Source organism: Psychrobacillus sp. FSL H8-0484 (assembly GCF_038005325.1).
Taxonomy (GTDB): Bacteria; Bacillota; Bacilli; order Bacillales_A; family Planococcaceae; genus Psychrobacillus.
This window is the reverse complement of record NZ_JBBOSZ010000001.1, coordinates 3,211,764-3,269,008: the sequence shown is the minus strand read 5'-3', so window position 1 is coordinate 3,269,008 and position 57,245 is coordinate 3,211,764. Positions and strand designations below refer to the sequence as shown.

Here is a 57,245-nt window from a genome sequence, read left to right as displayed (position 1 = left end):
ATTGAAATTGACTCTTGACTCGTCCTCTTTTTTTGCATTTTGTCGTGTTCAAATGGGTGGATGTTGCATTCACTTAGTGTTATATCTAGTATATCTATTTTTTTGAATTTATTTTTCTGTTATATTTTAAGAGTGAGCAGGGAAATGATTTCGAGTGTCGAAATAAATGATAGAGTGATATGGAAAGAGAGGAATTTATTAATGCCAAAGAGGAAATTAGAAGCGACAGATTTATTTAAACTACATTCTATTACAAACCCGGTAATTGCACCAAACGGGAAAGAAGCTGTGTTTATTCGTACCGAAATGAATGAGAAGGATAATAAATACTATGCGTATTTACATCATGTAAATTTAGAAACTGAATTAGTGACACAATGGACTTATAGTAAAGATCGCATATCTTCTCCACAATGGTCCGCAGACGGGAAACACGTTGCATTTTTGTCGAATCGTGATGAGGAAAATCAAATCTATGTTCTCCCTACTAGTGGCGGAGAAGCTAAAAAACTGACGAATGTGGAAAAAGGTATTACTAGTTTTATTTGGTCACCATGTGGCAAAAAAGTTTGGTTCGATGCTTCATTAAAAGAAGGGAAAAGTTGGACGGATAAAGTGGAAAAAGACGAAAAGAAATTACCAGAAGCGTATGTAGTTGAGAAGATGAAATACCATGCTGATGGTGCTGGTCTACTACCAAAAGATACATACAAACAAATTGGATGGATTGATATTTCCTCGGAAGAGATCACACAATTTACAAAAGGAAATTTCCATCATAGTTTGCAAGCGATTTCTCATGATGGGGAGAAACTTGTCATTGGTGTTAATCGTGATGAAAATCAAGATTTTTCATTCCACCAACCAATGATATTAGTAGATGTGGAAACAAAAAAAGAAAAAGTTATTATCGATGAAGATGGTTATTTTGGTGGAGCGACATTTTCAAAGGATGATCAATATATAGCATTTGGTGGAATGCCTCGAACCTTCCAAAATGCAACGCATGCAGAAGTATATGTATATGAGGTGAGTACTGGATTTACTCAAGTGTTAACAGAAGGGATTGATGCACCAGTTGGAGATTACTCTGGTGGAGATGTTCAGCAAGGGGCAAGTGCGCCTGATGTGGTATGGACAAAGGGCAATCATTTGTATTTCCAATTATCTTCGATGGGCGATGTTCGACTATATTTTGCATCGTTAGAAGGAGAATTGTTCCCGGCAACACCAGATAATGAGCATGTGTACGGATACGACATCGATGAGTCTGGAACATTCGCTCTTGCGACAATAAGTAATGCAATATTTCCCGGGGAATTATTTAAGCTAAATTTGGCGACTGGTGAAAGAATTGCACTAACACATTTTAATGATGTGTTATTAGAAGAAGTAGAACTTGTCGAACCAACTGCGATTGTATATAAAGGTGCGGAAGACTGGGACGTTCACGGTTGGCTAATGAAGCCAGCTGGGTTTGAAGAAGGTAAGAAGTACCCGTTAATTGTGGAGGTTCATGGTGGACCACATACAATGTACGCAAATACCTTTTTCCACGAGTTGCAGTTATTAGCGGCAAAAGGATACGGCGTATTATATGTAAATCCACGTGGAAGTCATTCGTATAGTCAACAATTTGTCGATGCGGTACGTGGGGATTACGGTGGAGGAGACTATGAAGATATTATGGCAGGTCTCGATTATGCGTTGGCAGAAAACGAGTGGATTGATCAAGATCGTCTTGGAGTTACGGGAGGAAGCTACGGTGGATTTATGACGAACTGGATTGTCGGTCATACCAATCGTTTTAAAGCAGCAGTAACACAGCGTTCTATTTCTAACTGGATTAGTTTTTACGGTGTTTCTGACATTGGGTATTACTTCACACCTTGGCAAATTGGAGCGGATATGACGGATATTAATAAGTTGTGGGATGCATCCCCATTAAAATATGCTTCTAATGTGGAAACACCATTGCTAATTCTGCATAGTGAAAATGACTACCGTTGTCCAATTGAACAAGGGCAACAGTTGTACATTACGCTAAAAGCAATGGGAAAAGAAACAAGCTTTGTCCGATTCCCGCAATCTGATCATAATTTGTCTAGAGTGGGATTACCAAATTTACGTCAAACACGATTAGAACAAATCACTGGATGGTTTGAGAAATATATTTAAAAAAATGGAAAAGCCCTTCATTTCGCGAGTGAAATGAAGAGCTTTTTTGTTGAATCGGATAATAAATAGTAATAATCGGATAATTTCTTCAAACAATCGATTAATTACTCGAGAAAATCGGATAATTACCTCTGACAATCGATCAATCACTCCGAGTAATTGCGCAATTTTTGTCGATATTTATCTTTTATGATATCCCTTTTTATAGTATACAAATACTAAACCAATAATCCATATTGGGCCAACGATTAACGCGATTCGTGTATCAGGGAAGTACGCCATGAGCCCTAAAACTAATACTAAAAAGGCAAGTGCTATATACGATCCAAATGGATAGAATATTGCTTTATATGATAACCTTGAAATTTCTCCTTTGGACAGAGTTTTACGGAATTTTAATTGGGATAATAAAATAATTCCCCACGTCCAAACTGCACCAAATGTAGAAATACTCGTTACCCATATAAATACTTTTTCGGGAACTAGATAATTTAATACGACGCCTACTAATAATAAAAATGCGGAGAAGACGATGGCTTTAGAAGGCACGCCTGTTCCACTTATTTTTTTAAAGGAAGCTGGGGCTTGCTTTTGTTCTGCTAAATTAAATAACATACGCCCAGTGCTAAAAATTCCACTATTACAACTAGATAGTGCTGCAGTCAATACAACGAAATTAATAATGCCAGCAGCTGGCCCAATCCCAATTTTCTCAAACATTAAGACGAAGGGGCTTCCGTCATTACCGACTTCGTTCCATGGATAGATAGACATGATGACAAATAAAGCGCCAACATAAAAAAGTAAAATGCGCCAAAAAACAGTATCAATTGCTCGAGGAATAACCGTTTTTGGATTTTTTGCTTCCCCTGCAGTTACCCCAATCATTTCTACACCTAAATAAGCAAACATGACCATTTGCAAAGACATGAAAATTCCTGTAATCCCATTTGGTGCAAAACCACCATTTGACCAGAGATTGCTTATACCGACAGCTATTCCTCCATTACCTATTCCAAAAAGAATGACACCAAGTCCCACGAAAATCATTGCCAAGATTGCGACAATTTTAATGAGAGCGAACCAAAACTCAAATTCACCATATGCTTTCACAGCGATTAAGTTTACTAATGTCATCACAACAAGTGCTGCTAATGCCCATATCCAAGGAGGTGTATCTGGATACCACATTTGCATGTAAACGCCTACTGCTGTAATTTCTGCCATACAAGTAACAACCCATAAAAACCAATAATTCCATCCAGTTATATAACCGGCAAGAGGTCCTAGGTAATCTTTTGCGTATCTACTAAATGAACCAGAGACAGGATTATGTACTGCCATTTCTCCAAGCGCACGCATAATAATAAAAATAGCTAAACCGCCAACTATGTATGAAATTAATATTGCAGGTCCTGCTAATTGGATGGCTGTTGCGGATCCTAAAAATAATCCAACTCCAATTGCTGCACCTAAAGACATTAAGGTGATATGCCGTTGTTCTAAACCACGTTGTAATTGCTGATTTCCACCCACTTGTGTAGCACTCCTTTTTCTAAAAATGTTTTTGTTGTATAACAACTTACCACACTATGATGTTTTTAGGAACGGTAAATAGAATCAATACTGTGATAAAATTATATTATGCAAGTAGGACGGGGGTCATGAAAATGGGACAAGTAACCATAAAACCGGTAATAGAAGAAGAATTAATCCGACTTTGGGAGTTAAGTGCAAAAGAAGAAGCACCTGAATGGAAAAAGTGGGATGCTCCATATTTCCCATATGAGCCAAAGACATTAGAGCAATTTTTAGAGAGAAAAGATCAATATATAAATCAAGAGGATCTCTGGGGCATCTTTGTCGAGGGAAAATTGGTTGGTTCTCTTTGCTACTACTGGGAACACGAGGAATCGCTCTGGCTAGAGATGGGGATTGTCATTTATGATCCAGCCTATTGGAGTGGTGGCATTGGAACGGAAGCAATTCGAATGTGGATTTCGCATTTATTCACTGAATTACCACTTGTACGTGTAGGTTACACCACTTGGTCCGGAAATGAACGAATGATCAAGGTTGGTGAAAAATTAGGGATGACGATGGAGGCAAGGCTCCGCAAATGTCGTTTCTACAATGGTGTTTACTACGATTCTATTCGTATGGGTTTATTAAGAGAAGAATGGGAAGAAAATATCGGAAGAACTCTTTAAGGATTGTGAAAACAGACTATAATCGGAATCCGCTAGATAAAGGTAAACATCCTGGATTATCTCTTTAGAAAAAGATAACGTATATTTCTTTATTGAAAATGACCTATCTCCAATTGTACAAGATATGGTGCTTTACTAGCAATGTTAAGTGGAGATTCGCAACTATTACTCACATACTCGTAACACAGGAAAGTGTACTCGCAACATTACCATTACTATATAGAAGCGTAAAAAAAAGTAGGGAGAATTAGATTCCTCCCTGCTTTTTCAACAGCCACCGAATAGCTTCCAATAGGTTTTCTGCAATATAATCAGGTTCGACGTTTTTCCAAGCATCTCGACATTGCTGTAAGGAACTTTTACCCCAACCAGTTAGCACTAATATTTTCATCGCTCCAACTGCATGAGCTGCCAGCATATCAGTCGATCCAACATCTCCAATTACCACACACTTTTTTAAATCTAAGTTATGAATACGAGCAGCCTCTAATAACATTCCAGGTCTAGGTTTATGACATCCACATACATCATTTTCACTATGTGGACAAATAAATGCATCATCAAATCCATAAGAACTAAACTCCTCTAAAAACTCCTGAATGGAAGCTTCTTTTCGGCTTATTCGATGTTGATTCGTGAATGCGAAGGTTTTAATTCCATGGTCCTGCAGTAATTGAAAGGCATCTTTACAAAAGTCATAAGGTTTGAAATCCTTTGGGTGAATAAAATGCCCAGTACCACCAATCGTACCATCTCGATCTATGAAAACTGCTTGAATGTCCTTAACATTTATCATTTTATCCATTGCTCCATAATGGTTACTTCTTTGTTCGTTGCATCCAGTTTTACATTTCGTCCAATTGGCATTGTCAACATTGGGTGCGTATGACAACAATCAAAGTCCGCAAGAATCGGAATAGATGTTTCGCCAATCGTTTCCACTAAAATATCAGACGGCTTTCTGCCAGTTCCTTGATCATCAAATAGTTCATGTTTTCCTAAGATAATACCAGACACACGATCGAATACACCATTTACTTTTAGTAGGTTAAAATTCTTTTCAACAACCGATGCTGTTTTCATCGTATCTTCTATAAAAAAAATGTCCCCATCCCGTATAGCAGGCATATACGGACTTCCCCAAAAACCATACATTGCATTTAGATTGCCACCAATTAATCTTCCTTGTGCAGAACCTTCATTTACACAGATCCAATCATTTAGTCTCTTTTGCTTATCCACTGTTTTGACTTCCCAATTGAGAGGCTCATCCGTCCAGTAAGGAGGTATGGGAACAGTAAGAGGGATCTGTTGTTCAATTATTAACATGTCACGGAAATAATCGTATGTAAAATGAAGAAACGGTTCAAATTCTCCAAAGGAAGGGACTAATGCCGGTCCATAAAACGTCGGTATTCCTGTTTGTGCATAAATTCCTAGCAATATCGCTGTAGCATCCGAATAGCCAATCATGATTTTTGGATCCTTCTTAAAAGCTTCATAATCAATATACGGCAGAAGTGCATTAGAATTAGTTCCCCCAATTGTAGATATAATGCAACGAATATCAGGATTTCTTATAAACTCGTTTAATTCGTTTGCGCGTTCCTGAATCGTTCCAGCACGATATAGGTCATGCTTGCCCGTTAGATTTCCTTCTACGATTTCAAAGCCTTTAGATTCTAAAAAGGACTTAGCCCTTTCGTATCGTTTCGGTGAAGAATAAGTAATAGGTGACGAAGGGGAATATATTCCGATTTTATCTCCTGGCTTTAAACGATTTAATAGTGTCATAATTAGTTCCTCCTGTAATTATTCTAATTTACTTATCTTTCATGGAGTCTCCTTTTCTTTTGGATAGACTGTACGATAAGGATATCATTTACAATTATATGGTATATAAGCTACTATTAAAATAGAATTTTCAGAAATCATGAGTTTGTATTTAATTAGTTGATTTCCGCTATAGGCGGACGCTTTCCGCGAGGTGAGCGATAAGCCATCACCACAGCTCACTCGTCGTTTGTGATGGCTTATCTGTCTTACTCATCCCGCTGGAGTCACCGCCAGCCGCTTCAATCAACAAAGTGATAAATGCTCGCATTTTAATGACAAAGTACTATCTATGAAATTAACTCAACAGAATAAAAATCACACAGCTAATGGGGGACAAAGGAAATGTTAGAGAAAGAACAAGCTGAATTCTTTAGTAAAGATGGATTTTTCATTAGTACCGATAAAAGTTTGTTGGATGTGGAAGTCATATATAAGTTTCTTAGTGAGGAATCTTATTGGCTTAAGGGTATTTCAAGGGAATTAGTTATAGCATCAATCGAAAATTCTATCCTTTGTTATGGTATTTTTGATGGAGATCCAACTAAAGGGCCAACGAAACAAATTGGTTTTGCACGTGTGGTATCTGACCTTGTTAGATACTCTTGGTTAGGTGATGTTTTTGTACTTTCAGATTACAGAGGACGTGGCCTTAGCAAATGGTTGATGGGTATTATAACTGAACATCCAAGATTGAAAGGAACAAATTTTCACCTAGGTACAAGAGATGCACATTCGCTATATGCACAATACGGGTTTAAGCCTCTAGAGCGAGTTGAAAACAGTATGGCTAGACCCCTAGATTGGGATGCAATAAATGCTGTATATAAGCTTGAAAATTAGTATACGTTTTTAATCGCCATCGCAGTTTCTTCTAGTATGGTTTTTGCAACTCCAGTTGCATCACCGACAAATGCATTAGTAATGACAGCGGGTGGATATAAGTTTTTTGACTTTTTGAAAGCCGGTATTCCATTACAGATTGTCATCCCTCTTTTCTTTCCAATATCATGAATCATAAAGAGTTTCTCCAAAATTGAGGAGAAACTCTTTTATTTATTTTCTGCCAAGAATCCTGGTGTCTTGCGTTTTTTTATTTGACAATTTTCCTCCATATGATATAACTATTAGTATTAAGCCTAAAGCAAAGTAATCAACTAGGAATAATATGTTTATAAAAGGGGTTAGATGATGGGTAGAGAATTTGTCGACATTTTTGATGAATGGGCACACACTTACGATGCATCTGTTTCTGGAAAAGATCCTGAGTATCGTGATGTATTTGACAGTTATGAAACAATTTTAAATGAAGTAGCAGAACGTGTTTCTGGTACCGTTATAGAATTTGGTACAGGTACTGGAAATTTAACAGCAAAGCTAATTGAATCAGGTTTTTCGGTTATCGGTATTGAACCAAATACGAAGATGCGTCAGCATACTTCAAACCGATTTCCTTCTATAAAAATAATAGATGGGGATTTACTCGAATATAGTGTAGTTAATGAAAATATAGATGCAATTGTTAGCTCATATGTTTTTCATCATCTAACGGATGAAGAAAAAGGAGAAGCGTTGAAGGCTTATGCAAAGCTGCTTCCGTCAAACGGAAAAGTTGTATTTGCGGATACTGCTTTTATTACAGAAGAAGCAAAGCAAGCACAAATTGAAAAAGAAAGAAATCGCGGTTTCCATAACGTGGCGGATGACTTAGAGCGAGAATATTATACGACAATCCCAATACTGACGAGGTTGTTTGATAATGCAGGATTTAAAGTAAAGTTTACAAAGATGAATGATTTTGTTTGGTTAATGGATGCGACAAAAAAATAAGGAGCGATACAAATGAAAAAAATGAATGTAGAAAGCTTTAACTTAGATCATACGAAAGTAGCAGCACCTTTTATTCGTTTAGCTGGAACAAAACAAGGCATTCGGGGTGATGAAATTTACAAATATGATATACGTTTTAAACAGCCGAACAAAGAACATATGGAAATGCCTGGACTGCATTCATTAGAGCATTTAATGGCAGAAAATATTCGCAATCATACAGAGCAAGTAGTAGATATTAGTCCAATGGGATGTCAAACTGGTTTCTATTTATCGGTTATCAATCATGAAAACTATGAAGAGATTTTAGAGATTGTTGAAAAGACATTACAAGATGTGTTAGAAGCAACAGAGGTTCCAGCATGTAATGAAGTGCAATGTGGATGGGCAGCAAGCCATAGCTTAGAAGGAGCAAAGGAGATTGCTGCTGAAATGCTTGCGAAAAAAGATGAATGGCGACAAATTTATAAAGAGGAATTGTAAATGAACATATTTAGTAATGTACAAGAATTAATAGGGAATACACCTGTTGTGGAAATTACTCATATAAAGGTTCCTAATGATTGCCGAATTTTTGCGAAGCTTGAGTATTTAAATCCAGGAGGTAGTGTGAAGGATCGTCTGGGCTTGTCATTAATCGAAGATGCTGAGAAGTCTGGAAAACTTGTACCTGGTGGAACCATTATTGAGCCAACTGCAGGGAATACAGGAATCGGGATCGCACTTGCTGCAATCGGACGAGGATATAAAGTGATTTTTGTCGTTCCTAAAAAGTTTAGTGAAGAGAAACAAACCTTGATGCGAGCTTTAGGAGCAGAAGTAGTGAATACACATACTGCACTTGGCATGCAAGGGGCCATTGAGAAAGCAAGGCAACTAGTTGTTGAAATTCCAAATGCTTTTTCACCATCTCAATTTTCAAATCCAGCAAATCCTGCTACGTATTCAAAAACACTTGGTCCAGAATTATGGCGTGATTTAGATGGACAAATTGATGTGTTTGTTGCTGGTGCTGGATCGGGTGGAACATTTATGGGGACAGCTTCATTCCTAAAAGAACAAAAAGAAGATATTAAAACCGTGATAGTAGAGCCAGTGGGATCCATTTTAAATGGAGGAGCTGCAGGTACACATGTGACGGAAGGGATTGGAATGGAATTCATACCAACCTTTATGGACCAATCGTATTTTGATACGATCCATACAATAAGTGATGAAGAGGCTTTTGCTCAATTACGTGCGTTAGCAAAAGAAGAAGGTTTGCTAGTAGGAAGCTCATCGGGTGCAGCTTTTTCCGCCGCACTAAAGGAAGCGAAAACTGCGAAAAAAGGAAGTCATATTGTTACGATTTTCCCTGATTCGAGCGAACGCTATTTAAGTCAGAATGTATACGAATTATTCAACTAAATTTAGTTAAAGCCTCTGGCGGATGTCACAGATTTTTTAGATGAAGTTATCGAGTAAGCTCGATAAAAATCTGGACGCAAATACGCCAAGGCGAATTTGAAAAGGAGGAGAATTAAAAAATGCGTGCAAAAACGAAGCTAATTCATGCGGGAATTGTTGGTGACGAAGCAACAGGTGCTGTGACGACACCCATTTACCAAGTGAGTACGTATAAACAAGAAGCAGTCGGTAAATTCAAAGGATATGAATATTCACGTACTGGAAATCCTACTCGTTATGCGTTAGAAGTATTGATTAGTGAATTAGAAGGTGGCGTAGCAGGATTTGCTTTTGCTTCCGGAATGGCAGCTACAAGCTCTATTATGATGCTTTTTAGTAAAGGCGATCACGTCATTTTAACGGATGATGTATACGGTGGTACATACCGTGTCATTACAAAAGTATTAAATCGTTTCGGCATTGAAGCAACATTTGTAGATACGAGCGATGTATCGAAAGTCGAAGCTGCTATTTTAGAAAATACGATAGCTATTTTTCTAGAAACACCGACGAATCCTTTATTAAAAATTACAGATATAGAAGCAATTGCGAAGCTTGCAAAAGAAAAAGGGTTACTCTCAATTGTAGATAATACATTTATGACACCTTATTTCCAACAGCCAATTGAACTTGGCGCTGATATTGTTGTGCATAGTGCGACAAAATATATTGGAGGACATAGTGATGTGGTAGCTGGGCTAGTTGTAGTGAACTCTGAGCAACTTGCAACTGATTTACATTTTGTGCAAAACTCAGTAGGAGCAGTGCTCGGACCTCAAGATTCTTGGTTATTAATGCGTGGAATAAAAACGCTTGGCCTTCGTATGGAAGAGCATCACTTAAATGCTAAACGGATTGCAGAGTTTTTAAATAATCATGCAGCAGTTGAAAAAGTATATTATCCAGGTTTAGTTGATCATCCAGGCCATGAACTGATGAAAAAACAAACGACTGGTTTTGGTGGGATGATTTCTTTTGATGTAGGCAGTGGGGAAAAAGCAGATGAACTTCTAGCAAAGCTTCGTTATTTTACTCTAGCAGAAAGTTTAGGAGCAGTGGAGAGCTTAATCTCGGTTCCAGCAAGGATGACACATGCATCCATTCCTCGAGAGCGGCGTTTGGAATTAGGCATTACAGATGGGCTTGTACGAATTTCAGTTGGTATTGAAGACGTGGAAGATTTATTAGAAGATTTAACGCAAGCATTAGCATAAATAATTTTGGCACATCACTTAAATTTAGTGGTGTGTGGATGGATGTAGACAGTCTAATTGTAGCAGCGAAAGAAGTGGAAAACTACCTTGGGCATGATAAAGGTAGCCATATGCTTCAGGGTGGGCCTTGTTCAGCCTGAAGTCCTAAGATAAAAGCTCAGGAAAAAGTGGAATTATAAAAAAGCCGAACTGGACTATTTTTCCGGTTCGGCTTCCCATTAGTGTGGCTCATATATATCCCAGGCAAGTTTTAATGATTCAACAATATGATCGGCTACTTCTTCGGGTGATTGATTGTTCACTGTTAATGTTGAATTGTTAAGTGAATATGCTCCTTGTCGCTCGAGAAATAGTTCTTCAATCTCATCAATATTCCGACTTTGCAAAATAGGACGGCTGTCAATCAAAATATCAAGCCGCTCCTTCCACTCTTCCCATGACACATCTAGGTAAAAGACGGTACAGTTTGTCAGACAAGCTTCACGTACTTCTGACTGCATATATGCGCCACCACCAATAGAAATGATTTTCAACTTCTGCTTGGTAAATGTTTGAATCATCTCTTTTTCATAATTACGGAATACTTCTTCACCATGTATCTTAAAAATATCAGTTGTAGACATCATAAATTCTTTTTCAATTTCTTTATCAATATCGATAAAGTCACGGTATAATTTTTGGGCAACAAGTTCACCAATTGTTGTTTTTCCAACGCCCATAAAACCGATTAACACAATACTTTGTTGTCTTACACGTACTTCTCCGTAACCCAAATTAAACACACTCTCTAATGGCTATAATAATCTAAATTATATTACAATGTCAGAATCTTGTAAACTATATTTATTTGTCTTAAAAAATCGATTTATTGACAAGACTAGTTGTTGTTAGGGAACTGTTAATGAAAAAATTCATATGTAAACTTACACCAAATTTTTTGAGACTGGATAATATTCCCACATAGCCATTAGTAACATACTTAATTGGCAAAACATTCACTATTGAGATGGAGAAATATAAGGCATGAAACAAAAGAAAAAGAGAGAGAAAGAAGGATTTCTCGCTGAGGTTCGTGATTCAATTATTGGAGAATTACTTTGGAACATGTTAATTTTTGTACCAAGAATGATAATTCGATTCTTAAAATATCTATTCTAAGTGAATTATATGAGCTATGAACCTTTTGCTAGGGGGAAAGATGTTATGGATTATGTCTATCATATGGTTCCAAATAAAATGATGAATGACAAGTTGATATCTTTAAATAGTTTGAAAGAGATGGATGAAGAACTTTATCAAGCGTATGCAAAGAAGTATCGAACACATCCTGATCGCGAGAAACTTCTGGAGCGCAGAATTCCCAAACTAGATTGCTTGTGGAATGACGTAATCTTTTTTTTGCCACTTCATCCTCATCATGTATATCGAGCACTAAAAACGGTTGGTGTAAATATTAAGACGAATATATTATTTTACAAAATACCAACTAAAAATCTAATGAATAATAAAAATGCAGTCTATTTATATCTAAAAGAAAATGACAAAGGTCCATCTGCAGAAATAGATAGTAACGATATTAAATTCATTGATATAGAAAGTTTCAATGAATTAACTCATATCCCGAATGATACCGTAACATATTTTGAAGAAGAACATAAAAATGGGAACAATTTTGGAATGTTTGTATATATACCTCATATTTTGAGTTTAGGAGAAGTCAGTATTTTGGACGCAAAAATCATCAATTGGAGCGAGGAAAGCGGTAATTCGTAATAATAAAAAGGGAACTGAGTATCTTTGATAACCCATTCCCTTTTCAATATATAAGTTAATGGGAAGTTCATCCTTATGGGTGGAAGATATTTGTTCTGACATTGTGAAATTAATTTGAATGGAATATTATTTGTTTTACCAAAAAAATGCTGAAGCCAGGGCGATTCCGGTAATGGCTCCAAGTGCTATGCCAAATCCAAATCCAAAACCTCCAAATCCGAAGAATCCTAAACCATAACCACCATGATTATCATCTGGTCTAATCCAAACCATATTTCTACTAATTCTAGTAATCTCCCCTACATGAACACTACCATCTCGACAAGTAATTCTCACTCTTTTCCCATGATATCTACAACATTGGTTATATAATGCCGCTTGATTCATTTTCATCCTCCTTTCAAGACTATTTACATACATGTATGTTCTATTAACATATGCGGTTGATAATATTGCATAATAGACAATTGTCTAGAGAATAAAAGAATGGTGATAATTTCAAGTTTCAACAAACAAAGAGGAATCCAAAACATATGATAGAAGAAAATAATGAAAAAGGATGAGAAATATGCCGGTAATTCAAACTCAGAATTGGCTTTATAAATTTGTTGAACTATGTGAGAAACAGTCGGGAAAAGGGGTATCACTCATACAACGTGAGATAATTAGTGATCCAATCATGAAATTATTTCCTAATATAAACTCTCAAGCATGTCAATATGAACTCCTAAGACACGGATTATTTGATCCAAATGAATGGTTGACCTTAAAAGATAAAGTAAAAGAAATGGAAACACAAAATGTTTGGCAAGTTGTGAAAGAAGAATATAAAATGCTCAGAAGATTATGGGATGGCCCAAAGGTTCCCATTTATATTTTTCCTATAAAAAAAGTAAGTTCCAAATTTGGAGAGCAAATACCTAATAAAAATGGGGTAGCTTATAGAAAGGCACTATTTTTATTTTTATCAACTGAACTAGCAAGAGAAGAAATAAAGGCTTTATTAGCACATGAATATAACCATGTTTGCAGACTAAGCTATTTGGATTTATCTCCTGAAAAAATCTCTCTGAAGGATTCACTAATTATTGAGGGTCTTGGGGAATATGCGGTCAAGGACTTATATGGTGAAAAATGGTTAGGTCCATGGTCAAATCTCTATTCATTGAGAGATGCTGTTGAATTATGGAAAGAACACTTTATCCCTTCGTTAGATGTAAAAGGTGTTAAAAATCATCATCATTTTTTATTCGGCAAAGACAGAAGTCCATTACCTAAATGGATTGGTTATTATATAGGTTATCAGATTGTTAATACCTTCCAGAAGAATCGAGGTCCTTTTCGTCTCAATGAGCTATATTCCAAATCATCTAAAGAAATAATAGCTGGGTCTGACTTTCCAATTAATAAATAAACGGTGCGAATTATTTTACATGGCATCTAAATGCACGAAATCCAATTACATGATGGTTATGAAGTATAAAACGATTATGTTCCTCCCATAAATCGAAGAGATTCCTATCAATTTTTTCTGATTGATTCATGTCATCTATTTCACTTTGAACAAGTTCAGATGGAGTATTTATTAAGTCAATCTGAGCGAATCCCGCCTGCTGTAACCGTTCTATCCACTCTTCTTCATTTAAAATTTCATGGATACCGTATAGGCTAGATATTTTTCCTTTTAAGTCTTCTGTCAAATGTTGTTCAGCGGTCATTTCGATCATAAACAATTTCCCGTCCCTTTTTAAAACTCTGGAAAGTTCATGTAACGTCTTTGAAATATCAGTAAAGACGATAACGGACTCGGCTATAATAAAATCGAAGGAATGATCTACAAAATGCAAACTTTGTACGTCTCCTTCGATCACTTTAACAGTGCTTTCATTGTTTTTAAATCTTTCCCTCGCTTTTTCTACCATTATTGGATGATTATCTATTGCAGTCACTAGACAATTAAATCTTTCAGCTAAGAATGCTGCTGTCTGTCCCGTTCCACAACCTATTTCTAGCACTGATTCAGTTGGGTGTATGTTTATATCTTTCCATATAGATTGGGTTAGATTGAATCCGCCAGGATGTGCACCTCCAATTCCAAAATTAGCTAATAAATCTAAATAAGCATTAGACATTGGATTTCCCTCCTATTTTTCATACTGCTATAGTATGCTTTCCATTCATAAAGTGGCTAGACAGGGCAGTAGACTTTGCGTACTTATTAGGAGAATCAAAGTTTAGAAGTATGTAAGGTTTGGAAAACATTTGAGTATACTTCCTTGTTGTAAGTCCAAAATATGTTTAGAACTTATTTCGACACAAGAGTGTAATTTATTTCTGAAACTTCATGCAATTTAAACTTTAAAATTCATGAAATTTCCTGTTGAATATTTATACGTATAGGCTTATATTAAATCAATGTTAATAAATTTTTCGTAGATAGTAGATGATTTATGCATTTACTAACTTCCTAAATAGTGTGTATCTGTAGTCATTGTAATAACTTGTAGAAAAGTGAGTGTGAACAGCATGAGTAACTGGTTGGAATTATATGAAAATATGGGAGATTATTTAGCTCCAAGTATGGCAAAAGATCATCCAAATATTCCGATTGTGAAGGAAGAAGGCTGCTACTACTATGGAGTAGACGGTAAGACGTATTTGGATTTTACATCTGGGATTGCGGTAGCCAATACAGGGCACCGTCACCCAAAGATCGTGCAAAGCATTAAGGATGCAGCAGATCAACTTGTTCATGGCCCATCAGGTGTCATTATGTACGAATCGATTTTAAAGCTAGCAAAAAATCTTGGCGAGGTTTTACCAGGGAATTTAGATTGCTTCTTCTTCGCAAATAGTGGAACGGAGGCAGTGGAAGGTGCATTGAAACTCGCGAAATTCGTGACACAACGCCCATATGTTGTTTCTTTTACCGGTTGTTTTCACGGTCGTTCACTAGGTGCATTAGGTGTGACGACATCGAAAAGTAAATATCGTAAGTTTTTACAGCCCTCGCATTTGTCTTACCAAATTCCTTATGCTGACGAAAAAGGCAGTCCTGAGGGAGTGGATCCTGAAGTTTACTGTGTAGAACAGCTAGAGAAGGATTTCAAACGACTTTTCAAACACCAAGTTACTCCTGAGGAAGTGGCATGTATTATTTTAGAGCCAGTCCTAGGTGAAGGAGGGTACATTATTCCTCCAAAAGCATGGGTAAAGAAAATTCGAGAAATTTGTGATGAGCATGGTATTTTGTTAATTTTTGACGAAGTGCAAACGGGCTTTGGACGTACAGGCGAATGGTTTGCTGCACAATACTTCGACGTAACGCCAGACATTATGGCGATTGCAAAAGGTATAGCATCAGGCTTACCACTAAGTGCGACAGTTGCTTCTAAGGAATTAATGAAAAAATGGCCATTAGGAATGCATGGTACGACTTTCGGGGGAAATCCTATTGCGTGTTCAGTTGCGTTAACAACTTTAGAAATACTTCAAGAGGAAAAACTTGTGGAGAACTCAAAAGTTGTTGGAGCTTACGCGGCCGAGCGTTTAAAAGAGCTTCAAGGGAACTATCCTATTATTAGCGACATTCGCTCGGTTGGTTTAATGATTGGAATTGAAATTTCAAATCCTCTAACTGGTGAGTTTGATGGACAAGCCGTAATGAAAATTCTTGACTATGCATTAGAAGAAGGCGTGCTTTTTTATCTATGTGGCAATGAAGGCGAAGTCATTCGCATGATTCCACCGTTAACTATAACTAAGGAACAAATCGACGATGGTTTAGAGATGCTTGAAAAGGCAATCATTCGTTATATGAAAGAAATACAAATTACAAAGGAGTAAAATCATGAAAAATAAATTATTTATGTTGATGTTAGTGCTAGTAATTGCTGTTTTAGCAGCATGTGGTACAAAGGACAAAGAAGAAAAAACAGGTAGTGAAGGTACAAACACAGAAGATAAAAAAGTATTAGTTATGGGTACATCTGCAGACTACCCACCATTCGAATATGTTGACACTGCAGTTAGTGAAGACATTATCGGGTTTGACGTAGACCTTGCAAAATTAATCGGTGAAAAATTAGGATATGAAATTAAAATTGAAAATATCGACTTTAACAGCTTAATCCCGTCTATACAAGCCGGAAAAGTAGACTTCGTACTAGCTGGAATGAGCCCAACACCGGAGCGGGATAAAGTAGTAGACTTTTCTATTGCTTATAACGAAACAGTTCAAATGGTTGTAACTAAAAAAGATAGTGGTATTCAAACAGTTGAAGATTTAGCAGGTAAAACAGTTGGTGTACAAGTATCTTCCATCCAAGAAGATCTTGCTAATGAAGTGGCAAAAACTGTAGATATGACAATTGAAAGCCGTAACTTAATTCCAGAAGTTTTCCAAGACTTAATGACGAAACGATTTGATGCTGCAATCATTGAAGATATCGTAGCTGAAAACTATGTTAAACGTAATGACGATTTAGCTTTCTTCCCAGTAGCAATAGATGATGCTGACTATAAAGCAGCTGTATTCCCAGAGGGAAGCGAATTAAAAGCACAATTTGACGAAGCAATTCAAGAGTTAATCGATAACGGCAAGATTGAAGAATTAAGACAGAAATGGTTTGTTGTAGAAGCAGAATAACATTAACTTCATACAGCAAATGTTTTTTTGCGACGAGCTTGCGCAGGAGCAGATGTTTTTTTTTGCGACGAGCTTGCGCAGGAGCAGAAGTTTCTCACCTCTAAAGGTGGAGAAATGAATACAAGATTTAGGCTTTTTCATTGGGTGTCCAAACACCCGCTAAAAGAAGTGAAAGCCTCAGGACGGATATCACAGATTTTGAAAGAATTTAATCGTGGAAGCACGATTCAAAATCTGGACGTAATTATGCCGAGTCGTAATTGATTCAGCAGACGTATAAACGACGTGGCGAATTTGAACATAATAGCTTGAAAAGAAAGGAGGGCAACGATGTGTTAGATTTCACAGCAGTCGTTCCCTCTATTCCTTATATTTTAAAAGGAATAGGTGTCACGCTTCAAATAGTTATTGGAGCTACTATCATGGGTCTTGTGCTCGGTATTTTACTAGCACTTTGTAAAATTGGGAAAATAACTGTATTACGTTTACTAGCAGATTTTTATACATCTATTTTTAGAGGAACACCGCTTGTATTACAATTAATGCTTATTTTCTATGCGATTCCTCAATTATTTGATATTCAAATTGATCCAATGCCAGCTGCTATTATTGCATTTGGTTTAAACTCAGGTGCGTATATTTCTGAGGTTATTCGAGGTGGTATTAATGCGGTTGATAAAGGCCAGCAGGAGGCATCACTTGCATTAGGTATTCCATACGCAAAAATGATGAAGGATATTATTTTACCACAGGCCATGAAGAACATTATGCCTGCATTAATGAATGAATTCATTACATTAAATAAGGAATCTGCGATTGTAACGGTAATCGGGGCGCTAGATATTATGCGCCGTGCAACCGTTGTTGGTGGTTCTAATTACCATTATTTAGAGGCCTTAATAGTTGCCGGTGTGATTTATTATATTATGACGCTCATTTTAACCTTCCTTGGTAAAATGCTAGAAAAGAGGATGAGAAGAAGTGATTAAAGTAGAAGACTTGCATAAATCATTCGGACAAAATGAAGTGTTAAAAGGGATTTCAACTGAAATAAAAGAAAAAGAAGTAATCGCTATTATTGGTCCATCGGGTTCGGGAAAGTCAACGTTTTTACGTTGTATAAACTTATTAGAGGAACCAACGAAAGGCGTTATTACGATAGGAAACGATGTTGTAACAGATAAGAGCACAAATATTATGAAGGTACGTGAAAATGTCGGAATGGTGTTCCAGCATTTCTACTTGTTCCCGCATAAAACTGTGCTTGAGAACATTACGTATGCACCAAGAAATGTGCAGGGGATTTCGAAAACAGAAGCAATTGCAAAAGCAGATGAGCTTCTACGTCAGGTTGGTCTTTATGAGAAACGGGATGCATATCCAAACCGCCTATCAGGTGGACAAAAGCAACGTGTAGCGATTGCGCGTGCATTAGCGATGAATCCATCTGTTATGCTATTTGATGAACCAACGTCAGCGCTTGATCCAGAGATGGTAAAGGAAGTACTTGAGGTAATGAAGTCACTTGCTGAATCAGGTATGACGATGGTCATTGTAACGCATGAAATGAACTTCGCTCGTGAAGTAGCGGATCGTATTCTATTCCTAGATGGTGGTCAGCTTGTGGAAGATACGCCACCAGCACAGTTTTTCACAGAGCCAAAATCCGTTCGCGCGAAAGAGTTTTTAGAGAAGGTTTTATAATCATAGACGAGCAAGCCCTGTTGATATGGGGTTTGCTCGTTTTTTATGGAAGATATTCCATGTTTGATAAAAATAATTCATAAACTAAAAATAAGGCTCTGTAAACGATCAATTGCTTTAAAAAAGTCCTTAATATATGAGCGAAATTTATCTTGTAAAGTATATACCGAAAAGAAGGGTGTAGAATAAGTCAATTTTGACTCATTCTACACCCTTTTTTTTATTGAAAATTATATTATTTATAAATGAATTAATATTATTTAGTATTTAAATTAATTTAATTTAATTATTTAATTTAAATATTGATTTTGTTATTGTGGTGATATATGATGAATACAAATAAGAGGAGGGACTTAAAAGATATTATGGCCTATCAAGTTATTAGTCATTGTCCTGTCTGTAGTGAAACATTAAAAATCACGAAGTTGCATTGCACTCACTGTCACACAACAATTGAAAATGAATTCGAATTATCCAAATTGGCTTCCCTATCAAATGAACAACTTCGATTTGTCGAAGTATTTCTAACATGTCGTGGCAATATTAAGGAAGTTGAAAAAGAACTTGGAATTTCCTATCCAACGGTTCGAGGCAAACTAAATGAGGTTGTTAGCTCCCTAGGATTCGAAACAAAGAAGAAAAACGATGTGGATGAGAAAAAGGTAATTGCAATGTTAGAAAACGGAGAAATAACTTCGGAAGAAGCGATTAGACTTTTAAAAGATGAATAGGGGGAATTAGAGATGAATGCAGAAATTGAAAAAGTATTAACAATGGTACAGGAAGGGAAAGTGGATGCAGCGAAGGCTTCCGAGCTTATTCAAGTGTTAAAAGCACGAGAATCTGGAACCGCATCTTCACCAAAACCACCTGTATATGCAGACAAAACATTAAAAGTACGAGTTGTATCAGCTGAAAATGATAACGTCACTGTCAATTTGCCAATTAAGCTTGTAAAAGTTGTATTGTTGGCCGGACACAATATTGCTTCAAGTATTCCACAATCAGAAAAGTACGTAAAAGACATCGATATCAGCTTAATTCTGGATGCAATCGAAAATGAATTAGACGGACAAATTGTTGATATCAAGTCTGCAAATGGTGATACAATTTCCGTTACGATTGAATAGAGTGCTCATATGCTAAACGTAAAAGTAAAATCAAAAAATGTACGACTCTCGATTCCTGTTCCTTATATGATACTAAACATAGGCATTACTATACTTTCTTCACAATTATTGAATAAAATGATAAACAAGTGGACGGTGGAGAATAAGAAGGAAAAAGAAATGCTATTTACGATTCCGCAACTAGATAAAAAGGAACTCAAAGAAATTGTGAAAGAAATGAAAAGGCATAGAGGGCTCGAAATCGTTGATGTCAAAGCAAAAGATGGTACAGAAGTTTTTATTAGGTTATAGATGTCAATTAAAGATAATAATGAAAAGACCAAATTGACTGATGTGACCCAATAAAGTTAGACAAATAATTTAGGCTGCTTCTAAGAACTGAGTTCGGTATTCTACCGGGCTCAAGTCTTTTAATTTTGCCTTCATTCGCTTGTGATTATAATACTCCATATATTCTTCTAATTCCTTTTCAAAATGCTCCATGCTCTCAAACTCTTGTAAATAAAGCAGTTCAGACTTTAATAGGCCAAAGAAATTTTCAACGACTGCGTTATCTAAACAGTTCCCTTTACGAGACATACTCTGCGTAATTTGATGTGCTTGTAATGTCTGTTGATATTTTTTCATTTGATAATGCCAGCCTTGATCAGAATGAAGGATGACTTCGTCTCCTGGCTGGAGGCGCTGAACAGCTTCGTCTAACATATCTCCTACAAGTTGATAGACCGGTCGATTCATGACTTTATATGCGATAATTTCACCGTTACATAAATCTAGAACAGGTGATAGATAACGTTTTTCTCCAAAGAGATGGAATTCGGTCACGTCTGTTACCCATTTTTGATTCATTTTCTCCGCCTTAAAATCACGTTGTAATACATTAGGAGCGATTTTCCCAACGTTTCCTTTATAAGAGCGATACTTCTTCATACGGACCTCACATTTTAAACCGATTTCATTCATTAAGCGATTGATGGTCTTCGGGTCATACCTAAATCCGTATTTCTTCAGTTCTTTCGTGATGCGGCGGTAGCCATAACGACCCTTATGTTCGTGATAAATGATCTTGATCGCTTCTTTTACTGTTTCATATTTATCTACTTGATTCAATCGTTTTTCCCAGTAGTAATAAGTACTGCGTGGAATGTCAGCGACTTGAACTAAATCCACGACTTCATAATGTTTCTTTAGTTCAAAAATTACTTGCGCTTTGATTTTGTTTGTAATTTTTCTTGTTCGTGAACTAAAGCTTTCAACTTTTTTAAGTAGGCATTCTCCATACGCAAACGTTCATTTTCAGCTCGTAGAGCTTCCATAGATCCTTCAACTGGAGTTGTTTTTTTGTCATTCGATTTGGTTTCCTTTTTCATGGATGGACGCCTCTTTTTCTTTGTTTTTAGCGCGTCCAATCCTTTTGTCTTAAGCAACTCCTCCCACTGATAAATAGTACTCGGAGAAGAAATATTAAATTTGCTTGCCGTTTCTAGAAAAGACGCACCTGTTTCGTTCATAAAATTAAGTACGTCTAGTTTAAACCCAGATGAGTAGCTTGTATAGCCTTTCTTAAACCCTTTTTCACCCTGTGCTTCAAATAATTTCACCCAAGTAATGACTTGAGATTTAGCTACGCCAATGCTTTCTGCAATAGTTTGATAGCTTTCGTTTCCAGTTAAATAGCGTTCCACCGCTTGTAATTTAACTTCTACTGTATATTTAGACATAAAAACACCCCGTAAATGTTAGTTGGTGTCTAACATTTACGGGGCAGTTCATGACTGATGGTCTTTTTTTTTATGTTTTTTTGTATGAAGCAAAGGAGGAATTGATTCATATCGCGAAGATTATATAATATCGTCCTAACACTGGATTGGAACGATGAAAGTGAAAGTTTTATTTTAATGTAGCTTTGTAAAAAAGATTGATTATTTATAATAAAGTTTGATTAAAATCATCTCACCTCTATTCTTTAGAGGTGAGATGATTTTTTATTGGATATTTATGTTAATATCATTATAAAGATTGTGAAGAAATGTACTTAAACTATTGGGGCAGGCTGTTAAATGTTTTATGCTACTTTGAAAGGAAAATATTGCTAAAATATGTAATCTGTTTGAGCCTTTTCAAAAGAAAAAAGCCTTGAGGTTTTTAATTACCCAAAGGCTTTCTGGATTTTAGTAAAGAGTAGGAGTAGGATAACAGGCAACGGCATCTATAAATCTTGGGTCAATTCCGTAGAATTGCCAGAAGGCACCGTTCCATCTATATCCAGATACTTCACCGAATTCCACGCGAGTGGGGTAATACCAGAATTGGTCCCCATTTATAAGCCATACATAAGTGTTTTGGTATACACAGTCAACGATATAGGATACAGAAGGTTTTGGTGGTATGAAAGGTGGGGGAGGGGATTGTGGGGCCATTGTTCCCTCGGGCTGGAAAAATCCCATGTGATTTCACTCCTTTAAATTGGTTCTCAATATTATATGCTGAAAAGAAGAAGTAAAAGGGCTAAGTAATAACATAAAGAAGATATTTGGAATTTGGAATACATTAAATCAGAAAAATGACAACACTTAATAAGACCCTGCTCAATCGTTAAAAAAGAGGAGAGCGTACATTAATAAGTCTATGGATAAGGGGGGAAATTATTGGATATTAAACAAAACCCCATATTTAGTATTGTTGGAATAATACTGTGTTTTATCTTATTTGTCGTAGGTATGTTGTATGCTGAACAAATTCCTTTACTTATTATAGTAGGTATTTTAGGGCTGGGTGGTATGAGTTATTTAGTGTCCCGTATTGTAACGAGGGCTATGAAAACTCAGAATTAATACTATAACTTATTTAAGTAACGAGTGGTTTAATTGAACAAGACCATTTCGATGGTCTATTTTTGTCCAAAATATCAAGTAGATTTCGGCGATCGAGTGTGAAATGTTACAAGAAGAGCAACCCCTTTTGGCGTTGCTTTTTATTGTCCTCATAAATCCTAATTTAAAATACTTTCGATACAGTTCGTGTCTTAAACTGTCACTTAACTGTGCATATATCCTAGTCGTCTCTTTTCAATATAGCTACTTTTGTTGAATAGAGCATCTATCAAACTGTCATAAAAATAGCCATTCCGGAAGGACGATTTAAATTTCCGGCATTGAATTGCCCTACAGGGACAGGATCGGTTGGATTGGAAATATCATAAATTTGTACCGTGTTAGCAAGAGTGGTTGCTACATACAACGTGGAATCTGTAATTTCCAATCCAAAAACATCATTCGCATTAAACTCGCCTACACGTACTGGATCGGTTGGATTGGAAATATCATAAATTTCTACCGTGTCATTGCCTGTATTTGATACATACAAAGTAGTACCTCTTATAGCCAAGGCAAAAGGACCATCTAAATTTCCGGAATTGAATTCGCCTTCACGGACAGGAGCGGTTGGATTGGAAATATTATATATTTCCACTGTGTCATCCTCTGAATTTGAAACATATAACGTGGTACCTGTAATCGCCAATCCGCCAGGAACAAATAGATCTCCTACACCAAACTCGCCAACACGGACAGGAGCGGTTGGATCGGAAATATTATAAATTTCAACCGTATTATTATCTTGACTTGTTACATACAAAGTGGTGTCTGTAATAGCCAATCCGGAAGGAAGCATTAAATCTGCAGCACCAAACTCGTCAACACGGACAGGAGCGGTTGGATTGGAAATATCATAAATTTCTACCGTGTTGTTATCAGCAAAATTTGTTACATACAAAGTAGTACCTGTAATTGCAGCATCGATAGGATCACTTAAATCTGCTGCACCAAACTCTCCAATACGGACAGGAGATGTTGGATTAGTGATATTATAAATTTCTACCGTGTTATCACCAAAATTTGTTACATAAAGAAGTCTTCGTCTTAATCCCAAAATATTACCTCCTTTTTTTGAACTAAACTATCATATGCATCGAAATCGAGGGATATGGGATAAACATCTATTTATAGAGTAGCTTTTTTTGTAGTTCTTGTTTCTTTTCCCATGAAGAACGTAATTTTCTTTCATATTATGTGGTGAAGTTGGGTTTCATGGATGGCTACCGGGGCAGGTTAGTTCAATAAGAGGAATATGACGAGGTATTATCGAAATAAGTAAGCGGTGCAGGAAAATCTTTAAATAAAAAGTTATTGGAGGTACTTGTATGTTTTATAGGAGAAAATTTTACACTGTAAAAAATGATTTTGTAGAGAAATTTAATGAACATTTCAACAAAACTAATTTACCTAATCAACTACAGCACGGAGCTCGTTTGGTAGGACGTTGGATGAATGATAATAAAGATAATACTACGGAAATTTTCGCTATTTGGGAATATGACAGTTATGACGATTATATAGAAATAGAGAATAATATAAAAGCAGACGGTACTCACGTTAAACGAATTAAAGAGTGGTACGAGAAAAATGGCGGTAGGGAACATGTTTTTACTGAATATATATTGGAAGTGAAAAACGAAGCGTTAGTTTCCACTCTAAATAAAGATAACTAATAATGTTAAGTACTTGTTGAACTTATGTGGTGCTTTACTTGAAGATCATTGAGCTGTTTAGACAGCTCATTTTTCTTATTCAACTACCATGGAAGAACATAATTATCTTGCATATTCTGTGGTGAAGCAGTGCTTCATGGATGGCTAACGGGGCAGTTTAGTTAAACAAGGGAAATCTAATTATGATAGGTGTATGTCAAATTTATTAGAGAATTAAAAGGAAGAAAAGGTCACACCAAACGAAGGAGTCAAAATGAAATTATCTAGCTTTAATACGTTTACAGAGAAAGCTTTTAAAGGAAATCCTGCCGCTGTATGTTTGTTAAGCGATGAAAAAGCTAGTAGCTGGATGCAGAATGTTGCAAAAGAGGTGAATTTACCGGTTACCGCTTTTATTAATCGCAACAAAAATGAATACCATTTACGCTGGTTTACTCCTTCTACAGAAATACCTATTTGTGGACACGGAACACTGGCAAGTTCCTTTTTTTTATGGAAAAACGGGTACGTGGAAAAAGAAAAAACCATTATCTTTTATACAAAAAGTGGTATTCTCAAATCACGATTCGTAGATGAATGGGTTCAATTAGAGTTTCCTTCGATTCTTGAAGAGAAGTCAATTACTCCTGATTTATTGAGTGAGGCTTTAGGTGTTGAGCCTACATACGTTGGAAAAAACCAATTAGATTATTTAGTGGAAGTAAAATCAGAAGCTATTGTAAGGGATTTAAAACCAAGGATAGACCTGATTACCCAATTACCAGCCCGTGGAGTTATTGTTACAAGTCATTCGAGTTCAAGTGAATATGACTTTGTTTCACGTTTCTTTTCCCCAGCTCAAGGCCTTAATGAGGATCATGTGACTGGTTCAGCACATTGTTGTTTAGGTCCATATTGGAAGGTGAAATTACAAAAAAGTGAGTTCACTGCTTACCAAGCTTCCGATAGAGGTGGTTTTTTAAAAGTTAAAGTTTTAGATGATAAAGTTTTACTATCAGGGAAAGTGGTGACAATTTTTGAAGGTGATTTGACTATTTAATATTAATAATCCCTTCTTCTACTGCCATGAAAGTAAGTTTCTTCAAGGAAACAAAAATGACAACACTTAAGAAGTCCCCTGCTCAATCGTTCAAAAAAGAGGAGATCGTACATTAATAGGTCTATGGATTAGCGGGTTAGTGAAAAGAAGGAATCGAATGTTATTTTATAGAAGTTACAAGTATAAGGGGGAGAAAAAATAATGATTAAATTAGTTTTAATGAATTCCGATGAGTATCAAAAATATATTACTTCAGCGATTAAATCATATGCGGAAGAAAAAGTTTTATCTGGAAATTGGTATCAGGAAGAATCAATAAGTAAAGCGGAAGAGGAATACACAAAGCTTTTGCCAAATGGTGAGAAGACTGAGAGTAATTACTTATACACTATTCTAAATGATGACGAGGCAATTGGAGTTATATGGCTTGCACAAAAATCTGAAAAAGAAGGATTTATTTATGATATTAATATATTAGAAAAATACCAAGGATTTGGGTATGCCAAGGAAGCAATGAAGCAAATAGAGAATGTTGGGCAAAAACTTGGAATGATTAAAATAGGTCTTCATGTTTTTGGTCATAACAAGATCGCAAGAGGATTATACGAGAAATTAGGTTATCAGACTACAAATATTTTGATGGAAAAAGAAATTTAATGTTGCTTATATTGAATTAGTTGGGGTGTTACTTAAGAGGGGTAACTCCCTTTTCTTATTGAACTAAAGGGGCAGGTTAGTTGAATAAGAAAAGGGGAGTTTTTATGTCGCATTTGACACAAATTATGTAGTAGAAAGTATCATTAAGACAAAAAAAAGCATCAATATTGATGCTTAGGAATTGACTAGAATGTCATGAACGCTCTTTTTCAAGTAAATCAATGATTCTATCCAGTTTAGTTTGAACCTCTTTAGAATGGTAATTCCGCAAGCTTGCATTTATTAATAACCTTCTTAGAAACAAAGTGAAAGAAAGTACACCTACCAATATTAAAGTTAATATAAAAAGAGTATAGATTAAATCAATGTTCAATTTAAACCCCCCTAGATCCTATTTTTTCTAATTGTACCATATTTATACCATGCAGAAAATTAGGATTATCCTTTAGTGGTAATGGACAGTCCGAACATAATTTGTAATAGAAGTGAAGGTGCTTGTTCAACTAACGTGGTGCTGTACTTCAAGAAGGAGTAAAGCCTTTTTTCTTATTGAACTAACGGGGCAGTTTAGTTGAAGAAGGGCTATAGAAAAATTATGGGGGTTTGGGGGGGTTCTAATTTGGATTTTTGGAGGATACTTATATTTTTAATGATTGTAATTAGCGTTTTTTCTGCTTGGAAAGGTTATAGAAGAAAGCTTGAAAAAGCAGAAGGTGAAGAAGAAATAAGACATGCATTTGTGCCTTTTCTCCTGATGATAATATTGTTTCTTATAGCAATTGCAGTATTTATTTTTTAAGCTAACGGGTGCTTTACTTCAAGAAGGAGTAAAGCATTTTTTCTTATTCAACTAAAGCAGCAGATTAGTTTAAGAAGGAGTCCTAAAGGTGATTGGAGAAATTAACCAATATGTATATTTAGGTATGGGGGTTGAGTTACATGATTATTAGAAAGCTTGTGTCCGCGGTAATGACTTGTGTGTTGGTTATGTTAAGCTTTTCCCTAGGAGGAGAGTCAACTCTTGCAATCGTAGTAGGTATTTATCTATTTCCAATTCTTTTGATTTATGGAGTACCTGCATCTATTCTCTCTGATTTCGTCACAAAAAAACGAAGAGGAATCCTTAGAGTAATTTTTGCATTAATAATGCACTTATTCCTAGCCGCTTTGTTTGTTGTAATCCCAGCTTTATTTTCAGGTAGCGAAATTTTCAACTTTTATTTCATTATTTCTCTTTTATCTTCATTTCTGTTCTATTGTATTGATGAGTTTCTTAGGTCTAAATTGGCTAAATATTTGCGTCAGAAGATTTTTTTGTCTAAAAGAGCTAAAGATTTATGTAAAAAGATTGGGGACTTGAGAATTTAGAGAAGTTGTATTATCTTGTTCAACTAACGGGTGCTTTAGTTAAAATTCATGGTGTTGCTTATGCAACTCTTTTTTCTTATTGAACTACCATGGAAGAACGTAATTTTCTTGCATATTCTGTGGTGAAGCAGGGCTTCATGGATGGCTAACGGGTAGTTAAGCAAGCGGCTGCCTGTAAGGGTAGCTTTTTCTTATTGAACTAACGCAGCAGGTTAGTTGAACAAGAAAATAGGATGGGATAGGTTAGAAATGATAAAAGAGACTATAACTTGTAAAACTGTAAGTGTGTATTCTGATGGTTTAACAAGAGGTAAATCATATAAGGTTCTAGGTGTAAATGAAGAAAAACAAATGGTTCAAATTGCAGGTGATAATGGTCGGCTTAGATGGTTTCCACAACATATATTTAATTTAGATGGTTCCGTGGTTGTAAAATTATTAAATTGGAAGTTTGATGACGAGGTTACGGAAGATCCAAGTGAAACAAATTGGATAGAAATTACTTTAGAAATGAGTGACGGCAGCAAGAGATGGTGTATTCTTTTTACTCCTAAAAGATTGATTAACATATTTAATCAACCAGACATTGATCCTCCAGGAATGCATATAAAACATATGATTATTATTAGGAGTTATACCTATGAGGATGTCAATAGAACTTTGATATCTCTGGACGAAGATGATGAGTTATTTGATGCAACATTACCACTAGAATAAAGAAAGTTGTAATTTCTGTTGTTTTTTAAGGATTTTCTTGTAAAGGTTGCGTACAATCAGACATTATTAGAGTAGTAATCTTTGTTCTTATTCAACTAACCGAGTGCTTTAGTTGAAGAACAATGAGTTGCAATGCAGCTCTTTTTTCTTGTTCAACTAACGGGGTAGGTTAGTAGAAAAGTAATAAAAATGGAAAACATATAAGTTGTGTAGAATATACAAGTAACACCAAAAAGGAATTCATTAGACAAAAAGTGAGGTTCTTTATTTGAAGAATGTATTTAATAAAAGGGAAAATAATTTGAGGGTATTCAGCTTTGTAATGGGAATTATTTTACTAACAATTTTAGTTGGGTGTTCTACTACAACGACAGAACTAGAAGTGGTAGGAGTCACCCCCAATAAAGATTTATTAGCACAATTTGCTTTTGAAGATAGAGTTTACTCTATCGAAGGCAACAAAACTCCTGCCGAGAAAATAAATAAAGAGGTAGGGCAAATAGAAAAAAATGTAGACGAAATTAAAGGAGATGGTCATTTTAAATTATTTAACTCAAAAATAGACCATTTAGGTAATGCCAGCATATTTTCCATTAAAGATGTAGATAAAGATACTGTCGTTGCTGTCAAAGTTAATGATATATATTATACTGCGATTGTTGCGGGAATATTAGATTAGCTATTTAACTACCATGAAAATAAATTTCTTCAAGAAAAGAAAAATGACAACATTTAAGAAGACCCTGCTCAATCATTAAAAAAAAGAGGAGAGCGTCCATTAGTAAGTCTATGGATTACGGTGGACTGGATTAAAGGTCATTATAAGTATTGACACCTCTTAACCATCTTTTATTCTCTGTTGTGTAGCACTATATTATCCTGCATGGATGGCTAACGGGGCAGGATAGTGAAAGAAGAGCTATTTCTGGTAACAAGATATTTACAGGCATATAGTGATTAATAAATACTAAAAGGGGACTTTACTATGGAAGAAAATCTAATTATCGAACATGAAGAAATGCTTCGAAAAGCAATGTTATCTAGTAATTTAAAAACCTTAGATCAACTGATTCATGATGATCTTATCTTTGTTAATCATTTTGGACAAATACTAACAAAAAGAAGCTGATATTGAAGCGCATCGTTCGGGATTGTTGAATTTCACTGATATTAAAGTTATGGATCAACGAGTAAAACTTCTAGATACTTCAGCAGTGACCGTAACACGAGTCTCTTTAAAGGGAACATACGGTGCTGATTCAATTGAAGATGAGATGAGTTACACTCGGGTTTGGCAAAATATAGGTGGGGAAATGAAAATAATTTCAGGTCATTGCAGTTCTACTAGGTAGTAATTTACAATAGGGAGCGTTTTTCTTATTCAAGTAACGGTGTGCTTTACTTGAAGATCATTGAGTTGGTAAAACGGTTCTTTTTCTTATTAAACTAAAGAAGCAAGATAGTTTAAGAAGTAAGAAGAGATATATTTAAGATGCGAAATTAATTAGATAACTTAATTGTGGAGGTAATATATGGGCTATATTATGGATTTAAGAAAGATAGTAGGTAGTAGTCTGCTAATTATGGTTGGGGCGTGTGTAATTGTATTAAATAAAGAGAATAGGATACTATTGCAACTTCGCAAGGATAATAACTGTTGGGGATTAGCTGGTGGTTCTTTAGAAATGGGTGAATCTTTAGAACAAGTAGCTAAAAGAGAATTATTTGAAGAAACAGGTTTGGTCGCAAATAAACTAGAGCTATTCAATGTCTATTCGGGCGAAAAATTCTATTATAAATATCCGCATGGTGATGAGGTTTATAATGTGGTAACAGCTTACATATGTAATGATTTTGAAGGAGTGTTGAAAAAAGAAGAAAGTGAAGTTCAAGAACTATATTTCTTTCACTTTAACGAAATACCATCGAACATTAGTCCGCCCGATTTACCAATAATTCAAGAATATATTCAAAAGTGTTTCTTCAACTAACGGGTGCTTTAGTTGAAGAAGAGCTACTAAAAAATGATCAAACCTTTTTAAACAACTGTATACTAAATCACCAGAAAAAAAGCACTTTAATTAATCTTTGTTCAAAACGCTTTCTTTTCATTTACTATAAAATATGACTTTTAGAGCTACTTTTTATCAAACTTTATTCCAAACCAATATTTAAAAGGCAGCAAATGAGAGGTTTTAGAGTTCTCATGCTGCCCTTTTTATTAGTTTCTTGAACTGTTCATAATATGTAAGCAAAAATCTAAATCTGCTTGAAGATGTGTTTCCATTAACTGTTTTGCTGTTTCCCCGTCTCGAGCTAGGATGGCATTATATATTTCCTCGTGTTCATCAATTAAATGGGGGCGTTTGTATAAGACCACCGTTTTCCTAAAAAGATAAATAATAGATTTCATGCGATCGATTGTTTCTATCATAAGAGAGTTTCCGCTCGCTTGAACGATAATTTCATGAAAGCGTTCATTTGCGCCCATGATCTCTTCCGTCGTCCCTTCTCTTCCAATCTTAATACAAGTAGAAAGAGTCTGTAGATCATTTTCAGGAAGATAGGTTGCCGCTGATTTTGCAGCTGCACCTTCTAACAATATTCTTACTTGAAATAAATTACGTAAATCCTTCTCTGTTGGTTGTACTACTTTTTTATTTATGATAAGTCCTTCATTAATTAGTTGCCGCAGGGCTTCTCTAATAGGGGTTCGGCTACAACCTAATTCTGTTGCGAGCTTCTCCTCCACTATTTTTGTGCCACCTGGTAAATCTCCATTTAAGATTCGATCTCGGATAACTTCATATGCTTGATGGTAAGCAGAGCGAGAATTTATATTGTTTTGAACCATCTTGTTCACTCCTATTTCTTCCAACGTTCATACCATTAACTTATCAAAAATAGAGTTAGAAAGATAGCTTGAAATTAGCATCACACATTTTGTGTACAAGTATAACTAAAATGTATACAAAATAATTAAAATAGTATACAATATTTTTGTGAAGATTATTGCAAACGTTTTCAATATACATTAATGGGTAGAATTTCATAGAGAACTAAAGGGAATGTAAATTAGACTAGGAGGAGTTAAAATGGCAAAAAAAGTTGGTTTTATTGGATTAGGAATTATGGGAAAACCTATGGCATTGAATTTATTAGCAAAAGGGTTCGAAGTAATCGTAAACGATTTGAATAAAGAGGCAGTACAAACGTTGGTAAATGCAGGTGCAACTGCTGGAGATTCAGCAAAAGTAATCGGAGAAAATAGTGAAGTAATTATTACAATGCTTCCAGCATCTCATCATGTGAAACAGGTAGTCTTAGGTGAAAATGGCGTACTTAGTGGAGCGAAAAAAGGTGCAGTTATAATAGATATGAGTTCTATTTCACCAGTGGTTTCGAAAGAAATAGCTGCTGAAGCTGAAAAACAAGGGGTAGAAATGCTAGATGCTCCTGTAAGTGGAGGAGAACCAAAAGCAAAAGATGGCACGTTAGCAATTATGGTTGGCGGTAAAGAAGAAATATTTGAACAAGTAAAAGATGTTTTAGACGCGATGGGTGCAGAAGTAACTTTAGTTGGTGGTAATGGAAGTGGGACTACTGCTAAATTAGCAAACCAAGTAATCGTAAACTTAAATATCGCTGCTATGTCTGAAGCATTAGTATTAGCTGCTAAAGCAGGTATTGATGTAGAAAAAATGTATCAAGCTATCCGAGGCGGACTTGCAGGAAGTGCAGTACTTGATGTGAAAGTTCCATTAATCCTTGATCGTAACTTCGTAGCCGGTGGACGAATTGATATTAACTTAAAAGATATGACAAATGTGATGGAAACAGCACATGATATTGGAGTTCCAATGCCATTATCTAGCCAATTGGTTGAAATTTTCCATGCGTTAAAAGTAGATGGAAAAGCAGCAGATGATCACGGCGGAATTGTTCAATATTATGAAAAACTTGCAAACGTTGAAGTAGGGAGAGTTTAATTCATGACCACAATTAATAGTACAGAAAAACGATTGGCGCAAGAAGTATTAGAGAATATCCGAGCAGTTGATAGACAAGCTGTACAAGATAAACTTGCCAATGAATTAGTTGATCTGAATAAAAAAATTATTGTGCTAGATGATGATCCAACTGGTGTACAAACTGTTCATGGTATTTCTGTGTATACGGACTGGTCTATAGAAAGTATTGAAAAAGGATTTGAAGAAGAAAATTCTATGTTTTTCTTACTAACAAATTCAAGAGGTTTTACTGCTGCTGAAACAGAAAAGGCACATACAGAAATTGCTGCAAATATTGTTGAGGTAGCGAAAAAGCAGAACAAAGATTTTATTGTCATCAGTCGAGGAGATTCTACATTGAGAGGCCACTATCCTCTTGAAACAGAAGTATTAAAAGATACGATTGAAAAAGCTTCTGACATTCGATTTGATGGAGAAGTAATCCTTCCATTTTTCAAAGAAGGTGGGCGCTTTACAGTGGACAACATCCACTATGTACAATATGAAGAATATTTAGTACCTGCTGGTGAAACAGAATTTGCGAAAGACAGAACATTTGGTTATACCAAATCCCAACTAGGTGATTGGGTAGAGGAAAAAACAGAAGGTAAATTCACAGCTGAAAATGCAACATACATCACATTAGAGAGCTTGCGAGCTCTTGATATAGAAGGAATAACAAATCAATTACTTCAAGTGCGTGATTTCAATAAAGTAATCGTAAACTCTGTAGACTATGTAGATGTTGAAATTTTTGTACTTGCACTTGTAAATGCAATGAAATCTGGGAAACAGTTCATGTTCCGTAGCGCAGCGGCTCTAACAAAAGTAATTGGTGGAGTTAGCGATAAAGCGCTTCTAACGAGAGAAGAATTGATCCAAGAAGAAACAAAACATGGTGGTTTGATCTTAGTTGGTTCTCACGTTAAAAAAACAACAGAACAACTAGAAGTATTAAAAACAAGTGACTTCATTGAATTTATTGAATTTGACTGCCATCTCGTTTTACATCCTGATAAGTTCCAAACGGAAATTGATCGTGTAATTGAAACAACGGAGAACCTTATCCGCGAAGGCAAAACGGTTACTGTATATACAAGACGTGAAAGACTAGATCTTGGTGAAGGTAAAAAAGAGGAAGAGTTAAAATTATCCGTTAAAATTTCAGATGCAGTAACGAGTATAGTTCAACGATTAAGCGTTCGTCCTAATTACATTGTTGCAAAAGGTGGAATTACATCGAGCGACATCGGAACAAAGGGATTAGAAGTGAAGAGAGCTACAGTAGCAGGTCAAATTAAACCTGGAATTCCAGTATGGTTCACTGGTGAAGAAAGTAAGTTCCCAGGTATAGCTTATATTATTTTCCCAGGTAATGTAGGTGCCGTTACTACATTAAAAGAAACGGTTGAAATATTAACTAAGTAATAGATTGTTTATTCAGGAAAACAAAGGGGCCATCCAAGTATGCTAGTAAACACAATTGAGATATTAAAGGATGCACAGCGTGGCAAATACGCTGTGGCTGCCTTTAATGTCTACAACTTAGAAACGGTACAAGCAGCAATTCACGTTGCTGAACAAGAAAATCAACCAGTTATTATCGCGTTAGGAGAACGTTATTTCCCAACAGTTGATGTCGAAGGATTTGCTGCACTTGTAAAAGCAATGGCTGAAAAAACTTCGATTCCTGTTGCACTTCATTTGGATCATGCATACGAAAAGGAATCCATTATTCGTGCCATTCGATGTGGATTCACATCAGTTATGTTTGATGGGTCTGCTTATGCGTTAGAAGAAAACGTTCGTCGTACAAAAGAAATTGTGGAAATCGCTCATATGGCTGGGGTTTCAGTTGAAGCAGAAATAGGCTCTTTAGCAAAAGGTGAATTTTCCGATGAAGAAGAAGGAACAGGCACACTAACAGATCCTAAAGCTGCAAAAGAGTTTGTGGAGGCTACAGGCGTTGACTTTTTAGCTGCGGCTATTGGTACAGTACATGGTATGTATAAGGGAGAGCCGAAAATTGACCTACCGCTTTTAGAAAAAATTGGGCAGGCAGTGGATGTACCGCTAGTTTTGCATGGCGGTTCAGGAACACCAGAATCTGTTATTAAGCGAGCTATAGATTTGGGAATATGCAAAGTCAATGTGAATACGGAAGTATCGATGGCTGCTGTTTCCTTTATTCAAAATTATTTTGAGACAAAACAAATGGTTCACCTATCAACTATCATGGCAGATATGCAACAAGCAATGGAACCTGTCATGACTAAATTCGTGCGAGTATTTGCGAATAAAGAAAATCAGTAAAATTTGAAACGAAAAGAGGATTACAATGCCAATCGTATCTATTTGTATAGGAGTTGCTTTATTACTTCTATTAATGATTGTTTTTAGGTTAAATGCTTTTATTTCTTTAATTCTTGTTGCACTAGTAGTAGGGATACTAGAAGGAATGTCACCACTAGATGCCATGTCCTCTGTCCAAGCAGGTTTAGGTGGAACACTTGGAAGTCTGACGATGATTATCGTTTTTGGAGCAATTCTGGGTAAATTGATGACAGATTCAGGTGGGGCGCAACGTATTGCGACAACACTTATTAAAACATTTGGTAAAAAGAGAGTTCAATTAGCAGCTGTTCTAACAGCATCTTTAGTAGGGATTGCCCTGTTTTTTGAAACAGGCGTAGTTGTATTAATTCCCTTAGTATTTACAATTGCTACCGCAGCTGGAGTGCCTGTTTTGTATATTGGTATGCCAGTAATCGCTGCTCTAATCACAATGCATGGTTTTGTTCCTCCACACCCTGGTCCAACAGCTGTTGCTAGTGTGTTTGATGCAAATATTGGTAAAACAATGTTGTATGGAATTATTATTGCTATTCCTGCCATCATTATTGCCGGTCCGTTATATACGAAGTTGTTTAAGAAGGAATTCTTGGAGGTAGATATTCCAAAAGGGCTATTTAATCCCAAAGAATTTAAAGATGAAGAAATGCCTGGATTTGCAACGAGTTTACTTACATCTCTAATGCCAGTTATTCTGATAGGTTCTCAGGTAATAGTTGAAATCTTTGCACCAGATTCAGCGGTAATGCCGTTCTTTGACTTTATAGGTAGTGCAAACGTGGCGTTATTACTATCTGTAATTTTTGCATTCTTTACTTTCGGTCTGAACCGCGGGAAAAAAATGAAAGAAATTATGCAATCAGTTTCGGAGGCTGTAGGCGGAATTGCGATGATTCTATTAATCATTGCCGCTGGTGGTGCATTCAAACAAGTATTAATTGACAGCCATATCGATCAGTATATCTCGGATATCATGGCAGATTCAACACTTTCTCCATTACTTCTAACTTGGTTAATCGCTGCTATTTTACGTGTAGCGTTAGGTTCAGCTACTGTAGCTGGTATGACAGCGGCTGGTATTGCTGCACCTTTAGTAGCGATGACTGGTGTGAGCCCAGAACTTATGGTATTAGCTGCTGGAGCAGGTAGTGTTACGTTCTCCCATGTAAATGATGCAGGATTCTGGATTTACAAAGAATACTTTAACCTTTCTATCGGGAAAACAATTAAAACATGGTCTGTCATGGTAACAATTATTTCTTTAGTTGGATTAGCAGGAGTCTTAATCCTTAATATGATTATTTCCTAATTAAAAGCGTCTTCATTCTACAATTTGACTGTAGAAGAAGACGCTTTTTTAATTGGTAATAAGAGATAATGGCTCTGCCGCTTCATTCTTTGTATGTTCAATTGTTTCGATAAATTTTTCGATTGTAGATGTTAGATAGGTATTGGAACGTCTAATAAAAATTGTTTTGATCTTACTATATTTTTCAGGTAGTGTATGGCACTGAATTAGTCCTCTTTTTTCTAAATGGGCAACTGCAGATTTTGGTACGAATGTGATGCCTAGCCCTACAGCAACACTGCTTAGAATTGTTTCTAATGTCCCAAATTCCATCACTTTTTGAGGAATTATATTTTGATCTTTGTACCAAGATTCAAGTCTTGCACGGTACCCACAGCCATTGCTGAAACAAAGGAATGGCTCATGTATTAATTGTTCTATGGAAGTTGCTTTCATATCTGATATGAGGACAAGCTCTTCTTGAAAAACATCATGAGATATGAGGTCAGGATGTACATTTGTTTCCGTTACAAAGGCTCCATCTAAACGATGATTCAATACATCTTGTTGCAATTGGTTGGTAACACCTGTTAGTAGTGATAGGTCCACATTTTTATATTTTTTCGTATAAACAGATAATATATTTGGTAATTTAATAACTGTTTCTACAGATCCTATCTCTAACTTACCGGATGGATTATCCCCGCTTTGTACGACTTTTTTCATTTCATCCGTTAATGATAATATTTTCTCGCAATAGACTAATAATTTTTTTCCTTCAGGTGTTAAACTGATACCGCGATTATGCCGATTAAACAGCGGTGTATTTAGCTCTGTTTCCAGTTTATGAATTCTGGATGTAATATTCGATTGTACATAACTTAACGCTTTTGCAGCTTCTGTGATTGTTCCTTTTTGCGCAACTAGTTGAAAAATCTCTAAGTCTTTAAACTCCATATTCTCTTCTCCTATTGAAACCTGTATCTATCATTTATGATATCACTAATAATGATAGCAAACATCATTATTATTCATTTTACATGATGCCTAAGTGTGTCGTTTAATAGATAAGGCGAACATTTGAAGGAGATTGATGTGTTGTGAAAGGTAATGTATTATTAGGTGCTATTTTATGTCTTGTAGCAAGTGTGTCGTGGGGAGCCATGTTTCCTGTTGCGCATAATGCTTTTCAATATATAGATCCGTTTTATTTTACTATTTTCCGTTATGGTACAGTGACAGTTATTTTAGTAATACTTCTATTATGGAGAGAAGGAAAACAGGCATTTCAATTTGAAGGAAAAGGATTATCATTATGGTTTTTCGGTACGATGGCTTTCACGGTTTATAATTTACTTATTTTCTGGGGAGAAGATTTATTGGGAGAGCCGGGTGTGATGGTTGCATCGATTATGGAATCTTTAATGCCAATGATATCTATTGTAATTGTGTGGGTGTTGTACAGACGTAAGCCTTATACATTCACATTAGTATGTGTTTTAGTAGCATTTATTGGTGCCGCGCTCGTTATAACGAAAGGGGATTTCGGAGCGTTTTTATCTGCTACCGATAATCTTGTTCCTTCCGTACTTATTTTGATGGCGGTTATTGGATGGGTTATTTACACAATGGGTGGCAGTCAGTTTAGAGGTTGGTCTGCGTTACGGTATTCTACATTAAGTTGTCTTCTTGGAACGATTTCAGCAGCTGTTATCGTTTTGATACTTACACTTACTGGTTATGTGAGTGTACCTTCTATGGAAACAATTACGATTGTAAGTCCGCATTTATTGTTCATGATTATTTTTCCAGGACTTATTGCACTAATTGGCTGGAATATCGGTGTTAGCATTCTAACTCCGTTAAATGGATTGTTATTTATTAATTTTGTTCCTGTTACAACACTTGTGATTTCACTTATTCAAGGAAATCAAGTAAATTATTATGAATTAATTGGAATTACGTTTATTATATTTTCATTAATTTCGAATAATATCTTTCTGCGTAGACAGCAGAAAAGTGCGCCAGTTCCGATAAATAAAATAAAAGCGTCTACTTCTATGAAAGAAATTTTATAGAAGCTAGCGGCTTTTTCCTTGTGTATAACACAGGAGATGAATTCATCGGCTACAACCAATAGTTAAGAGTGTTTTCTTCTACAAATGATTATTTGTAAGAAGAAGACACTTTTTTTGTTGAAAATTATTTTTCAACGTACATGAAATTATTTTACTGATAAACTCGTTATGATAGGTGAGTGATAAAAACGAGACATGCGCATGATCGTTTTAGCAAGGAGGTCAATATGGAAGAAGAACTACAGTGGATACATGAGGTGCTATCAGGTAACAAGCAAGCATACGCACATATTATTAATAAATATAAAAATCGGCTATATGGGACGATTTTACGAATGACGAAAAATCCGCAGAATGCACAAGACTTAGTACAAGAAGCATTTATCAAAGTGTATCATCAACTAGAGAAATATGATGAAAAAGGATCGTTTGCTGGTTGGATTTATCGTTTGGCGATCAATCACTGTATGGATGAGTTTCGTAAAAACAGTTACAAGATGAAACAAGTAGAAATTAACGAAGAAAAAGTTGTAAACACTAATTATCCTGAAATCATCTTTTTGAAAAAGGAGAAAAGCAGACAACTAGAACGACTAATAGCAACCCTACCAGAAGATGAACGAATGATTATTCTTTTGCGGTATGTAAATGAGTTAAGCTATAACGAAATAAGTGAACTGGTCGAAGTCCCTCTATCGGATGTTCGCAATAAACTGCACCGAGCAAAGAAAAAAATGAGAGATACGATAAAACGAGAAGGAGGTTATTTTTATGAACTGTCCGAAGGTAGATAAACTTTCTCAGTACGTTGATAACTTACTTACAGTACAGGAGCATGATCAAATACACGCTCATGTTAAAAGCTGTGATGATTGTATACGAGTCGTTGAGGCTTTCCAAGAGGAACAACGATTTCTAAAAGAAACATTACAAACACCAACATTACCGGATGATTTTGCTTCCATTGTCTTGGATAAGATTGAACCTTATGAACAGAAGATAGTTCGGAGAAAAAGTAAACCTTGGAAACGCATTTTACTTTCTGCAGCGGGAATAGTATTAGTTTTGGGTTTAACTGCTGCACTGAACCCTCAAGAAGCAACAGATAAGTTAACGATAAAGTTCGATTTAGTTGAGTTAAATGGAGTTAAAGGCAATTGGAAACTAGAAGTTCCAGTAGATTTAATAGAAAATAAAAAATTAACAAAGACAATCCCATTAAGTGATGCTAAAAAAAGCGCTCATGGTGTAGTCGTAAATATGAAGGAAGTTCAATTTGCCCCTTCTTCCAATGACTTATCCTACGAAACGTCTTTTACGAATGAAGAACAAGCGCTTGTAAAAGAAAAGATTCAAAAGTTTGAAGAGAAGTTTGGAGAAGAAAAAGTAAACACCTCTACTAGCTATGGGACTGCAATTCAGTATCATATTGAGAATGAGGAAAAGAAGACTATTTATTATCGAAATAATAGTTTGTTGGAAGAAAAAGGGGAACATTATAGCTTAAGAATGCTTTCAGGTGCTGGAGAAGATATGGAACAACTTGGACAAGTTGCATGGAATGAATCATATATTCCACAAAAAGTTAACAACAAGCTAACTTTTGTGTTAGATGGAGTCTTTAAAACAGTACCATCTGATTTCTCCATTACAATTAAACCGAAAGAATTGAAAAAACATCCTGTTTCATTTGAATATGAAGGGAATTTTATAACGATTAATAAAGCGACAATGCAGAGTGAGTTTTCTTTACGTAAGTCACTAATACCAGTAGAAAAAGAAACAATCTTTCAAATTGAGATGAAAGGCGGCAAAGAAGCACTTTCTTCAGAATTTGGTACTTGGATTTTAGTAGATGAAAAAGGAAATGCATATCCTACTAATCAAAGCGGATCCATACTTAATGAAAAAGATAAAAACGATCGCTATAAATTAAATCTAAACCTCAAAACATATGACCTAGAAGAAATTCCGGAAGAATTAACGTTACACTTACTTTCAGTAACTCGTTATTATGAAGTCAAAGATAAATGGCAAGTTCCATTATATTAACTCTAAAGCCTGTTCATCTACAGAAAAATTGTAGATGAACAGGCTTTTTTATTGCAGGGTTCTACTTCTAACTATTTAATACTAGATACTAGTACTAAGTGTTATAATGAGGGGAAGTAGATAAAGGAGATGAAATAATGTTTGATACTCAGAAAATAAAAGATATTATTAGACATCGCTATCCATTTCTTTTAGTGGATAAGATTTTAGAACTAGAAGAAGGAAAGAGAGCAGTTGGTATCAAAAATGTGACTGCAAATGAAGAATTTTTTAAAGGACACTTCCCTAATTATCCAGTTATGCCAGGTGTATTAATTGTCGAGGCATTAGCTCAAGTAAGTGCAGTTGTAATGCTCACTAAAGAAGGAAACCAAGGTCGATTGGGGCTTTTAGCCGGTGTAGATAATTGTCGCTTTAAACAGCAAGTAAAACCAGGTGATCAACTTCGTCTCGAAATAGAAATTACCCGTTTAAAAGGGCCAATCGGAAAAGGGAAGGGAATAGCTTCTGTAGATGGAAAAATAGTTTGCGAGACAGAACTGATATTTGCATTTGGTGATTAATACAAATTGAATTTCAAAATTGTTCGTCTTGTAATGACAGAGGATATATATTAACGCAAATAATTAAAGAGTTAAAAATCAAGTAAGTATATTGTTTTCCCTTCCTGTTACATATACGTTTGTAGTCATAACCATTTCTACATAACTCCGGATTTGGAATCGTAGACGTCAAAGGAAATACTAGTACAGAGGAAAATAAATATGATGAAAAGCGTTTTTCTTCTACAGATAAAATTTTGTAGTGAGAAGACTCTTTTTTGTGGAATGGATACGTTATACTAATAATATTGATTTTTCTTACTTTATGAAGTGCAATTTCGAAGTAATTAGTAAAGGGTGGTGGATTTATATGCAAAAATATATTGGTGAAATATTGCTTATAGTAACGGCAATAATATGGGGAAGTGGTTTTGTTGCAAGTGCCGTATCACTTGAATTTTATACGCCCTATCAAATTTTGGCTGGTAGATTTTTAATTGGGGCTATTATTTTAAGTGTTTTATTTCATAAAAATCTTAGAATGGCCAAGAAGAGTACAGTGATTAAAGGTGCAGTTTTAGGAATTTTTCTATATGTAGCTTTCGCTCTTCAAACAGTAGGACTACAGTTCACCACACCTTCCAAAAATGCATTTTTAACAGCAGTAAATGTGGTCATTGTTCCTTTTATAGGGTTTCTTCTATATAAGAGAAAAATGGATATGTACGAACTTGGCGGAGCAGTTTTAGCTGTTATTGGTGTAGCTGTACTTTCATTAAAGTTATCTTCCGAGATCAATATAGGTGATTTACTGACATTATTATGTGCAGTTGGATTTGCATTTCATATATTCTACACATCACGATTTGTAAAAGAAGAGGATCCGGTTGTCCTTACTATTGTTCAGATGGTAGTGGCGGCAGTTATTGGGTGGATTGTTGTACTGTTTAGAGGAGAAACTTCCTTTTCTATGGAAACAGAAGGGGTGTTGAACCTTCTTTATCTTGGTATTTTTTCCACAACGATTGCTTATTTAATGCAAACCGTAGCGCAGAAATACATATCAGAAACGAAAGCAGCAATCATTCTCTCGACAGAATCTTTTTGGGGAATGGCGTTCTCGGTAATTATTTTAAGTGAAGTGATGACGTTTAAAATGATTCTCGGTGCACTGCTTATACTTCTTGCGATTATCCTATCTGAAACAAAGTTTGGATTTTTGAAAAAGGATAAAATGAAATCACTTGTATAAACCTTCGATGTAAGGGGTTGTCCAATAAGCCTATAAATTGAAGCAGGTGTAGAAAAACGAGTCTTTTTCTACACCTGTTTTTTGTATACTTTTTATTAAACTACTATTTTTATAGGCAATTGATTGTAGTGGAAGACGGCGACTCCAGCGGGAATAGCAGATGTTTTTTGCACCGAAAGCGAAGCGGCAGGTGCATGAGCTGAAGGCCCCGCAGGAGCGAAAGCGACGAGGAGACTGAAGCCATGCCCGCGGAAAGCGTCCGTCTGGAACGGAAATCAATACATCGGAAAAGGGACCATTTCTCAGTCCCTATATGACTTTAGGGGCAGCCCCTTTATCGACGTGCTCGTAAAGCGCAGCATAGCATCCGTTATTCGCAACATTACGGAGGTACTCGCAACATTATGGTGTATACACGCAATATATATGAACAGTTTGATAAAGGAAACAGTGAAACGTTATTTAATTGCTACCCAAATTTCATTATACGTATTCGGATTAGTAGCATCAGTATCCAAATACACTTCAAAAGGTTTTATGGAAGATGGTACATATCCGCTAGATGGGAACCATTCGGAATAAATTCGTTCCCACATAGTTGCTATAGCGGAAGGGAAAGGTCCTTGTATTTCAAAAATAACCCATTTGGCAGCTGGAAAGTCGATTTTTTTTAATCCATGTGGCACGTTCCCGTTATATTCTGCAGCAACATAGTAGTCCATTCTATTTTCCTCTTTATTCACCTCTGCCCAGATGCCTAATAGCCCCTTTGTTGCTCCTTCTTTTAAATCATTTAATTGATCTACGGTTCCATTTTCATGTATTTCAGTCCAAAAATTTTGATATTCTTGAAGACCTCCATTTTCTACATCATAAGGAAATTCTCGATTAATCCCAATTACTTGAAAAGCATTTCTTTCAACAATTCGATATTGCATTCGTTTTACTCCTCTCCTTCTATCATCTTTCCTCCACCATATTTAATTTAAATTAAATTATATTCTAACTTTACGATATGTTTCAATTTTTAACACATGAAAAGGAGATATCCAAGATAATGAAGAATTAGATAACAGTGATTTAATTGCTCAACAATATAATGAAAGACTTGGTAGTAAATATAGAAAGCATAAAATGAGAGGTGGATGTGCATGATACATATTGTGAATGGGGATGTAGTTGGAAATAAGATTCAAGGGATAGATGGAGAAATTATTGTATGGAGAGAAATGTATGACTTTGGTCCGCTGAGCTTAGAGTGGTCAAAGGCTGAGCAAATACAAAGACGTGCTGTTTTTTTTGAAGAAAGACTTGGAATACCGTCAGCTTTTTTTATCTCTAATTGTGAAAAACAAAATAACTTACTGAATAATATATCAAAGAAGGAAGAGATTGTTCTTTGGTTTGAGCATGATAAATTTGACCAAACAATGCTCATGTATTTATTAACAGAATTATCGTCAAAAGGCTTTGGAAAGCTATCGATGATAAGTATTAATCGATATCCTGGTATTTATCCTTTCCATGGATTAGGACAGTTATCTTCCGAACAATTATTGGCTCTAATAGATCATAAAAAAGAGATTACTATGGAACAAATTCGTGAAGCAGTTTCAGGATGGAGTGCATATAACTCGAAAGATTCAGAGGAAATTGAAAAATGGATTCAAACAGAACGTCATTTCCTTCCTTTTTTACTTCAAGTATTAAAGGAGCAAAGAAGCTATTTTCCTTCTCCCAAAAATGGGCTAAATGAAGTGGAATATTTATCACTTCAGCTAATCGACCAAGGTGTAGGTCAATTTTATACATTGTTCAATCGAGTATCTAAAGAAAGAGTTAATGATGGGTTAAGTGATCTACTGTTTGCAGCAATTTTAAATGAATTAATGAAAGGGAAAAATCCATTGCTGATAAGTGATCTTCCTTTACCTAGTTATAAACTCTCTCCATCAAATGCTACGTTACAATTAACGACTCATGGCTTAGACGTATTGAACGGGAAGAAAAACCGGTTGGATTTAGTGGAAATAAATTGGTGGGTTGGAGGAGTTCATTTACAAAATAAATCCTCATGTTAAGCCTAATAAAAGAAAAGTCGAATCCTTAAATAGGATATCGACTTTTTTATTTATTATCCACGATATTTAAATAATTGATATTTCCTATTAATTTGAGCATTTTTTAACTTTATCCATTTTTCACTTAAGCACAAATTGCATTGGATTGTATAAACCGGAGTTTATTGCAAAAGATAAGAACGAATCTTAGCAATTAATGAGAGGAATGTTTTTATGGAGAACGTACGACAACTACTGGCGTTGTATTGTGTAACATAGAAACATTACACCGTTAATTCGAGTTCGATTATTGGCTTTGGTTTAGGGCCATCGATTTAATTGAACATCGTCGCTAAGAATCGAATGGGAAGGATATCTTCCTAGAGCGTTTAAAAAATAAGGAGGTGTTCATCCGTGGGAACTTTACATCGGATTGCTTTATTCCTAGTTATTATTGGTGCAATCAACTGGGGTCTAATTGGTTTCTTTAGGTATGATTTAATTTCTTCCATATTTGGTGGTGAGACTACGGCAATATCTAGAGTGATTTTTGGACTTGTAGGGTTAAGTGGATTGGTATGCATACCGCTTCTGTTTAGACCAGTAGAAGACGTCGAAGTAGACAGAACCCGTCAGGGAAATCTCAACTATGGGACGGAATTTGGTGAGGAACCAGACTTTACAGATATAAAGGATGCTTCTAAGGGAAATTCGAAAAAAGAGAAGTAAGCTTTGTTATGGAAGTCCTTCGTCATTTGGTACGATTTACTTCAAATCGATCACAAGATGCTTAATCGAAAAAACTGATGGCCTTTAACTAGGTTCGTCAGTTTTTTTATTATAAGTCGATGGTGCTTCCAACCTCTCTAGTTAAGTGTAACCAATTGTTTTTGATTGGACAACTTGAATAGAATTTTGCATCGAAGAAGAACGGAGATAAAAAGGAGATATCGAAACATATCACGAAGATTACTTTATGGAGTTTTTGGAAAGGAGAGTATAGATGTTTATAGTAAATGTCGAAGGTGCTGTATATAAAGAGGACAAGTGGCTCTTAATCAGAAGAAGCAAAATGGAAGAACACGCAGGAGGAGAATTGTCCTTAGTTGGTGGAACAGTAGACCATGAAGGTGATTCTAACGATATTTTGGAAAGGACGTTACAACGAGAGTTGTTTGAAGAAGTGGGAGTAGAGGTGAAGAACACCATACAATATGTTCGGAGTACTTCATTTATATCAGCTAATGGAAAAGAGGTTGTGGACATTGTGTTTCTTTGTGAATTTGATAAGGGGGATCCGTATGCAAAAAGTCAGGATGAAGTTGAATCTATTCATTGGCTGACAACTGCTGAAATTGTCAATCTCGAGGAGATTCCATTTTATTTGCGAGAAAGTATTTTAGCAGCTGAGGCTATGCGAAAAAGGAGTTCTTAAAAGAACAGAAGAAATTTTAAATGGAAGATTTTAGAGAATAATTAACTATTCAAGAAATATCAAAAGCTATGGAAGACGGAGAACAAAGAGTTAGTGAGGTACTACCTTTACAAAATCGCAAAGTATGATCCAAGAATTTACTCTATTCTTGGGATGGAGGTATAGGGGAATGAATGTTAAGACACTAAAAACAAATAAACATAGTTGGAACGAAGCGGCAGAACGTTTTTATGGTAGAAATCCGCTTCCTGAATATGGACCAATGGCACCAAGTGAAGATAATCTTAATCTATTTGGCGATATTACGAATTTAAAAGTGTTAGATATAGGTTGTGGTAGTGGCCATTCTCTACAGTATATGAATGAACGGAATGCAGCTGAGCTATGGGGATTAGACCTATCTGAAAAACAATTAAATGCAGCAAGGTCATTATTAGAGAATTGTACTACACCAGTTAAACTATTTGAATCGCCAATGGAAGAGAATCCTGGATTGCCACATGACTATTTTGACATTGTATATTCCATCTATGCCCTTGGATGGACAACCAATCTAGATAAAACTTTAGCAAATATTAATAAATACCTGAAACAAGGGGGCGTATTTATTTTTAGTTGGGAGCATCCATTGCATAGCAGAGTAAGTATTGAAAGTGGCGTTTTAACTTTAGATAAATCCTATCATGAGGAAGGTCCTTACGATCATGAGGGATGGGGTAATCCAGCTATTATGCAACAATTTAAAGTGAGCACATATATTAATAGCTTAATAAATTGTGGATTTAAGATTGAGCAAGTGATAGAGGATGTGTATTACTCGGAAGAAGACATTCAAAGGCATGAAAATAGATGGTACTCTTTCGAAAAAGCAAAATCGATACCCACTACAATAATTATCAAAAGTCGAAAGTTAAAGTTGGAGTAAATTAGTAAAATTTTTCTTCACGGTGGACCATTTGGAGAGTAATTTAGAAATGATTTATATAGACCAATGAGGGTGTGAGCCCTCTTTACATGACACGAAAGACTATTCTTTGGAAATATTAATTAATGTCTTGGAAGAAGTACGAGGGCATCTTCAATTATTAAATTTTCACATAATGGGACGAGGTGTAAAATATGTTTTTTCTTCAAATGTCGGGTTTTCCAGGAGCGGGGAAGTCCACTTTGGCGCGTATGATAGCTAGAAATACAAATGCAGTAATTGTTGATCATGATATTGTGAAATCGGCTTTGTTAAAATCCACACAAGAACTCAATGTTGAATTGGATATGTCTGGTCCGATTTCTTATAGTATTGATTGGTCACTAATTGAATTTCATCTATCACAAGGACATGATGTCATATTTGATTGTCCATGTTTATATTCAGAGATGATAGATAAAGGTACTTATTTAGCGAAAAAATATAATGCCACATACAAATATGTGGAGTGTTATCTGAAAGATATGCAAGAAATTAATAATAGATTGAAAAGACGTGAACGAATGATAAGTCAGATTCAAGAAGTGAGTTCTGAGGAAAGTTTTCATCATGCGGTAGAAGGTAGTAAAAGACCTTATAATGATCCTTATCTGGTCGTTGATTCTGGGCAACCTTTAGAAACCTACTTTAATGACGTTATTAATTATGTAACTGAATCACATGGAATAATAGGAGGAGATAAATTTGAAAATCATTGATACAGTTCCTTCCTTTCTAAATAATTATGAACCATCCGTTAGCTTTTTGCGAAGTTACTATGCGAAATATCCAGAAATCTTTAAAGAGTATTTTGCTTCTCATTGTAAAGATACAGAAGAAAGGCATAGTGAATCGATTAAAAAATATCCCCAGCATTATGCTGCGATCAAGCAAGTGCATCAAAATATTTTACCTATTATAGAAGAAATTGCAGCAGAATATGAGAAGCTGTATAAGATTTCCTTCCCTGTGGATATTAACTTGATTGTTGGTGGGTATGGCTCAAATGCTTATACATATCATCAAATCATTCCGAACATCACGTTTGCCTTAGAAAAGTTATCTCCAGACCCCGATCATTTGAGCGTAATTGTTGCGCATGAATTTGGTCATTTGGCACAAAACATTTTATCAGATCAAGCAGGAATGAATTGGGAAAAAATTCACTGGAACAGCCCGCTTATTTGGCTTAATCAAGAAGGAGCAGCAACACATTTATCACGTAAGACAGTAATAAACGTGCATCCTTCTATCTATTTTTCCTATAACAGTGATGGCTATGAGTGGCTAACTTTTGCACAAACAAATGCAAAAGAAATAATAAAAGCTTTTGCAGATGACTATTTATCTTTAACACCAGATGAACTATTTCGTGAATGGTTTTCTATTAATGGAGGAACCATGTTTGGTCACAGTCGATTAGCCTATTTTATTGGAGATATGTTTTTTCAGAATCAGATAGAGAAGTATGGAGAAATGGCAGCTATTGTAGCATGGGAAAACGAGGGATTTGAAGAACAAGTGAAAAATTGGTTGTATCAATAAAAATAAAATCACACACTTTTTTATTAATAAAGGAGACGAGAAAATGAATGTATTAATAAAAAAATTACCTGAATATGAAGTAGCGTTTGTTCGTCGCATAGGAAGCTATTTTGAACCTCAGGATCATTGGGGGAAACTAATTCAATGGTCCGTAAATAATGATCTTTTTCCACCCCAACAGCATTTTATCGGGATATCTTTAGATAATCCAAGTTTAGTAGAAGGAGATAATTGTCGTCACGATGCTTGTGTCACTATTCCTAAAGATTTTGAAAAAGAAAATCATTCTGATATGCAATTTAAAAGGCTAGATGGTGGACTGTATGCTTTTTATCCATTTTATGATGCACCAGAAAAATTAAATCTATCATATGAATACATGTATAAAAACTGGTTGCCTAATACCGATTATGAGGCAGATTACGATAGATACAACCTAGAATTTAATATGAATAACCCTGCAGATGATCCGGAAGGGAAATGCAAGATTGATTTATATGTGCCGGTAAAAGAAAGAGGATTATGATGATATGAAATAGTTAGAAGGATTAAGTAAAGAAGGAGAACCTCATGACAAATAAAATGTTCACAGATAATCTAGAGGAATATGATAATCCTGTTGTATATGATATTGAAAATAATGCATACATTGGAGAACTTCCTTTACTCGTGGAGTGGGCTTCCAAGAAAGACGGTCCAATAATTGATTTAGCTTGTGGCACAGGAAGAATTACGATTCCTTTAGCTAATAAAGGCTATAACTTAATTGGAGTAGATCTTCACGCTGGCATGCTCGAGCTTGCAAAGAAAAAAATGGAAGAGTCTAATCTACAAATTGAATGGATAACGCAAGATTGTGCTCAACTCGATTTAAATTATAAAAGTCCTTTTATCTATATGGTCGGAAACTCTATTCAACATTTCCATACGAATGAATCACAAAATCAGCTGTTAACTTCTATTCATAGACACTTAATGGAAGATGGGATTTTTATATTTGGTACAAGGTTCCCAAGTGCAGAAGAGTTACTGCAACCAAGTACTGAAGAATATTGGAAAACGTATAAAGACATAACTTGTCATAAAGAGGTAGACGTTTATACAATTAGTAACTACGATGCTTTAAGTCAAATCCAACACTACACTACAATAAGGAAGTTTAAAAATGAAGATAGCAATGTAGTGGATGAAAAAAGAACAAAAATAAGTTTACGATACACATATCCAAAGGAAATGGAAAGAACATTATTTCAAAATGGGTTTGATATTTTACATGTATACAAGGATTGGAACGGGACGCCTATTAGTAATGATAGCTATGAAATAATTTATGTTTGTGGAAAAGCAAAGTAGTGAATAATAGGTAAAGAGTCTTGATTGTCGGTAAAAAATACTCGTAAATATTCGCATTTTTTTATTTACAAGATACAAAAATAAGAGTAATATTAACGCCAGTTTCATATTTCTATATCGCTTAATCCAATCGGAACGGGGGACCCATTTTATGTGGCTTTGAGGAGTCATATGGGGTGAATCCTACGTATGTAGGTAGGGCTACTCTTTTAGCCCAAACCCGACAGCTAACCTCGTAAGCGTAATGAGAGAGGAGATGGAGCTGGTGAGACGAATGAAATAGAGTCCACTAGGCTATTTACTTATGCCTTGTGGGCTTTTTTGTTGTTTCTTATGGTTTAAAATAATCATTTAGGGATGGCATTATGTTGGGGAAAGCAACAATTTAAAGGAAGAAGTGGAATTATGTTATCAGTAGTAAAAAGATTTTTAATAGGTCGCCCATTGAAGTCATCTGAATTAGGTGATCAAAAACTAAATAAAACGAAAGCTTTGGCTATCCTATCTTCGGATGCTTTATCGTCTGTTGCTTATGGTCCAGAACAGATATTACTTGTATTAATGACGATTGGGACAGTAGCTTTTTGGTATTCTATCCCTATCGCAGTAGGAGTGCTAATCCTATTGCTTGCATTAATCCTGTCCTATAGACAAATTATTTTTGCTTATCCACGTGGTGGAGGTGCATATGTTGTCTCAAAAGAAAACTTGGGTGAAAATGCTGGTTTAATTGCAGGTGGATCTTTGTTAGTGGATTACATCTTGACTGTTGCGGTAAGTGTCTCTGCTGGAACGGACGCTATTACTTCCGCTATTCCAAGCTTACATGATCATAATGTGTTAATTGCAAGTGTACTTGTTATTTTAATCACCATTTTAAATTTACGGGGAATTACTGAGTCCGCATCAATTCTCGCGTATCCTGTATATTTATTTGTGCTTGCGTTGTTTATTTTAATTGGAGTTGGACTCTTTAATATAATAACTGGGAATGTCTCACCTGATTTACATGCACCAATTGGCACTCCAGTTGCAGGGATTACATTATTCTTGTTACTTAGAGCATTTGCTTCTGGTAGTTCTGCGTTAACAGGTGTGGAAGCAATTTCTAATGCGATTCCTAACTTTAAGTATCCTAGTGCTAAAAATGCGGCTAAAACACTAGCAATAATGGGCTCTTTACTTGCTGTGTTATTGGTAGGAATAGTAGTGCTTGCCTTTTATTATGGTATTTCACCGAAAGTGGAGGAAACTGTTATTTCACAAATAGCATCTGAAACGTTTGGAAGAAATTATATGTATTATTTTATCCAAGGAACAACAGCTTTGATACTTGTTCTCGCTGCAAATACGGGGTACTCAGCCTTTCCTTTACTGGCTTTTAATCTGTCGAAGGATAAATATATTCCAAGTATGTATAAAATGAGAGGTGACCGGTTAGGTTATTCTAACGGAATTATCACACTTGGAATTACATCGATTCTGCTCATTGTTATCTTTAAAGGCGAAACGGAACAACTCATCCCACTTTATGCTGTAGGGGTATTTATTCCATTTACACTATCCCAGACAGGGATGCTAGTGAAGTGGTTCCGTGAAAAACCTAAGGGCTGGGTTGGTAAATTAACCATTAACTTTGTTGGAGCATTAATTAGTTTCACAGTTATGATGATTTTCTTTATTACTAAATTTGGTCAGGTTTGGGCAGTATTAATCTTTTTGCCCCTTCTCGTTTTAGGTTTTCATAAAGTAAAAAGACATTATGTAGCTGTTGGAGAACAGCTAAGTATATCTTCTTGTGAACCTGTTATGCCAATTGAAGGGAATATTATTCTTGTCCCTGTTGCGGGAATAACCCATGTAGTGGAGAACTCTTTGAACTATGCGAAATCACTAAATCCAGCACACATTATAGCCGTATATGTAGCTTTCGATAAAGAAGATGAAAAATCGTTCGAAGAAAAGTGGAAGAAATGGCAACCAGATATTCGGTTAGTGACCCTTTACTCACACTATAGAAGCATTATTCAACCATTATCCAAATTTATTAGCAAAGTAGAGAATAAAGCAGAAGAATCTAACTACCGAGTAACGGTATTGATACCGCAGTTTATTCCGAAAAAAGGCTGGCATAATATTCTTCATAACCAGTCTAGTTTACTTATTAAAGCAATTTTACTTTATCGAAAAGATGTAGTAGTCACTACGGTACCTTATCATTTTAAGAAGTAACATTAGAAGGGGCTGTCTTTAAAGTCATACATTGACTGAGAGATGGTCCCTTTTCCAATGTATTGATTCCGTTCCAGACGGACGCTTTCCGCGGGCATGGCTTCAGTCTCCTCAGGCCAACAGGATGTTGGTCACAAAGGCGTTGCCACACGAGGTGGCGTTCTTAGCCTTTGTTCCTTTGTTCGCTCCTGTGGGGCCTTCAGCTCACGCTATTCCCGCTGGAGTCGCCGTCTTTCACTACAATCAATTGCCTACAAAAAACAGGTGTAGAAAAAGACTCGTTTTTCTACACCTGCTTCAATTTATGGGCTTATTGGACAACCCCTTCTGGCTATTTGACGTCTATTTCCTTTTTAACGTCAATTACATATTTAATGGTTAAAAAAGGGAATGAAAAAATTCGCATTTGATGCTTAGCTCGAAGTTTTCCTTCTTTTATTTCTTCTAGAAGAAATTGTTCTTGTAAAGGTAGTTTGAAAACATATTTGCGAAATGCTAAATAGATTCCTGCATCGGAATCGCTAGTTCCTTTACTTGTTAGGACAAGCTTTTCTTCTTGTTGATGTAGTTCTAGTATCCCAATCATCGACGACCAAGGGAGTGGCAAGGCAATATTCATATAGGTTTTATTGTTATTTTGATGGGAAGAGTAGAGAGCGACAAAAATGACTTCTTTCTCTATTTTTCGTATCCATGCTCTTGTTTTTGTGCGACCATCTTCTACTGCGATGATGTCACCAGTCATCTCCATTTGTTTATTGGAATATGGAAGGTTCAGTTGTTGTACTTTGCTACTAATAAGCTTATAAACTGCCGCAAATGGTTTAAACCAAGTGTGCCAACGCACTTCAGAAAAAAGCTTGTACTGACTTGTATTTTCATAAAAATCGATGATAGTAGGGGATAGTTTTTCTCTTTCTACATACATTTCCATATGATCAACAAGGCCACTGTAACTATTGGTACCGATGTTCTCCGATAAAATCTTCTCCCCAATGAAGAATCTTCCCTTCATGTTGCTGATTGGAAAGTTCCATCCTAACTCTTTAGTAGGTGGTGTGGAAATAGACCAGCCGATCATCCCGCATAAAGCGAATAATATACAATTGAAGAACCCATGAAATTTCAACATAAAGTTAATGTTTACATGAAAAATACCAAAAACATTTCCGGCAGCATACAGCAAAGAGAAAAGAATCGTGATCCCCAACGACCCAAATGATAGAAGCACCAAGCCTTTTTGTAGTGTACTTGCAAATGGTGCTTGAAAAGCTAAAACAATGAATCCATAGATCCCAGTAATATAGAGAACTACTGAAATAAGTTCAAGCCAAGGAGCGAATGTAATCCCTAGTGCAACAACAATCGGGGATATTAATATAATCGTACAGACCATGTTGTAGGCAGTGCTTTTCTGTAAACGACCGAGAAACCCTAAGAAAATAGGTAATAAAAATGAAGAATAATGAAAGTGTATAGCTGTTAGCCAAGTAAGAATTGGTGAAAACCCTGTATCTATTCCTGTGACAGAGGCAAAAAACCAAACACCACCGATGAACAAATACATCATCCCAGCATCAATCATAAACTCCTCTATGTGTACAAAGCCTCGTTGGATAAAACGTCTGAGCCCATATATAGCTACAAGGAATGTAAATAGCAGATAAATAGTTGCAAATAATAGATCTAAGTTAGTATTTGTGGTCGTTTGTAAAATGAAAACTGACACGAATGCCGGTATGGCAAAATAATAATAGAGTCGATTTTCTTTTTTCAAGATTAATTGTAAAGTAAGTGGAACAAATAAAAGCTGAGCCACAGTTAACATTAAAAAGTACCAAGGAGTTACATTAAAAATGACGACAATTAGAAATATAATAGTATGTAGTAAGACAATTTGCTTAAAAGTCATCCGCTCGAAACTCCCCTTCATATTCAAATAATATGCCGATTAATGGATTTTGGATTTGGACATGTATAGAAAAAGCATCTTTTTCTTCTATATAATGCTCTGTTACTTGAACGATTCCTTGCAAGATTTTTGGCAATGGAATTTCAATCTTGCCCATAACTAATCGTTGCTTTCTTGATTCAATTCGCATATGGCCTACTTCTGTAACAAAGAAAATCAGTTCCGAGTAAAATAAACTTGGTTCTCCTAAATAGTCCTTTACGACACCTTTCTCCATATCCAAACTCATAAGCGCATTAAAATATCTTTTCTTCTTTGGAAAGTAAAACGTTCTCTTCCAGTGGACTTGTTTTTCGCCGTTTTGTCCGATTTGACTCGTATTCATGATCGTGAAAGGGATATCCTCTCCATGTTCGGGAAATAAAAACTTCCAATGTGTTCCTAATAAAAACAGAGGAAACATCCATTTAGGGCCTCTACGTATCTTTTTCATTACTCCGCTTGCTTGAAAAGATTTTCCACTAGGCAGTGCATATCTCTTTTGGAGCATTGGCTGAAGGCTATAAAACTGATCGCCCAGTATTTGTTTATAAATAGACATGTTCATGCTCCTTATCTTGTTCGTTTGCAGCTCTTGGCAGAAGGCACATCCTTACTTATAAAAAATCCAAAAATGGAAAGGACAAATAAAGCTATGTTAAAAGTCAAAGGGTTGAACGGATGGGTTATAGCAGCTGGTTCAGCTATAATGGCCGAAAAAGTGAGCAAAGGAAAAAGGATTAACTGTAAACCTAGTAGTCTTCTTTTATTATTATAAAGTAACCATATCAAACTAAAGACAATTTCCGCTATTCCAATCGAAGCGACAAGAGTAGTTGCATGGCTCGTAGTCAAAGTAAGGAGGTCTTTTGTCATGGAAATTTCTTCTGGGTGCATGGTTATTAATTTGGGCATTAAGCCTTGATACAGCCATACAAAGAAGAACAAAAAGGTAATCATCCAATGCCCGAAAAATCGTCCATATTGAGAGGAAGGGGATTCTCCTTTCTCAAGCCAACTCTTTAATACATCAAAACTCAGAGCAGTCGCCCATCCCATTAGCGGTCTAAAAATTAGAAAATCAAAGAACCTACCGATAGCTCTGAAATTAGTTTGATAGTCGTATTGTGTAAGAAATTTAATGGAATCATGTTCGGGCTTATACTTCCAGTAGCCTTTCCCTTCAGAAATGATGGAAATAGCTTGATCCGTTCCGAAGTGCAGGGAAGATGTTCGGGAATTATCTTCTGCTTGAAAAGTACCAACACTTTTTCCAAATCCAGCAATGCTTAAACCAAAACCAATTTTCGTTTTATATAAAAAATGCTGCGGCTGATTTTCTTGCTTTGGTAAATAAGTGATGGAAGAAAAACGGAGATCCCACTGCTCGTGTAGCTTAGGATTTTGCGTTGCTTCCCATAACTTTTCCATTTCTGAATTAATCGTTATTTCAACATAAATTGGTTTACTCTTCATAAAACACACCTCCAATTTATAAATAAATATGGAAACCCTTATTGGATGACTGAATTAATAGATATCTAAGGATAAGCTTATCACAAGATAAAGGAGATTTCTCTTGTGGTGAAGAATAGACTAATAGGTGAAATGGTATACAGTGAACGGATTATGAAAGTCGAAGGGAGAGTTTCTGAAATGGGAATAAGAAATTCAGCAAAAGCAGTTATCGTTAAAGAGGGAAAATTATTAACCATAAAGATACAGGAAAATGGGGAGACCTATTATATTCTACCGGGTGGTAGCCAAGAACATGGTGAAAATCTTCACCAAGCATTAGAAAGGGAGTGCAAAGAAGAGTTAGGTGCATTAATTGAAATTGGGGAATTGATTTTTGTGCGTGAATATATTGGGAAAAATCATGAACTATCTTCGTACCATTCTCATGTTCATCAAACTGAATTCATGTTTTTGTGTAATGTTTATCAAGATAAGTTTGATAATGGAATCATCCTGACAAGGGCCAAGTTGGAACAGAATGGTTACCAATTAACGAATTGTTAGAATATACTTTATTTCCAAAAGCATTGCGAACTCATATAATTTCATATTTTGATAGTGAAAAAGCTCCAACTTATGTAGGGGATATTAATTAAAGGCATTTCAGTCTTTTTAGAATGAGAAGTTTATCATGGCTATAAGATACGGATGAATAAAATATTTTTGAATAGAGGTTATAAGATGTTTATTAATAAAGATTTAAATGATAAGTTCAACCCAGTTACATCTCATGTACATAATACATACAGTAAGGTCGACGGTTCAGGTGCAGCCATAGTTATTATTGAGAACGACCGAGTAGTTACAGAGAATTACTGGGGAAGCCATTCAAAATCTCTGAACGCAAGAACTACTCAAGAAGATACACAATTTCATGTTGCTTCTGTGCGAAAGAGTTATATCGGATTTGCTGTTGCGTATGCTGTGCATCACGGATATATAGCGTCCATAGATGATTTAGTAACAAAATATCTACCTGAACTTGATACTAGCCTCTTAAATGGGACGACTCTTAGGAATTTATTAACACATACGCATGGATTAATGGAAATTGATGGTGAAATTTCTCGTGAATTTGCTCTTGGACAAAGCTGGGCTTATCGTGGGATTAATATACATCTACTAACCAAAATTGTTAAAAAGACAACAGGTAAAACGGTAAGTCAAATTTTATCTGAACAAGTATTTCAACCGTTAAGTTTTACTGAGAGCGGCTGGTACGCTGAATCCAATGATAAACTCGCAGAGGTTATTCGAGAACCTGGTGAGCCAAATTGGCACCCTTATAAAAGTACTGACGGTGATCAGATGAATATGTATGTTTCTGCAAGGGAATTGGCGTACTGGGGTTACATTCATTTAAAAGAAGGCTTTATAAATGAGAAGCAAATCGTGGATAAAGAAGTATTAAAATTGGCGACAACACTTCAAAGCCCTAAATTAATTGATGTAGATCTTCCACAAAATGGATTTCTTTGGTTTGTAAAAGATCTGCCTGCCCAAAAATCAGAAATAGGTGAACTAGTTCCGAAAGGCTCCTATCAGATTCTAGGCTATACAGGAGTTGCGGTATTAGTTATACCTAAGCATCATGTAGTGGCGGTTCGAATGTTTAATAGTTTTGGTTCTCCTGCTGGATTTGATTATTTACCAGATATTCGATCCTTCGGGGATACAGTGATGAGATGTCTGTAAAACTTTTGAATGATTTTAAGGGGAAGAATTGTACGGAGCAGTGTAAGTCAAGGAAATTGAGAGGATCCATATCATGATTATGATGGAAACGGAAAGGTTATTTTTGAGACAGTTTAAAGAAGATGATATTTTCTCATTGCATCCTATTTTTTCAGATTCTGAAACGATGAAATATTACCCAGCACCATTTAGCTTGGAACAAACGCAAAATTGGATTAAAAAAAACCAAAATAGATACGATGAAGATGGCTTTGGATTATGGGGGATATGTCTGAAGGAAACGAAAGAATTAATAGGTGATTGTGGTCTTATTAAGCAAAAAGTAGATGGTCGAGTGGAAGTTGAAATTGGCTACCATGTTAATAAAGAGTATTGGGCAAGGGGATTCGCATCTGAAGCTGCTAAAGGATGTAGGGATTATGGCTTTGATCAATTAGGTTTATTAAAATTAATAAGTATTATTGATCCCAATAATATGCCGTCAATTCGCGTGGCGGAGAAAATTGGTTTCAGAAAAGAAAAAGAATCACTTATTTTTAACAAAAATCATTCTATCTATTCGGGGTCAAAAGAATAAGAGCAAGTGGGGTGCTGGAATGGAGAACCAAAGAAAAATAATTTT

The 57,245-nt window shown here is 35.7% G+C and carries 65 protein-coding genes and 1 riboswitch (1 of these 66 only partly in view); of the genes, 49 read left to right on the top strand and 16 right to left on the bottom strand.

From position 1 onward, the window contains the following. The first annotated feature begins 201 nt into the window (after positions 1-201). Positions 202-2,178 carry a S9 family peptidase gene (locus tag MHH81_RS16000; protein ID WP_340923025.1) on the top strand — a complete coding sequence of 659 codons (1,977 nt, stop codon included), beginning with the start codon at positions 202-204 and terminating at the stop codon, positions 2,176-2,178. Between the two features lie 180 nt (positions 2,179-2,358). Here MHH81_RS16000 and MHH81_RS15995 read toward each other — a convergent pair whose 3' ends face one another. Further along, positions 2,359-3,714 carry an amino acid permease gene (locus MHH81_RS15995; RefSeq protein ID WP_340923023.1) on the bottom strand — a complete coding sequence of 452 codons (1,356 nt, stop codon included), beginning with the start codon at positions 3,712-3,714 and terminating at the stop codon, positions 2,359-2,361. A 128-nt stretch (positions 3,715-3,842) separates the two neighbouring features. Here MHH81_RS15995 and MHH81_RS15990 point away from each other — a divergent pair, with 128 nt between their 5' ends. After that, positions 3,843-4,388, top strand: a complete 546-nt coding sequence (locus MHH81_RS15990) for a GNAT family N-acetyltransferase (protein ID WP_340923020.1) — start codon at positions 3,843-3,845, stop codon at positions 4,386-4,388. A 247-nt stretch (positions 4,389-4,635) separates the two neighbouring features. Here the strand turns inward: MHH81_RS15990 and MHH81_RS15985 are convergent, their stop codons facing one another. Together MHH81_RS15985 and MHH81_RS15980 are read right to left on the bottom strand one after the other, a co-directional pair. Continuing rightward, positions 4,636-5,184 (bottom strand): HAD-IIIA family hydrolase, encoded by a 549-nt coding sequence (locus MHH81_RS15985; protein ID WP_340923018.1) that lies wholly within the window; start codon positions 5,182-5,184, stop codon positions 4,636-4,638. Then, positions 5,181-6,182 carry a S66 family peptidase gene (locus tag MHH81_RS15980; RefSeq protein ID WP_340923016.1) on the bottom strand — a complete coding sequence of 334 codons (1,002 nt, stop codon included), beginning with the start codon at positions 6,180-6,182 and terminating at the stop codon, positions 5,181-5,183. Before MHH81_RS15980 ends, MHH81_RS15985 begins: the two co-directional genes overlap by 4 nt. 384 nt (positions 6,183-6,566) lie before the next feature. On the opposite strand from MHH81_RS15980, the gene MHH81_RS15975 reads away from it, so the two are divergent. After that, positions 6,567-7,064, top strand: a complete 498-nt coding sequence (locus tag MHH81_RS15975) for a GNAT family N-acetyltransferase (RefSeq protein WP_445678102.1) — start codon at positions 6,567-6,569, stop codon at positions 7,062-7,064. Here MHH81_RS15975 and MHH81_RS21395 read toward each other — a convergent pair. Then, positions 7,061-7,240 carry a hypothetical protein gene (locus MHH81_RS21395; RefSeq protein WP_445678101.1) on the bottom strand — a complete coding sequence of 60 codons (180 nt, stop codon included), beginning with the start codon at positions 7,238-7,240 and terminating at the stop codon, positions 7,061-7,063. The two genes, MHH81_RS15975 and MHH81_RS21395, sit on opposite strands and share 4 nt — an antisense overlap. A gap of 172 nt (positions 7,241-7,412) precedes the next feature. On the opposite strand from MHH81_RS21395, the gene MHH81_RS15965 reads away from it, so the two are divergent. From MHH81_RS15965 to MHH81_RS15950, 4 genes are all read left to right on the top strand, one after another. Beyond that, complete coding sequence (locus tag MHH81_RS15965; RefSeq protein WP_340925287.1) at positions 7,413-8,051, top strand: class I SAM-dependent methyltransferase; 639 nt, start codon at positions 7,413-7,415, stop codon at positions 8,049-8,051. 12 nt (positions 8,052-8,063) lie between these two features. Further along, entirely contained in the window at positions 8,064-8,534 is a 471-nt protein-coding gene (locus MHH81_RS15960) for an S-ribosylhomocysteine lyase (RefSeq protein ID WP_340923013.1), read from the top strand. Further along, entirely contained in the window at positions 8,535-9,458 is a 924-nt protein-coding gene (gene cysK, locus MHH81_RS15955) for a cysteine synthase A (RefSeq protein WP_340923011.1), read from the top strand. 119 nt (positions 9,459-9,577) lie between these two features. Then, on the top strand, positions 9,578-10,711 hold the full coding sequence (locus MHH81_RS15950; protein ID WP_340923009.1) for a bifunctional cystathionine gamma-lyase/homocysteine desulfhydrase: 1,134 nt from the start codon (positions 9,578-9,580) through the stop codon (positions 10,709-10,711). A gap of 218 nt (positions 10,712-10,929) precedes the next feature. On the opposite strand, the gene MHH81_RS15945 is transcribed toward MHH81_RS15950, so the two are convergent. Then, positions 10,930-11,430, bottom strand: a complete 501-nt coding sequence (locus MHH81_RS15945; RefSeq protein ID WP_340925286.1) for a shikimate kinase — start codon at positions 11,428-11,430, stop codon at positions 10,930-10,932. 484 nt (positions 11,431-11,914) lie between these two features. Between MHH81_RS15945 and MHH81_RS15940 the strand changes: the two genes are divergently transcribed. Further along, on the top strand, positions 11,915-12,484 hold the full coding sequence (locus MHH81_RS15940; RefSeq protein ID WP_340923006.1) for a group-specific protein: 570 nt from the start codon (positions 11,915-11,917) through the stop codon (positions 12,482-12,484). A 135-nt stretch (positions 12,485-12,619) separates the two neighbouring features. On the opposite strand, the gene MHH81_RS15935 is transcribed toward MHH81_RS15940, so the two are convergent. Further along, positions 12,620-12,871, bottom strand: coding sequence for a hypothetical protein (locus MHH81_RS15935; protein ID WP_340923003.1), 252 nt, complete (start codon positions 12,869-12,871; stop codon positions 12,620-12,622). A gap of 292 nt (positions 12,872-13,163) precedes the next feature. Here MHH81_RS15935 and MHH81_RS15930 point away from each other — a divergent pair, with 292 nt between their 5' ends. Continuing rightward, the gene (locus tag MHH81_RS15930) at positions 13,164-13,898 is read left to right on the top strand and encodes a DUF2268 domain-containing protein (RefSeq protein WP_340923001.1); all 735 of its coding nucleotides are present in this window, start codon (positions 13,164-13,166) and stop codon (positions 13,896-13,898) included. Positions 13,899-13,908: 10 nt separating this feature from the next. On the opposite strand, the gene MHH81_RS15925 is transcribed toward MHH81_RS15930, so the two are convergent. Next, entirely contained in the window at positions 13,909-14,616 is a 708-nt protein-coding gene (locus MHH81_RS15925; RefSeq protein ID WP_340922997.1) for a class I SAM-dependent methyltransferase, read from the bottom strand. A gap of 394 nt (positions 14,617-15,010) precedes the next feature. On the opposite strand from MHH81_RS15925, the gene MHH81_RS15920 reads away from it, so the two are divergent. The 7 genes from MHH81_RS15920 to MHH81_RS15890 all read left to right on the top strand — a co-directional run bounded on the left by MHH81_RS15920 (position 15,011) and on the right by MHH81_RS15890 (position 20,257). Then, the gene (locus MHH81_RS15920; protein WP_340922994.1) at positions 15,011-16,330 is read left to right on the top strand and encodes an aspartate aminotransferase family protein; all 1,320 of its coding nucleotides are present in this window, start codon (positions 15,011-15,013) and stop codon (positions 16,328-16,330) included. Between the two features lie 4 nt (positions 16,331-16,334). After that, positions 16,335-17,132: a transporter substrate-binding domain-containing protein gene (locus MHH81_RS15915; protein ID WP_340922992.1), complete on the top strand. Its 798-nt coding sequence runs from the start codon at positions 16,335-16,337 to the stop codon at positions 17,130-17,132. A 332-nt stretch (positions 17,133-17,464) separates the two neighbouring features. Then, a complete protein-coding gene (locus MHH81_RS15910) occupies positions 17,465-18,121 on the top strand; it encodes an amino acid ABC transporter permease (protein WP_340922989.1) in 657 nt (218 codons plus the stop codon). Further along, entirely contained in the window at positions 18,114-18,836 is a 723-nt protein-coding gene (locus MHH81_RS15905; RefSeq protein ID WP_340922986.1) for an amino acid ABC transporter ATP-binding protein, read from the top strand. The genes MHH81_RS15910 and MHH81_RS15905 overlap by 8 nt, the downstream gene beginning before the upstream one ends. Before the next feature lie 365 nt (positions 18,837-19,201). Beyond that, positions 19,202-19,567: a DUF2089 domain-containing protein gene (locus tag MHH81_RS15900; RefSeq protein WP_340925284.1), complete on the top strand. Its 366-nt coding sequence runs from the start codon at positions 19,202-19,204 to the stop codon at positions 19,565-19,567. A 12-nt stretch (positions 19,568-19,579) separates the two neighbouring features. Then, positions 19,580-19,966: an SHOCT-like domain-containing protein gene (locus MHH81_RS15895; protein ID WP_340922983.1), complete on the top strand. Its 387-nt coding sequence runs from the start codon at positions 19,580-19,582 to the stop codon at positions 19,964-19,966. A gap of 9 nt (positions 19,967-19,975) precedes the next feature. Next, complete coding sequence (locus MHH81_RS15890; RefSeq protein ID WP_340922980.1) at positions 19,976-20,257, top strand: hypothetical protein; 282 nt, start codon at positions 19,976-19,978, stop codon at positions 20,255-20,257. A gap of 69 nt (positions 20,258-20,326) precedes the next feature. Here the strand turns inward: MHH81_RS15890 and MHH81_RS15885 are convergent. After that, positions 20,327-21,687, bottom strand: a protein-coding gene (locus MHH81_RS15885) for an IS3 family transposase (protein WP_340920239.1) whose coding sequence is annotated in 2 segments (ribosomal slippage) — positions 20,327-21,231 and positions 21,231-21,687 — 1,362 coding nt in all. Because the reading frame shifts where the segments join, the coding sequence is not laid out codon by codon here. A 927-nt stretch (positions 21,688-22,614) separates the two neighbouring features. On the opposite strand from MHH81_RS15885, the gene MHH81_RS15880 reads away from it, so the two are divergent. Beyond that, positions 22,615-22,800, top strand: a complete 186-nt coding sequence (locus MHH81_RS15880; RefSeq protein WP_340922979.1) for a hypothetical protein — start codon at positions 22,615-22,617, stop codon at positions 22,798-22,800. A gap of 268 nt (positions 22,801-23,068) precedes the next feature. On the opposite strand, the gene MHH81_RS15875 is transcribed toward MHH81_RS15880, so the two are convergent. After that, positions 23,069-23,896, bottom strand: a complete 828-nt coding sequence (locus tag MHH81_RS15875; protein ID WP_340922976.1) for an LVIVD repeat-containing protein — start codon at positions 23,894-23,896, stop codon at positions 23,069-23,071. A 271-nt stretch (positions 23,897-24,167) separates the two neighbouring features. Between MHH81_RS15875 and MHH81_RS15870 the strand changes: the two genes are divergently transcribed. The 3 genes from MHH81_RS15870 to MHH81_RS15860 all read left to right on the top strand — a co-directional run bounded on the left by MHH81_RS15870 (position 24,168) and on the right by MHH81_RS15860 (position 26,211). Further along, the gene (locus MHH81_RS15870; protein ID WP_340922973.1) at positions 24,168-24,515 is read left to right on the top strand and encodes an NIPSNAP family protein; all 348 of its coding nucleotides are present in this window, start codon (positions 24,168-24,170) and stop codon (positions 24,513-24,515) included. Positions 24,516-24,768: 253 nt separating this feature from the next. Beyond that, positions 24,769-25,554: a PhzF family phenazine biosynthesis protein gene (locus MHH81_RS15865; protein ID WP_340922971.1), complete on the top strand. Its 786-nt coding sequence runs from the start codon at positions 24,769-24,771 to the stop codon at positions 25,552-25,554. A gap of 201 nt (positions 25,555-25,755) precedes the next feature. After that, positions 25,756-26,211 (top strand): GNAT family N-acetyltransferase, encoded by a 456-nt coding sequence (locus MHH81_RS15860; RefSeq protein ID WP_340922968.1) that lies wholly within the window; start codon positions 25,756-25,758, stop codon positions 26,209-26,211. 193 nt (positions 26,212-26,404) lie between these two features. On the opposite strand, the gene MHH81_RS15855 is transcribed toward MHH81_RS15860, so the two are convergent. After that, positions 26,405-26,584, bottom strand: a complete 180-nt coding sequence (locus MHH81_RS15855) for a DUF4083 domain-containing protein (RefSeq protein WP_340920144.1) — start codon at positions 26,582-26,584, stop codon at positions 26,405-26,407. Positions 26,585-26,830: 246 nt separating this feature from the next. On the opposite strand from MHH81_RS15855, the gene MHH81_RS15850 reads away from it, so the two are divergent. From MHH81_RS15850 to MHH81_RS15820, 7 genes are all read left to right on the top strand, one after another. Next, positions 26,831-27,010 carry a hypothetical protein gene (locus tag MHH81_RS15850; RefSeq protein WP_340922965.1) on the top strand — a complete coding sequence of 60 codons (180 nt, stop codon included), beginning with the start codon at positions 26,831-26,833 and terminating at the stop codon, positions 27,008-27,010. Positions 27,011-27,150: 140 nt separating this feature from the next. Then, a complete protein-coding gene (locus tag MHH81_RS15845) occupies positions 27,151-27,579 on the top strand; it encodes a hypothetical protein (RefSeq protein WP_340922963.1) in 429 nt (142 codons plus the stop codon). 216 nt (positions 27,580-27,795) lie between these two features. Then, the gene (locus tag MHH81_RS15840; RefSeq protein WP_340922960.1) at positions 27,796-28,296 is read left to right on the top strand and encodes a hypothetical protein; all 501 of its coding nucleotides are present in this window, start codon (positions 27,796-27,798) and stop codon (positions 28,294-28,296) included. A gap of 268 nt (positions 28,297-28,564) precedes the next feature. Beyond that, positions 28,565-28,975 (top strand): hypothetical protein, encoded by a 411-nt coding sequence (locus MHH81_RS15835; protein ID WP_340922957.1) that lies wholly within the window; start codon positions 28,565-28,567, stop codon positions 28,973-28,975. Between the two features lie 306 nt (positions 28,976-29,281). Further along, a complete protein-coding gene (locus MHH81_RS15830; protein WP_340922955.1) occupies positions 29,282-29,425 on the top strand; it encodes a nuclear transport factor 2 family protein in 144 nt (47 codons plus the stop codon). A 49-nt stretch (positions 29,426-29,474) separates the two neighbouring features. Beyond that, positions 29,475-29,648: a hypothetical protein gene (locus MHH81_RS15825; RefSeq protein ID WP_340922953.1), complete on the top strand. Its 174-nt coding sequence runs from the start codon at positions 29,475-29,477 to the stop codon at positions 29,646-29,648. A gap of 180 nt (positions 29,649-29,828) precedes the next feature. Then, positions 29,829-30,287, top strand: coding sequence for an NUDIX hydrolase (locus MHH81_RS15820; protein ID WP_340922950.1), 459 nt, complete (start codon positions 29,829-29,831; stop codon positions 30,285-30,287). Between the two features lie 230 nt (positions 30,288-30,517). Here MHH81_RS15820 and MHH81_RS15815 read toward each other — a convergent pair whose 3' ends face one another. Beyond that, positions 30,518-31,150: a GntR family transcriptional regulator gene (locus MHH81_RS15815; RefSeq protein ID WP_340922948.1), complete on the bottom strand. Its 633-nt coding sequence runs from the start codon at positions 31,148-31,150 to the stop codon at positions 30,518-30,520. A gap of 241 nt (positions 31,151-31,391) precedes the next feature. Here MHH81_RS15815 and garR point away from each other — a divergent pair, with 241 nt between their 5' ends. The 4 genes from garR to MHH81_RS15795 are packed head-to-tail and all read left to right on the top strand — an operon-like array spanning position 31,392 to position 35,967. Continuing rightward, positions 31,392-32,285 (top strand): 2-hydroxy-3-oxopropionate reductase, encoded by an 894-nt coding sequence (gene garR / locus MHH81_RS15810; RefSeq protein ID WP_340922945.1) that lies wholly within the window; start codon positions 31,392-31,394, stop codon positions 32,283-32,285. Between the two features lie 3 nt (positions 32,286-32,288). Beyond that, positions 32,289-33,734, top strand: coding sequence for a four-carbon acid sugar kinase family protein (locus tag MHH81_RS15805; protein WP_340922942.1), 1,446 nt, complete (start codon positions 32,289-32,291; stop codon positions 33,732-33,734). Between the two features lie 39 nt (positions 33,735-33,773). Beyond that, positions 33,774-34,619 (top strand): class II fructose-bisphosphate aldolase, encoded by an 846-nt coding sequence (locus MHH81_RS15800; protein WP_340922939.1) that lies wholly within the window; start codon positions 33,774-33,776, stop codon positions 34,617-34,619. 25 nt (positions 34,620-34,644) lie between these two features. Beyond that, a complete protein-coding gene (locus tag MHH81_RS15795; protein ID WP_340922936.1) occupies positions 34,645-35,967 on the top strand; it encodes a gluconate:H+ symporter in 1,323 nt (440 codons plus the stop codon). Positions 35,968-36,015: 48 nt separating this feature from the next. Here the strand turns inward: MHH81_RS15795 and MHH81_RS15790 are convergent, their stop codons facing one another. After that, positions 36,016-36,903 (bottom strand): LysR family transcriptional regulator, encoded by an 888-nt coding sequence (locus MHH81_RS15790; RefSeq protein ID WP_340922935.1) that lies wholly within the window; start codon positions 36,901-36,903, stop codon positions 36,016-36,018. 143 nt (positions 36,904-37,046) lie between these two features. Between MHH81_RS15790 and MHH81_RS15785 the strand changes: the two genes are divergently transcribed. The 5 genes from MHH81_RS15785 (at position 37,047) to MHH81_RS15765 (ending at position 41,870) form a co-directional block, all read left to right on the top strand. Next, positions 37,047-38,024, top strand: coding sequence for a DMT family transporter (locus MHH81_RS15785; RefSeq protein ID WP_340922933.1), 978 nt, complete (start codon positions 37,047-37,049; stop codon positions 38,022-38,024). 227 nt (positions 38,025-38,251) lie between these two features. After that, positions 38,252-38,818: an RNA polymerase sigma factor gene (locus MHH81_RS15780; protein WP_340922930.1), complete on the top strand. Its 567-nt coding sequence runs from the start codon at positions 38,252-38,254 to the stop codon at positions 38,816-38,818. After that, positions 38,796-40,076 carry an anti-sigma factor family protein gene (locus tag MHH81_RS15775; protein ID WP_340922927.1) on the top strand — a complete coding sequence of 427 codons (1,281 nt, stop codon included), beginning with the start codon at positions 38,796-38,798 and terminating at the stop codon, positions 40,074-40,076. Before MHH81_RS15780 ends, MHH81_RS15775 begins: the two co-directional genes overlap by 23 nt. Before the next feature lie 137 nt (positions 40,077-40,213). Continuing rightward, positions 40,214-40,639 carry a 3-hydroxyacyl-ACP dehydratase FabZ gene (gene fabZ, locus MHH81_RS15770; protein WP_340922925.1) on the top strand — a complete coding sequence of 142 codons (426 nt, stop codon included), beginning with the start codon at positions 40,214-40,216 and terminating at the stop codon, positions 40,637-40,639. A 349-nt stretch (positions 40,640-40,988) separates the two neighbouring features. Next, positions 40,989-41,870 (top strand): DMT family transporter, encoded by an 882-nt coding sequence (locus MHH81_RS15765; RefSeq protein WP_340922922.1) that lies wholly within the window; start codon positions 40,989-40,991, stop codon positions 41,868-41,870. Positions 41,871-42,328: 458 nt separating this feature from the next. Here MHH81_RS15765 and MHH81_RS15760 read toward each other — a convergent pair whose 3' ends face one another. After that, positions 42,329-42,808, bottom strand: coding sequence for a GyrI-like domain-containing protein (locus tag MHH81_RS15760; protein WP_340922918.1), 480 nt, complete (start codon positions 42,806-42,808; stop codon positions 42,329-42,331). Positions 42,809-43,021: 213 nt separating this feature from the next. Here MHH81_RS15760 and MHH81_RS15755 point away from each other — a divergent pair, with 213 nt between their 5' ends. From MHH81_RS15755 to MHH81_RS15715, 9 genes are all read left to right on the top strand, one after another. Then, the gene (locus tag MHH81_RS15755) at positions 43,022-43,951 is read left to right on the top strand and encodes a DUF1835 domain-containing protein (protein ID WP_340922916.1); all 930 of its coding nucleotides are present in this window, start codon (positions 43,022-43,024) and stop codon (positions 43,949-43,951) included. A gap of 393 nt (positions 43,952-44,344) precedes the next feature. Beyond that, positions 44,345-44,659: a DUF378 domain-containing protein gene (locus MHH81_RS15750; RefSeq protein ID WP_340922914.1), complete on the top strand. Its 315-nt coding sequence runs from the start codon at positions 44,345-44,347 to the stop codon at positions 44,657-44,659. A 274-nt stretch (positions 44,660-44,933) separates the two neighbouring features. Next, a complete protein-coding gene (locus MHH81_RS15745) occupies positions 44,934-45,365 on the top strand; it encodes an NUDIX domain-containing protein (protein ID WP_340922912.1) in 432 nt (143 codons plus the stop codon). A gap of 169 nt (positions 45,366-45,534) precedes the next feature. After that, positions 45,535-46,290: a class I SAM-dependent methyltransferase gene (locus MHH81_RS15740; RefSeq protein ID WP_340922910.1), complete on the top strand. Its 756-nt coding sequence runs from the start codon at positions 45,535-45,537 to the stop codon at positions 46,288-46,290. 194 nt (positions 46,291-46,484) lie between these two features. Then, positions 46,485-47,048: an AAA family ATPase gene (locus MHH81_RS15735; RefSeq protein ID WP_340922908.1), complete on the top strand. Its 564-nt coding sequence runs from the start codon at positions 46,485-46,487 to the stop codon at positions 47,046-47,048. Next, positions 47,035-47,874 (top strand): hypothetical protein, encoded by an 840-nt coding sequence (locus tag MHH81_RS15730; RefSeq protein ID WP_340922904.1) that lies wholly within the window; start codon positions 47,035-47,037, stop codon positions 47,872-47,874. The genes MHH81_RS15735 and MHH81_RS15730 overlap by 14 nt, the downstream gene beginning before the upstream one ends. A 43-nt stretch (positions 47,875-47,917) precedes the next feature. Further along, complete coding sequence (locus MHH81_RS15725) at positions 47,918-48,400, top strand: AraC family transcriptional regulator (RefSeq protein ID WP_340922902.1); 483 nt, start codon at positions 47,918-47,920, stop codon at positions 48,398-48,400. 44 nt (positions 48,401-48,444) lie between these two features. Then, positions 48,445-49,227 (top strand): class I SAM-dependent methyltransferase, encoded by a 783-nt coding sequence (locus MHH81_RS15720; protein WP_340922899.1) that lies wholly within the window; start codon positions 48,445-48,447, stop codon positions 49,225-49,227. Positions 49,228-49,335: 108 nt separating this feature from the next. Beyond that, a riboswitch (cyclic di-AMP (ydaO/yuaA leader) is annotated at positions 49,336-49,485 on the top strand. Positions 49,486-49,632: 147 nt separating this feature from the next. After that, positions 49,633-51,459, top strand: a complete 1,827-nt coding sequence (locus tag MHH81_RS15715; RefSeq protein ID WP_340922897.1) for an APC family permease — start codon at positions 49,633-49,635, stop codon at positions 51,457-51,459. A 331-nt stretch (positions 51,460-51,790) separates the two neighbouring features. On the opposite strand, the gene MHH81_RS15710 is transcribed toward MHH81_RS15715, so the two are convergent. The 3 genes from MHH81_RS15710 to MHH81_RS15700 are packed head-to-tail and all read right to left on the bottom strand — an operon-like array spanning position 51,791 to position 54,886. Continuing rightward, positions 51,791-53,371 carry a YndJ family protein gene (locus MHH81_RS15710; RefSeq protein ID WP_340922895.1) on the bottom strand — a complete coding sequence of 527 codons (1,581 nt, stop codon included), beginning with the start codon at positions 53,369-53,371 and terminating at the stop codon, positions 51,791-51,793. Further along, complete coding sequence (locus MHH81_RS15705) at positions 53,361-53,972, bottom strand: DUF4166 domain-containing protein (RefSeq protein WP_340922892.1); 612 nt, start codon at positions 53,970-53,972, stop codon at positions 53,361-53,363. The genes MHH81_RS15710 and MHH81_RS15705 overlap by 11 nt, the downstream gene beginning before the upstream one ends. Before the next feature lie 11 nt (positions 53,973-53,983). Beyond that, positions 53,984-54,886: a DoxX-like family protein gene (locus MHH81_RS15700; protein WP_340922889.1), complete on the bottom strand. Its 903-nt coding sequence runs from the start codon at positions 54,884-54,886 to the stop codon at positions 53,984-53,986. A gap of 105 nt (positions 54,887-54,991) precedes the next feature. On the opposite strand from MHH81_RS15700, the gene MHH81_RS15695 reads away from it, so the two are divergent. The 4 genes from MHH81_RS15695 to MHH81_RS15680 form a co-directional block, all read left to right on the top strand. Beyond that, positions 54,992-55,432: an NUDIX domain-containing protein gene (locus tag MHH81_RS15695; protein ID WP_340922887.1), complete on the top strand. Its 441-nt coding sequence runs from the start codon at positions 54,992-54,994 to the stop codon at positions 55,430-55,432. Between the two features lie 177 nt (positions 55,433-55,609). Beyond that, positions 55,610-56,623 (top strand): serine hydrolase domain-containing protein, encoded by a 1,014-nt coding sequence (locus MHH81_RS15690; RefSeq protein WP_340922885.1) that lies wholly within the window; start codon positions 55,610-55,612, stop codon positions 56,621-56,623. A 73-nt stretch (positions 56,624-56,696) separates the two neighbouring features. Then, positions 56,697-57,200: a GNAT family N-acetyltransferase gene (locus MHH81_RS15685; RefSeq protein WP_340922883.1), complete on the top strand. Its 504-nt coding sequence runs from the start codon at positions 56,697-56,699 to the stop codon at positions 57,198-57,200. Between the two features lie 19 nt (positions 57,201-57,219). Next, positions 57,220-57,245: the 5' end (the start) of a dihydrofolate reductase family protein gene (locus MHH81_RS15680; RefSeq protein ID WP_340922881.1), read on the top strand. 508 nt of this gene lie beyond the right edge of the window; the window shows 26 of its 534 coding nt (coding positions 1-26); the start codon lies at positions 57,220-57,222; its stop codon lies off the right edge, out of view.

Bases quoted from the DNA above. Each gene is read 5' to 3' on its own strand.
- MHH81_RS16000 (WP_340923025.1), top strand. From the start codon at position 202: ATGCCAAAGAGGAAATTAGAAGCGACAGATTTATTTAAACTACATTCT.
- MHH81_RS15990 (WP_340923020.1), top strand. From the start codon at position 3,843: ATGAAAATGGGACAAGTAACCATAAAACCGGTAATAGAAGAAGAATTA.
- MHH81_RS15985 (WP_340923018.1), bottom strand. From the start codon at position 5,184: ATGATAAATGTTAAGGACATTCAAGCAGTTTTCATAGATCGAGATGGT.
- MHH81_RS15980 (WP_340923016.1), bottom strand. From the start codon at position 6,182: ATGACACTATTAAATCGTTTAAAGCCAGGAGATAAAATCGGAATATAT.
- MHH81_RS15975 (WP_445678102.1), top strand. From the start codon at position 6,567: ATGTTAGAGAAAGAACAAGCTGAATTCTTTAGTAAAGATGGATTTTTC.
- MHH81_RS21395 (WP_445678101.1), bottom strand. From the start codon at position 7,240: ATGATTCATGATATTGGAAAGAAAAGAGGGATGACAATCTGTAATGGA.
- MHH81_RS15965 (WP_340925287.1), top strand. From the start codon at position 7,413: ATGGGTAGAGAATTTGTCGACATTTTTGATGAATGGGCACACACTTAC.
- MHH81_RS15960 (WP_340923013.1), top strand. From the start codon at position 8,064: ATGAAAAAAATGAATGTAGAAAGCTTTAACTTAGATCATACGAAAGTA.
- cysK (WP_340923011.1), top strand. From the start codon at position 8,535: ATGAACATATTTAGTAATGTACAAGAATTAATAGGGAATACACCTGTT.
- MHH81_RS15950 (WP_340923009.1), top strand. From the start codon at position 9,578: ATGCGTGCAAAAACGAAGCTAATTCATGCGGGAATTGTTGGTGACGAA.
- MHH81_RS15945 (WP_340925286.1), bottom strand. From the start codon at position 11,430: ATGGGCGTTGGAAAAACAACAATTGGTGAACTTGTTGCCCAAAAATTA.
- MHH81_RS15940 (WP_340923006.1), top strand. From the start codon at position 11,915: ATGGATTATGTCTATCATATGGTTCCAAATAAAATGATGAATGACAAG.
- MHH81_RS15935 (WP_340923003.1), bottom strand. From the start codon at position 12,871: ATGAATCAAGCGGCATTATATAACCAATGTTGTAGATATCATGGGAAA.
- MHH81_RS15930 (WP_340923001.1), top strand. From the start codon at position 13,164: ATGAAATTATTTCCTAATATAAACTCTCAAGCATGTCAATATGAACTC.
- MHH81_RS15925 (WP_340922997.1), bottom strand. From the start codon at position 14,616: ATGTCTAATGCTTATTTAGATTTATTAGCTAATTTTGGAATTGGAGGT.
- MHH81_RS15920 (WP_340922994.1), top strand. From the start codon at position 15,011: ATGAGTAACTGGTTGGAATTATATGAAAATATGGGAGATTATTTAGCT.
- MHH81_RS15915 (WP_340922992.1), top strand. From the start codon at position 16,335: ATGAAAAATAAATTATTTATGTTGATGTTAGTGCTAGTAATTGCTGTT.
- MHH81_RS15900 (WP_340925284.1), top strand. From the start codon at position 19,202: ATGGCCTATCAAGTTATTAGTCATTGTCCTGTCTGTAGTGAAACATTA.
- MHH81_RS15895 (WP_340922983.1), top strand. From the start codon at position 19,580: ATGAATGCAGAAATTGAAAAAGTATTAACAATGGTACAGGAAGGGAAA.
- MHH81_RS15890 (WP_340922980.1), top strand. From the start codon at position 19,976: ATGCTAAACGTAAAAGTAAAATCAAAAAATGTACGACTCTCGATTCCT.
- MHH81_RS15870 (WP_340922973.1), top strand. From the start codon at position 24,168: ATGTTTTATAGGAGAAAATTTTACACTGTAAAAAATGATTTTGTAGAG.
- MHH81_RS15865 (WP_340922971.1), top strand. From the start codon at position 24,769: ATGAAATTATCTAGCTTTAATACGTTTACAGAGAAAGCTTTTAAAGGA.
- MHH81_RS15860 (WP_340922968.1), top strand. From the start codon at position 25,756: ATGATTAAATTAGTTTTAATGAATTCCGATGAGTATCAAAAATATATT.
- MHH81_RS15845 (WP_340922963.1), top strand. From the start codon at position 27,151: ATGATTATTAGAAAGCTTGTGTCCGCGGTAATGACTTGTGTGTTGGTT.
- MHH81_RS15830 (WP_340922955.1), top strand. From the start codon at position 29,282: ATGGAAGAAAATCTAATTATCGAACATGAAGAAATGCTTCGAAAAGCA.
- MHH81_RS15825 (WP_340922953.1), top strand. From the start codon at position 29,475: ATGGATCAACGAGTAAAACTTCTAGATACTTCAGCAGTGACCGTAACA.
- MHH81_RS15820 (WP_340922950.1), top strand. From the start codon at position 29,829: ATGGGCTATATTATGGATTTAAGAAAGATAGTAGGTAGTAGTCTGCTA.
- MHH81_RS15815 (WP_340922948.1), bottom strand. From the start codon at position 31,150: ATGGTTCAAAACAATATAAATTCTCGCTCTGCTTACCATCAAGCATAT.
- garR (WP_340922945.1), top strand. From the start codon at position 31,392: ATGGCAAAAAAAGTTGGTTTTATTGGATTAGGAATTATGGGAAAACCT.
- MHH81_RS15805 (WP_340922942.1), top strand. From the start codon at position 32,289: ATGACCACAATTAATAGTACAGAAAAACGATTGGCGCAAGAAGTATTA.
- MHH81_RS15800 (WP_340922939.1), top strand. From the start codon at position 33,774: ATGCTAGTAAACACAATTGAGATATTAAAGGATGCACAGCGTGGCAAA.
- MHH81_RS15795 (WP_340922936.1), top strand. From the start codon at position 34,645: ATGCCAATCGTATCTATTTGTATAGGAGTTGCTTTATTACTTCTATTA.
- MHH81_RS15790 (WP_340922935.1), bottom strand. From the start codon at position 36,903: ATGGAGTTTAAAGACTTAGAGATTTTTCAACTAGTTGCGCAAAAAGGA.
- MHH81_RS15780 (WP_340922930.1), top strand. From the start codon at position 38,252: ATGGAAGAAGAACTACAGTGGATACATGAGGTGCTATCAGGTAACAAG.
- MHH81_RS15775 (WP_340922927.1), top strand. From the start codon at position 38,796: ATGAACTGTCCGAAGGTAGATAAACTTTCTCAGTACGTTGATAACTTA.
- fabZ (WP_340922925.1), top strand. From the start codon at position 40,214: ATGTTTGATACTCAGAAAATAAAAGATATTATTAGACATCGCTATCCA.
- MHH81_RS15765 (WP_340922922.1), top strand. From the start codon at position 40,989: ATGCAAAAATATATTGGTGAAATATTGCTTATAGTAACGGCAATAATA.
- MHH81_RS15760 (WP_340922918.1), bottom strand. From the start codon at position 42,808: ATGCAATATCGAATTGTTGAAAGAAATGCTTTTCAAGTAATTGGGATT.
- MHH81_RS15755 (WP_340922916.1), top strand. From the start codon at position 43,022: ATGATACATATTGTGAATGGGGATGTAGTTGGAAATAAGATTCAAGGG.
- MHH81_RS15745 (WP_340922912.1), top strand. From the start codon at position 44,934: ATGTTTATAGTAAATGTCGAAGGTGCTGTATATAAAGAGGACAAGTGG.
- MHH81_RS15740 (WP_340922910.1), top strand. From the start codon at position 45,535: ATGAATGTTAAGACACTAAAAACAAATAAACATAGTTGGAACGAAGCG.
- MHH81_RS15735 (WP_340922908.1), top strand. From the start codon at position 46,485: ATGTTTTTTCTTCAAATGTCGGGTTTTCCAGGAGCGGGGAAGTCCACT.
- MHH81_RS15725 (WP_340922902.1), top strand. From the start codon at position 47,918: ATGAATGTATTAATAAAAAAATTACCTGAATATGAAGTAGCGTTTGTT.
- MHH81_RS15720 (WP_340922899.1), top strand. From the start codon at position 48,445: ATGACAAATAAAATGTTCACAGATAATCTAGAGGAATATGATAATCCT.
- MHH81_RS15715 (WP_340922897.1), top strand. From the start codon at position 49,633: ATGTTATCAGTAGTAAAAAGATTTTTAATAGGTCGCCCATTGAAGTCA.
- MHH81_RS15710 (WP_340922895.1), bottom strand. From the start codon at position 53,371: ATGACTTTTAAGCAAATTGTCTTACTACATACTATTATATTTCTAATT.
- MHH81_RS15705 (WP_340922892.1), bottom strand. From the start codon at position 53,972: ATGTCTATTTATAAACAAATACTGGGCGATCAGTTTTATAGCCTTCAG.
- MHH81_RS15700 (WP_340922889.1), bottom strand. From the start codon at position 54,886: ATGAAGAGTAAACCAATTTATGTTGAAATAACGATTAATTCAGAAATG.
- MHH81_RS15690 (WP_340922885.1), top strand. From the start codon at position 55,610: ATGTTTATTAATAAAGATTTAAATGATAAGTTCAACCCAGTTACATCT.
- MHH81_RS15685 (WP_340922883.1), top strand. From the start codon at position 56,697: ATGATTATGATGGAAACGGAAAGGTTATTTTTGAGACAGTTTAAAGAA.